This window comes from Sphingomonas mali NBRC 15500 (genome assembly GCF_001598415.1).
Classification (GTDB): domain Bacteria; phylum Pseudomonadota; class Alphaproteobacteria; order Sphingomonadales; family Sphingomonadaceae; genus Sphingomonas; species Sphingomonas mali.
Window position 1 is genome coordinate 1 of the sequence record NZ_BCYX01000011.1, and the last position, 55,398, is coordinate 55,398.

Consider the following 55,398-nt stretch of genomic DNA (forward strand, 5'->3'; position numbering starts at 1 on the left):
CCCACAAGGGGAGAGGGAAGTTCGGCCTCCCAAATACTCTGCATCGTCACCTGCTCGCCCAGCTTGAGCATGTTGCACGGCGGGATATGTAAGAAGTCGGTCGTGCCGTCTCGATCGGCGCAGTGGTTCAACACGCGATCCAGAAGGGATTATTGCCCTCACGCGCAGCTAAGTCACCGCTGGTTATAGCCCGCTCAGACGCAGCAGCGCCGCACCATGTGAAGGCACGTTTCGCGCGATCCGGCCCGTCGCCGTCCCGGCATCGGCGCGCGCCCAGCAATCGCGCACGCGCACCGTGCCGCGCAAGCCGAGCTGGCTGAGGGCGATCGATATGTCGCGCGATTTTCCAGCGGTGTTGAACAGCGCGAGATAGGTGTCGCCGGCGGGATGACGCGCCGACCATAACCGCGTGTCGTCGGCAAGGAAGAGCGGGCGGTTGTCGCGCGACTGCTGGTTGACGGCGATCACTTCGGGATTGGTCAGCAAGTCGAGCGTCGCCTGGTCGAGGTGGCGCAGGTCGCCGCCCATGATCAGCGGCGAGCGCGCGATCGACCACAAGGTCATGAGCGTGCGTTGTTCGTCGGGCGTGAATTTGGTGTCGCGCTGTCCGAGCGCGAGACGGCCCAGTGGCAGCATGTCGGCGTCGGGCCAGCAGCCGGGCGAGCGGTGCGGGTTCCAATTCTCCAGCCGTGTAAACTGCGCCTCCAACAGCGGCCATTCGTCCCAGAAATCGTCCGAGATACGCCACATCTGCGCATAACGGCGGACATGATCGCCGCGGACCACCGGCGTTTCGCCAGGCGAGAGGCTGAGGATGATCGGCCGACCGGTCGCCAGGATGGCGCGATGCGCAGCTTCGATCTCGGGCGCATGGGCATCATAGGGGCGGCTCATGTCGTCCATCTTGACGAAATCGACGCCCCATGATGCATAGAGCCGGAAGACGCTGTCATAATAGGCCTGCGCGCCCGGCCGGGTCATATCGACTCCGTACATGTCGGGATTCCACGGGCAGATGCTGGCAGTGTCGGCGATATCGCGCGCGGTGTAGCGTGTGCCGAGCACCGGCAGATTGCGTTCGACCGCCAGCCGCGGGATGCCGCGCATCAAGTGGATGCCGAACTTGAGCCCCAGTCGGTGGACTTGCGTCGCGATCGGCGCGAAGCCGCGTCCGTCCGCACTCGACGGAAATCGATTGGGCGCGGGAAGCAGGCGACCATTGCCGTCCATCGTCGGCACTGGCTTGGCGGCATAAGTGTAGCTCGATGCGCCGGGTTCGTACCACTGAATGTCGATGGTGAAGATGTCGTAGCCGACCGGCTTCAGCTTGGCCGCCATGATTGTCGCGGTCTCGAGCGCCTGGGCTTCGTTGATCGTGGTGGCGAAGCTGTTCCAGCTATTCCACCCCATCGGCGGCGTCGGCGCGAGCGGGGCGCTCGGGCGCGCCGTGCGGGTGCGCCCGATGGCCGGCGCCGCGGCGGCCGCGCCCGTCCCCAGCAACAGCGCGCGGCGGTCGATCGTCGGGCCGCTCACGCTGCCATTTCCTTGCTCGATACCGCCAGCCGGATTGCTTCCACCGTTCTCTCCCCTCGACGCGCGTCCCGGCGCACGGTCGGGGTTCAGTAAGTCAATTGTCTGACAAAATCCACCCAATGCGCCTGGAGGCGAGGGCGGGCCGGCGCCGATTCAGCGAAGCTGAAAACGATTCTAGACCGTCACTTGCTCGCCGAGTTCGAGCACCTTGCCCGGCGGGATATGGAGGAAGTCGGTCGGGTCGCTGGCGTTGCGCTGCAGGAACATGAAGATGCGGTCTTGCCATAACGGCATGCCGACCTCGGCATCGGGCTTGAGCGTGTTGCGGCCGATGAAATAGCTCGCCTTCATCGGGTCGAGCGCGATCAGCCCGGCCTTGGCCGCCTCGCCCAGCGCGCGCGGCACGTCGGGCGTCTCCATGAAGCCATAGCGCAGGATGACGACGCTGAAATTGTCGTCGATCCGTTTGACCTCGCACCTTTCCTCGGGCGGCACTTGCGGCCGGTCGGTGGTCCGCACCGAGGCGACCAGATTGACCTCGTGCAGCACCTTGTTGTGCTTGAGATTGTGGAGCAACGCCCCCGGCGCGCTGTCGGGATTGCCAGTCAGGAAGATCGCGGTGCCCTCTACGCGTTCGGGCGCGCGCCGTGCCAGCGCCGCGGCCAGATCGGCGAGCGGCACGCTCTGGCGCTGCTCGAAGGTCTTGACGATCCGCTTGCCGCGCACCCAGGTGAAGATAACCAGGCCGATTACGGCCGCAATCACCAGCGGTACCCAGCCACCTTCGATCACGCGCAGAATGTTGGCGCCGAAGAAAATCAGGTCGAGCGTCAGGAACGGCAGGATCAGCGCCAGCGCCCAATGGCGCGGCCAATGCCAGCTGTGCCGCACCACGACATAGGCGAGCAGGGTAGTGATCACCATCGTGCCCGTCACCGCGATGCCATAGGCCGCCGCCATCGCCGACGAGGTGCGGAACTGGATCACCAGCACCAGCACGCCGACCAGCAACAGCCAGTTGATCGACGGCAGATAGATCTGGCCAGCATAATCGGCGGAGGTGTTGCGCACGCGGAGGCGCGGCAGGAAGCCGAGCTGGACCGCCTGTTGCGTCAGCGAATAGGCGCCGGTGATCACCGCCTGGCTGGCGATGATCGTGGCCAGCGTCGCCAGGATGACGAGCAAGGGTCGAACGGTCTCGGGCGCCATCAGGAAGAACCAGTCGGCATTCTCCCATTTCTGACCGGTCGCCTGCACCGCTTCGAGCCTGTTGAGCGTGTAAGCGCCTTGTCCCAGATAATTGAGGCACAGTGCCGGGAAAGCGAGCAGGAACCAGCCGAGGCGGATCGGCTTCGCCCCGAAATGGCCCATGTCGGCGGTCAGTGCCTCGGCCCCGGTCACCGTCAGGAACACCGCGCCGAGCACGAACAGCCCGAGCACGCCATGCGTCGCCAGGAAATCGGCGGCATAATAGGGGTTGATCGCCCACAAGATGCCGGGCTCGTCGGCGATATGATACAGGCCGAGTCCGCCGATCACCAGGAACCACAAGACGCAGACCGGGCCGAACAGTCCCGACACGCGTGCGGTGCCGTGCGACTGGATCAGGAACAGCCCGATCAGGATCACGATGGTGACCGCCAGGATCGTGTGCTCGCCGATCGCATCGGCGCCACCGGGAATGGTGCGCAGACCCTCCACCGCCGACAGCACCGACAGCGACGGCGTGATGATCGCATCGCCATAGAATAGCGACGCGCCCGCCGCGCCCAGCACCAGCGCGATGCGCGACCGCCAACCCAGCGCGCGCCGCGCCAGCGCCGCCAGCGCAAGCACGCCCCCCTCGCCCTGATTGTCGGCGCGCATCAGGAAAGTGACGTATTTGATCGAGACGACCAGGATCAGCGACCATAGAGCCAGGCTCAGCACGCCGAGAATCTCGTCGGCGGTCAGGCCATCGGCCGCGGCCTGGCTCAGCGCCTCGCGAAACGCGTAGAGCGGGCTCGTCCCGATATCGCCGAACACCACGCCGATCGCGCCGATCGTCAGCGCGGCAAGCGCCTTTTTCGACATCGTCTGTTGGGGTGAAATGGCTGCTGACATGGAGTCGGATGGGCCTGCCGGAAAGGACGGCGCGCTTTACGCCTGTTGACGCGGCGATCAAGGGCCTTTTGTTGCGCTGCCGCAAGCCATTGATCGCGCCCTGCTATTACGGCATGGATGGGGAATGGTTCCCTTTTCGTTCGCTGGTCATCAACTCGCGGCCTTGTCCGATGGCGCGCTGTACTGGCCCGCGCGGCGTGCGCTGATCGTTGCCGACCTGCATTTCGAGAAGGCGAGCTGGTTCGCGAGCTTCGGCCAGATGCTGCCACCCTATGACAGCGCGGCGACCTTGGCGGCGCTGGAAAGCGCGGTGGCGGCGAGGGATCCGGCAGAGATCTGGTGCCTCGGCGACAGTTTTCACGACTCGCGCGGCTGCGAGCGCCTGCCGGTGGCCGAACAGGACCGGCTGCGCGCGCTCACCGCCGCGCATCGCTTCGTCTGGGTCATCGGCAACCACGACCATGCCATGGCCGATCCGTGCGGCGGCGAGATCGTCGACGAGGCCGAGATCGACGGGCTGGTGCTGCGGCACGAGGCCGATCCGCGCGACTTGCGGCCTGAATTATCGGGCCATTTCCACCCCAAATTGCGCGTCCGCGTGCGCGGCCGGTTGGTGTCGAGACGCTGTTTCGTCGCGACCGGGACCAAGCTGATACTGCCGGCATTCGGGTCGCTGACCGGCGGGCTCGACGTCCATCATCCCGAAATCGTCCGCGCGGTGGGCCGGTGCGGTGAGGCACTGGTGCCGGTAGCCGATCGGTTGCTGCGGTTTCCGCTGGCGGCGTAGGGAGGCGCTACCCAACCAAACACCGTCATGCCGGGCTTGTCCCGGCATCCAACGCGCAGGCAGGCGAAAAGCAGGAGCCTCTTGTCCTGGGCTGGTTGCCCGTTGGCCCCCGGGACAAGCCCGGGGTGACGGTTGGGATGGGTGGGTCTGAGTCGGCTACCGCAGGAAAAGGAGCTCTTCCGTTGCGAGCCTATTTCGCCAGCGCCGGAAACGCCGCCTTGAACGCCGCCACCTTCGGCTTGTCCCACGCCACGATGTACGGATGGTTGGGATTCTTGTCGAAGAAATGCTGGTGATAGGCTTCGGCCGGATAGAAGCCGCCGGTCTCGATCTTGGTCACGATCGGCCGCGGATAGGCCTTCGCCTGGCCGAGCTGCGCGATATACGCCGCCGCCACCGCGCGCTGGGCCGCATTCTGCGGGAAGATCGCCGAGCGATAGCTGGTGCCGCGATCGGGACCCTGGCGGTCGAGCGTCGTCGGGTCGTGCGCGACCGAGAAATAGATGCGCAGCAACGTGCCGTAGCTTACGACACGCGGATCATAGGTCACCCGGATCGCCTCGGCATGGCGGGTTCCCTCGGTCGACACCTGGTCATAGGTCGCGGTCGCGGCGGTGCCGCCGGCATAGCCCGCGGTGACGTTGGTCACGCCTTTGACGCGTTCGAACACCGCCTCCATGCCCCAGAAACACCCGCCGGCGAGAACCGCGACATTGGGCTTCACGGTCGGTTGAACGTCGTGTGCCGGCGCCGGGATCGGCACCGCGCGTTCGGCATGGGCGAAGGGGCTGGTGAAGATCGCCGCGGCCAGCGCACCGGCGGCGGCAAGCGGCAAGACATATTTGATCATACGGGGGGCTCCGTTGTTCCGATGATATAGGTACGGAACACGGCGCCCCAAGGTTTCAATCCGCCAGATGGGCGACGGCCGCAGGCGCCTGCGGCGCGGTCTGCGCGCCTGCCGGGTGCAGCGTCATCACACCGACTCCGCCCAAAGCGAAGCCACCGACGAACCGCCAGAAAAACGAGGAAGTGAGGAGGGCCTTCATGGCTCTTGTCCCATTGTTGCGGGTGCGAAATCGGCGTTTGCGCCCTCCGCTTCAACCCTGATGATTGAAACGATAGGTTTCCGGGCCTGAACTTTCTCTGGCCGGTCCGTTCATCTGGGGTTGGGTTGAAGGAGTGGTTTACGCGCTCGTGCGGAAGCAGGAGCCCAGTCAGTGGTCCTGGGTTCCTGCTTTCGCGGTAGGAGACATTCCTAACGCAGCGCGGCGCACGCCGTCTGGATGCGCTCGCATGCTTCGCGCAGCAGCTCGTCCGACGTCGCGTAGCTGATCCGCATCGCCGGCGAGAGGCCGAACGCTTCGCCCTGCACTGCCGCGACCTTGGCGTCATCGAGCAGATAGGTGACGAAATCCTCGTCGGTCGCGATTGTCCGGCCGCCCGGCGTGGTCTTGCCGATCAGCGCGGAGAATTCGGGATAGACGTAGAAGGCGCCTTCGGGCCGCGGACAGGTGATGCCGGTCGCCTGGTTGAGCATCGACACGACCAGGTCGCGGCGATGCTCGAACAATTTGGCATTGTCCTTCAGGAACGACTGGTCGCCGGTCAGCGCGGCGACGCTCGCCGCCTGCGCGATCGAACAGGGGTTGCTGGTCGATTGCGACTGCAGCTTGGACATCGCCTTGATCAGCCACGGTGCGCCGCCGGCGAAACCGATCCGCCAGCCGGTCATCGCATAGGCCTTGGAACAGCCATTGGCGGTCAGCGTGCGGTCGTAGAGCGACGGGCAGACCTGGGCGATCGAGGTGAACTTGAAATCGTCGAACACGATATGCTCGTACATGTCGTCGGCATAGATCCAGACATGCGGGTGACGCTCGAGCACTTCGCCCAGCGCCTTCAATTCGGCTTCGCTATAGGCGGCCCCGGTCGGGTTGGACGGCGAGTTGAGGATCACCCATTTGGTCTTGGCGGTGATCGCCGCTTCGAGCTGTTCGGGCTTGAGCTTGTAGTTCTGCGCGGCGCCGGCCGCGGCGAACACCGGGGTGCCGCCGGCGAACAGCACGACGTCGGGATAGCTCACCCAATAAGGCGCGGGGATGACGACCTCGTCGCCCGGGTCGATCGTCGCGACCATGGCGTTGAACAAGGTGTGCTTGCCGCCCGCGTTGATCGTGATCTGGTCGATCGCATAGTCGAGCTGGTTGTCGCGCTGGAACTTCAGCCGCACCGCTTCCTTGAGCTCGGGCGTGCCGTCGACATTGGTATATTTGGTCTTGCCGTCGCGAATCGCCTTGATCCCGGCTTCCTTGATGAAGTCGGGCGTGTCGAAATCGGGTTCGCCCGCGCCCAGGCCAATTACGTCGACACCGGCGCGCTTAAGTTCGAGGACGCGGCTGGTGATCGCCAGCGTCGGCGAGGGCTTGATGCGGGCGAGCGCGGCGGAAGGCTGCATGATGGGCTCCTGATGGTCGCTGGCGGCTATAGCGATGCGCCCGGCCTTCGCAACCGCACCAAAAGTTTCGCGGCTTTATAGCTTCGCTGTACCGGCGCCCGCCCGCGCTCGCTGCCGCTACCGCTCCCGGGTCGCGGCGAACTTCACCTTGGGATAGCGCTCGGCGACATAGCCGACTTCCCAGGCGGTCTTGGCCATGAACACCGGATTGCCGTCGCGATCCTTGGCCAGCGCGCCGCGGTTGACGTCGAGGAATTGCTTGAGTGCCACCGGATCGTCCGACGAAATCCACCGCGCGGTCTCGTACGGCGCCATCTCGAGCCCGGCCGCGACCTTGTATTCGGCGTCGAGCCGGCTGATCAGCACTTCGAGCTGAAGCTGCCCCACCACGCCGATCACCCAGTTCGACCCGATCTCCGGATAGAAGACCTGGGTCACGCCTTCCTCGGCCATGTCGTCCAGCGCCTTGCGCAACTGCTTGGTCTTGGTCGGGTCCTTGAGCACGACGCGGCGCAGGATTTCTGGGGCGAAATTGGGCAGCCCGGTGAAGCGCACATCGGCGCGCTCGGACAAGGTGTCGCCGACTCGCAGCGTGCCGTGATTGGGAATGCCGATGATGTCGCCGGGATAGGCTTCGTCCGCGACCTCGCGATTCTGCGCGAAGAACAGGATCGGCGAATGCACCGCGATCGGCTTGCCATGGCCGGTCGGGGTCAGCTTCATGCCGCGTTTGAACACACCCGAACACAGTCGCATGAATGCGATGCGGTCGCGATGCTGCGGGTCCATGTTCGCCTGGACCTTGAACACGAAGCCGGTGACCTCGTCGAAATCGGGCGAGACCGGCGCCGGCTCGGCCGGCTGCGGCCGCGGCGGCGGGGCGTAATCGGCGAGCGCGGCGATCAGCTCGGCGACGCCGAAATCCTTGAGCGCCGATCCGAAATAGACCGGCGTAAGGTCGCCATGGCGATAGGCGTCGGCGTCGAACGCGGCATAGCCGGCCTGCGCCAATTCGACTTCCTCGGCGATGTCGATCGGCAGCTCGGGCGCGTCGTCGACCTTGCCGAGAAATTCGCGGCTGTCGCCCTCGGGCCGGCTGACCTTGTTGGTGACGAGATCGAGCACGCCCTGGAACTGCCCACCCATGCCGACCGGCCAGCTCATCGGCGCGACGTCGAGCGCCAGCACGTCGGCGATCTCGTCGAGCAGTTCGAACGGTGGGCGCCCTTCGCGGTCGACCTTGTTGACGAAGGTGATGATCGGCACCGAGCGCAGCCGGCAGACCTCGAACAATTTGCGCGTCTGCGCCTCGATGCCGCGCGCGGCGTCGATCACCATGACGGCCGAATCGACCGCGGTCAGCGTGCGATACGTGTCCTCGGAAAAGTCCTCGTGCCCCGGCGTGTCGAGCAGGTTGAAGGTGATGCCGTCCTTCTCGAACGTCATCACCGAACTGGTCACCGAGATGCCGCGCTGCTGCTCGATCTTCATCCAGTCTGAGCGCGCGCGTCGGGTCTGCCCGCGCGCCTTGACCTCGCCGGCCAGATGGATGGCGCCGCCGAAATAGAGCAGCTTTTCGGTCAGCGTGGTCTTGCCGGCGTCGGGGTGCGAAATGATCGCGAAAGTGCGGCGGTCGGAAATGCTCATGGTGCGCGGCTCCTAGGGTGTGGCGGCGCTACCGGCAAGCTGAGCGGCGTCAGGCGGCGAGGGCTCGTCGGTCCTCGTCGTCATTGGCGGGCCGATGCAGCCGCTGCCCGCGCGGCCGGCGGACGCGCGGTCGGCGCGGCGCGATCTTCTGCCGCATCCAGGCGCCGGCGGCGCGGAAACGGATCGTCGTCGCCGCGATAACGGCTACCGCGGCAAGATCGAGCAACGCCGACAGGTCGATCGCCGTGGCGAAGCCCAGGAAATCGGGCAGGCCCATCGTGACGAGCATCCGCCCGTCATTGTCGAGCAGCCAGATCACGCTAACGATGATGGAGAGAGTGAGCAGTCCGAACAGGATTTGGCCGCGGCCGATCCGCGACAGGCGTCGCGCGGGCGCTTCGACCAACAAGCGATGCAGGCGATTCCCGATCGGTGTTCCCTGGGCCATCAGCAGCGCGGCCCATAAAGATATCAGCGCGATCAGCATCCCCGATCCCCCTCCGTGTCCCGCGCGATATGGCGAGCGCCGCGCCATCGGCAAGGAGTCAGGCTTCGAGCGTTATCGCCATCGAACATGTCCAGTCGCCGCCCGGCGCGACCTCGAACACGCCGGGCTTGGTCCGGAACTCGCCGGTAAAGCCGGCCGGATCGGCATGGCCGTGCCAGGGCTCGATACAAACGAAGGCGGCACCAGGCTTGGTCCAGATGCCGAGATAGGGCGTGTCCGGAAAATCGACCTTGAGCTGCGGGCCGTCGGCTGCGCCATAGGTCACGCTTTGCGACGCGATCGGATCCCAGATCAACGCGTCGTCAGCGAACAGGTCATCGACGAGGTGGAGGATGTGGCCGTCGAGCGGCGATGGGCGCTTCGCCGCGAACAACCCGTCGGCAAGCTCGACGATTGTCCCGGGTTCGTCGGCGGCGAAGATGATGCGATGCTCATCGCGCGACCGCCCATAAGGAAGCGGCCAGGCGAAGGCGGGGTGAAAGCCCAGGCTCGCGGGTAATGGCGCCGCGCCGGGATTAGACACGCGCACATCGATGGTCAGCGTCACCGCGTCGATCGTGAAACCCACCTCCAACGCGAACTCGAACGGATAGCAGGCGCGTGTCTCGTCATTGGCGGTCAGTCGAAACGTCGCGCTGGTGGCGGTGCGTGCGGCCAGATCGAACGTCTGGCGCCGCGCGAAGCCATGCTGCTTCATCGCATAGTCGCGGCCATCGAGCCGCAACGTGTCGCCGTTCAGCCGCCCGACGATCGGGAACAGGATCGGGGCGTGCCCGGTCCAAAAGGCCGGATCGGCATCGGTCATCAGCTCGCGGCCATCGGCGTCGCGCAGATGCGTGAGTTCGGCGCCGAGCGGGTTGATCGCCGCCGACAGCCGGTCGTTGCCGATCTCGATCAGGCCATCGCTCATCATGCCTCTCCCGCGTCGCGCACCGCCCGCCAGGCGGAAACGATCGCCTCCGCGGTCAGGTCCGCATCCGCCTCGGTCGTCGCCGACGAGCTGACCGACACGCGCATCACCCATTTGCCGTGCCATAGAGCGCCGCCGATCCAGGCGATCGCATCGTCCTGCACGCGCTGCACCGTGGCGAGCGTTGCCGCGTCGTCATCGCCGAAGCGGAACATCACCTGATTGAGCTCGGGCGTCATCACCAACGCGATTCCCGGCTCGCCGGCGACGCGCTCGGCGATCCGGGTCGCGACGCGGCAACAGCGCTCGACCATCTCGGCTATCCCTTCGCGGCCCAATTGGCGGATCATCGCCCAGGCGGCGAACCCGCGTGCACGGCGCGACAGTTCGGGGACATAGGCCGAGGGGTCGCGCTCGGCGCCCTCGGCGGGCGGAAGATAGCTGGCGGAGATCGCCATGGCGCGGCGATGCGCCTCGGCATCGCGGACGATCGCGAACCCCGAATCGTACGGCGTCTGCGGCCATTTATGTCCGTCCGTCGCCCAACTGTCGGCGAGCTCGACGCCCTGGGTCAGGTGCGAGTAGCGCGGGCTGGCCTGTGCCCACAATCCGAACGCGCCATCGACATGCAGCCACGCGCCCGCCTCGCGGGCCATCGGTGCGATTGCGGCGAACGGATCGCTCGCCCCACTATTGATCTGCCCAGCTTGGGCGATCGCGATGATCGGCCCCGGCGCCGCCTTCAACGCCGTCTCGAACGCGCTCGGCAGCATGCGCCCCGCGTCGTCGGTCGCGACCCATGTCACTCGCTTTGCGCCAAGGCCGAGATATTTGAGCCCTGAAAACACCGTGGCGTGCGCGTCGGCGCCGATCAATACGGTGATCGGCGGCGCACCGAACATGCCGTCGCCCTCGACGTCCCAACCGGTGCGGCGCAATACTTCGCTCCGTGCCGCGGCGAGGCACACGAAATTGGCGACGGTCGCGCCGGTGACGAAGCCGACCGATGCCTCGCCGGGCAGGCCGAGCAGCTCGAGCAGCCAGCGCGCCGCGACTGCCTCGACCGCGCTCGCGGCGGGTGCGGCCAGGATATTGCCGGCATTCTGTCCCCAGGCGGCGGTCAGCCAGTCGGCGGCGACCCCGGTCGGGTGCGAACTGCCAATCACCCAGCCATAGAAGCGCGGCCCGGTCGAGGCGCGGATTCCCGGCGTCGCTCGCTCGATCAGCTCGGCGATGATCGCGTCGGCATCGCCGCCCTGCTCGGGCACCGGCGCGTCGAACGCTGGCAGGATCTCGGCATAGGTCGCGGCGGGCGTGGTCTCCGCCGTGGCGATGCGGCGGCGATAGTCGATTGCCGCCTGGGCGGCGTGCATCATCGCGGTGAAGTCGGAGTCGGTCATCCCGCCCGTGTCGTTGCGCTGGCGATCCGGCGCAACCCGAAACCTGCGCGCGAAACCTTCAGCCGCGCGCGACCTGGAACCCGGCGAAGGACTGGCTGACGGGCATCAGCTCGATCGTGTTGATGTTGAGGTGCGGCGGCAGCTGGGCGACCCATAGCAGCGTGTTCGCGATATCCTCGCCGGTCATCGGATTGGCGCCGCCATAGAGCTTGTCCGATGCTTCCTGGTTGCCCTCGGTGCGGACCAGGGTGAATTCGGTCTCGACCATACCCGGCTCGATCGAGGTCACGCGTACCCCGGTACCGGCGAGGTCCGAGCGCAGCCCCAGGCTGAACTGGTGCACGAATGCCTTGGTGCCGCCATACACATTGCCGCCGGTATAGGGATAGGTCGCCGCGACCGACGAGATGTTGATGATCGCGCCCTTGCGCTCGACCAAGGCGGGCAGCAGCTTGCGCGTCAGCGACACCAGAGCGGTGACATTGGTGTCGATCATTGTCTTCCATTGATCGAGCGAGGCGGACTGCGCCGGCGCGGTGCCAAGCGCGAGCCCGGCATTGTTGATCAACAGGTCGATCGCGCTGAACTCGGCCGGTAGCGCGTCGAGCGCCGCGTCGCGCGCGGCCTCGTCACGCACGTCGAACACCGCAGGATGCACCTTGTCGGCGCCAAGCTCGGCGACCAGCGCATCGAGCCGTTCCTTGCGCCGCCCGGTCGCGATCACGCGCCAGCCGGCGGCGACGAACGCGCGTACCGCCGCCTCGCCGATGCCCGAGGTTCCGCCGGTGATCAGGGCTGTTCGCATCGTCCGTTTCTCCATCCGTTCGCCCTGAGCTTGTCGAAGGGCGTGTGTCTCCCAAACGTGCTTCGACAGGCTCAGCACGAACGGGGCAGGTTAACCCCTAAGCGTTGCCCCAAGCTTCTCCGCCGCGGCGACGACTTTGTCCGCCACCGCCTTGAGGTCGGCATCGGTGAAGCTCTTGTCGCTCGGCTGCAGCGTCACTTCGATCGCCATCGACTTCACGCCGTCACGCTCGAACAGGTCGAAGACGCGCGCGGCGGTGATCGCGGCCTTGTCCGATCCGCGCACCGCACGAGTCAGCGCGTCGGCGGTCAGGCCGGCGGGGACGGTGAAAGCGAAGTCGCGCTTGACCGCTTGCAACGCTGGTGGCGCATAGGCCGGGCGCATGAAGCCCGACGACCTTTTGCCCGGAATCGCGTCCATATAGAGTTCGACCGCGGCGACCGGGCCGTCGAGGTCGAACGCCTTGGCGGTCGAGGGATGGAGCATGCCGAACGCGGCGAGCACGGTCTTCGGGCCCAGCCGCAACGTCCCCGACTGGCCGGGATGCCAGGTCTCGCCCGCGTCACCCATCACCTGGAGGTTGTCGACCGGAGCACCCGCGGCGGCGAGCAACGCCAGCGCTTCGGCCTTGGCGTCGAACGCGTCGAAACCCTGCGCCTTGCCGCCTTGCCAGCCGCGCGGGCGGCGGTCACCCGCCAGCACCACGCCCAAAGTCGGACGCTCGGCCTCGGCGAGATAGCGCCGGCCGAGTTCGAACAGCCGCACGCTGCCCGCGCCGCGATTGAGGTTGCGCGCCGCCGCCGACAGCAAGCCGGGCAGCAGCGACGGGCGCATGACCTTGAGGTCCTCGCTGATCGGATTGGCCAGGCTCCAGGCGCCGCCGCCGAACGCGTCGGCCTCGGCCTGGCTCAGGAAGCTCCAGGTCACCGCTTCGTCGAGCCCGCGCGCCGCGGCGGCTCGCCGCAGCTTGCGTTCGAGTTTCTGCTCGGGCGTCGCGGTCGGGCGCGCCACGCCGGGCGCGCGGTCGAGCGGCACCGGCTGGACCTTGTCGATCCCCTCGATGCGGATGACTTCCTCGACCAGATCGGCCGAGCCGTCGATATCGCGACGCCAGGTCGGGATCGTGACCTGCCAGTCGCCGTCGACCGAGAAGCCGAGGCGCTCGAGAATGTCTTTCTGCCGCTCGGGCGCGACGGCGAGGCCGCCCAGCGTCTCCGCCCGCGACGGATCGTAGCCGATCGTGCGCAGTGTGAGCGGAGGTTCGCCCGCTCGCGTAATCTCGCTCGCCGTCCCGCCGCAATGATCGAGCACCAGCTTGGTCGCGATCGCCAGGCCGTCGTCGAGGAACGCCGGGTCAACGCCGCGCTCGAACCGCTGGCGCGCATCGCTGGTCAGCCCGAGCTTCTGCCCGGTCCGCGCGATATGGTCGGGGTCGAAATAGGCGCATTCGATGACCACGTCGGTGGTCGTCTCGGACACGCCCGAATGTTCGCCGCCCATGATGCCGCCGATATCGTGAACGGCGACATCGTCGGCGATCACCGTCATCGTCTCGTCGAGCGTATAGGTCTTGCCGTTGAGCGCCAGCACCTGCTCGCCCGCCTTGGCGCGCCTCGCGACCAGGCCGCCCGAGAGCTTGGCTTTGTCATAGACGTGGAGCGGCCGGCCGAGATCGACCGAGACGAAATTGGTGATGTCGACCAGCACCGAGATCGGCTTCTGCCCGATCGCGGTCAGGAACCGGCGCATCCATTCGGGGGCGGCGCCATTGGTCACGCCACGCACTTCCTGGCCGTAGAAGGCCGGGCAGCCCGCACTGTCGTCGGTCCGCACGTCGGGACCCGGGCCTTCGCCCGTGACCTCAGGAACTTCCGTTCGTGCTGAGCCTGTCGAAGCACGTAGCTCGCCACGTCCTTCGACAAGCTCAGGGCGAACGGGGGTGGGGTATCGATAGACCTGGGCGAGCGGCTTGAGCGTCCCCAGTCCCGCCGCGGCGAGATCGCGCGCGATGCCGCGCACGCCCATGCAATCCTGACGGTTGGGGGTGATCGACACGTCGATCACCGGATCGTTGAGCCCGGCATAATCGGGGAAGGTGGTCCCGACCGGCGCGTCGGCCGGCAGCTCGATGATGCCGTCATGGTCGTCGCCCAGCTCGAGCTCGCGCGTCGAACACATCATGCCGTTCGATTCGACTCCGCGAATCGCCGAGACCTTGAGCTCCATGCCGTTGGCGGGCACGATCGCGCCCGGCAGGCCGAGCACGCCGACCAGCCCGGCGCGCGCATTGGGCGCGCCGCACACGACCTGGAGCGGCGCACCGTCGCCAGTATCGACGGTCAGCACCTGCAATTTGTCGGCCTGGGGATGACGCTCGGCGGTCAGCACGCGCGCGACCTTGAACGCCGCCAATTTCTCGCCGGGATTGTCGACGCCCTCGACCTCTAGACCGACGCGGGTCAGCGCCTCGACGATGTCGTCGAGCGATGCCTGGGTGTCGAGATGCTCCTTGAGCCAGTTCAGCGTGAACTTCATGCCCCTACTCCCCCGCTCAGCGTGGGCACGTCGAGCGCCGTGAAGCCGTAATGTTTGAGCCAGCGGATATCGCCGTCGAAGAAGGCGCGCAGGTCGTCCATGCCGTATTTGAGCATCGCCAGCCGATCGATCCCGCAGCCGAAGGCGAAGCCCTGCCATTCGTCGGGATCGAGCCCGCACGCCGCGATCACCTTGGGATGGACCATGCCGCTGCCCAGCACTTCCATCCAATGGTCCGACCCGCCGATCACGCGCTTGCCGTTCTGGATCGTGTAGCCGACATCGACTTCCGCCGACGGCTCGGTGAAGGGGAAATAGCTGGGCCTGAGCCGCAGCACGATGTCGTCGCGCTCGAAATAGGCCTTCAGGAAGGTCTCGAGCGTCCATTTGAGATGGCCGAGCGTGATCCCCTTGTCGATCACCAGCCCCTCGACCTGGTGGAACATCGGCGTGTGCGTCGCATCCGAATCCGACCGATAGGTGCGGCCGGGGGCGATGATACGGATCGGCGGCTGCTGGTTGACCATCGTGCGGATCTGCACCGGCGAGGTGTGCGTGCGGAGCAGCATCTTGCGCTCCCCGTCCGGCTGGTCGGGGAAGTAGAAAGTGTCGTGCATCGCCCGCGCCGGATGCGACTCCGGAATGTTGAGCGCGGTGAAATTGTGCCAGTCGTCCTCGATCTCCGGTCCCGTCGCGACCGCGAAGCCCAGATCGGCGAAGATTTGGGCAAGCTCGTCCATCACCTGGCTGACCGGATGGACCGTGCCGGCCGCCGGGACATCCACCGGCAAGGTCATGTCGAGCGTTTCGCCCGCCAGCCGCGCGTCGAGCGCTTCGCGTTCGAGCCCCGCCTTGCGCCCGGTCAGCGCCTCGCTCACCGCTTCGCGCAGCGCATGGATGCGCGGGCCGGTCGTCTGGCGCTCCTCGGGCGACATGCCGCCCAATGTCTTGAGCAATCCGGTCACGCTGCCCGACTTGCCGAGCGCCGAGACGCGGATGTCCTCCAGCCCGGCCAGATCGGCACTGCCGATCGCCGCGAGCAGGTCGCGCTGGAGCTGGTCGAGATCACTCATCGTTCAATCCGATCGTCCATAGATAGAGGTCGCCGTCCTCGGGGTCGGTGCGCTCGCCGGTACGGGTGAAGCCGTTGCGCTCCAGCACTATTTGCGAGGCCCGATTGTCGACCCCGGTCTCCGCGGTCAAGCCGTCAAAGCCCGCCATGCGTACGATCGGCAGTAGCGCGGTGACCGCGCCGGTCGCGTGACCGCGCCCCTGGCGGCTGTCGGCGATGCCGTAGCCGATCTCCGGACGCTTGCCGTCGTGCGGGCGCGTGAAGCTGATCATCCCGACCGCTTCACCCTCCGCGACGACCAGCCACGCCACGTCGCCGCCCAAGGCCTCGCGGTTCTTCGCGGCGACGCCACGGATGAGCTCGACCACCTCACGAGGTGCCACGCCGCCCTCGCAGATTGCGGGCGCTTCCGCCGGCGCCGGGCCATCGCCCAGCAGCCACGCGAAATCGCCATCCTGCATTGCTCGTAATTCGACCACGTCAGTTCTCTCACCAGTAATCAGAAGACGCTCTGATCGTTTCAATCCTCCCCCGCCAGGGGGAGGTGGCAGCCGCAGGCTGACGGAGGGGGCGGATTGCGATCAACCATCGGCGGTGCTTCCTCCCCTTCCGACGCGCTTCGCGCGCCACCTCCCCCTGGCGGGGGAGGATAAGCGTGCCAATCCCGCGCACCCTCCAGATCACCAAAAGAAAAGGGCGCCGGTGTTGCCACCGACGCCCCGTATCTTCACTCGCTACAGGTCGCTCAGGCGGCCTGGGGCAGTGCCGCCTTCGCCTGAGCGATGATGGCGGTAAACGCTTCCGACTCGTGCATCGCGATATCGGCCAGGACCTTCCGGTCGAGGTCGATGCCGGCGAGCTTCAGGCCGTGCATGAATTGCGAATAGGTCAGACCCTCGGCGCGGACGCCGGCGTTGATGCGCTGGATCCACAGACCGCGGAAAGTCCGCTTTTTGACCTTGCGGTCGCGATACGCATATTGCCCGGCCTTTTCGACGGCCTGACGAGCGATGCGGATGGTGTTCTTGCGGCGGCCCGAATAGCCCTTGGCCTGCTCAAGAATGTTCTTGTGCTTGGCGCGGGTGGTCACACCACGTTTGACGCGTGCCATATCTGTCTAGCTCCTCAGTTCAGGCCGTACGGGGCCCAGGCCTTCACCGTCTTGGTGTCGGCGTCCGACAGCACCGTGGTGCCGCGGTTCTGGCGAATGTACTTGCCGTTGTGGCTGATGAGCCGGTGGCGCTTGCCGGCGACGCCGTGCTTCAGCTTACCGGTGGCGGTGAGCTTGAAGCGCTTCTTCACGCCGCTCTTGGTCTTGAGCTTGGGCATTTTGGTCCTTTCTCTATGGCGATGCGCAAGCATGCCGCGGCAGCCCTTGATGGCCGGGCAAACTTCATCCGCATCGCTCGGAAGTGGGCGCGCATAGCCGTGAGTCCTTGGAAAAGCAACCTCGGCTTGTGGGTTTATGGTTCGCGCAGAGGCGCAGAGGGCGCAGAGATCGTTGGAAGAGTTGCTCGCCGCAGGCGCCCATGCGAATCGGTTGTGAAGAGGGAGCGGCGTTGCCGCTCGTCCTGCCTCGGCGCTCTCTGCGCCTCTGCGCGAAAAATCAGTGGCCCCGACAGGCCAACGCCTCCAGCACTTCCTCGATGCGCGCCGGATCGCCTGCGGCGACCACTTCGCCATTGCTGGCCGCCGTCAGCGGGTCGCCCGACCAGTCGCACATCCGTCCACCGGCGCCTTCGATCACCGGCACGAGCGCGGCGAAGTCGTGGAGTTTGAGACCCGCTTCGACGACGAGGTCGAGCCAGCCCGACGCCAAGGTGGCGTAATTGTAGCAATCGCCGCCGAGCACGACCGAGCGCACCGCCGAATCGAGATGTTCGAAGGCATGGAGCTGGGCATCGTCGAACAAGGCGGGCGAGGTGGTGGCGAGCAGTGCATGGCTCAACTCGCGGCACGTCCGGGTCGTGGCGGGCTTGCCGTTGAACAGGGTCGGGCGCCCGATCGCGCCGACCCAACGCTCCTTCAGGATCGGCTGGTCGATGATCCCGATCGCCGGCCAGCCGTCGATCACCAGCGCGATCAAGGTGCCGAACAGCGGCCGCCCGGCAATGAACGCCCGCGTCCCGTCGATCGGATCGAGTACCCATTGCCGTCCGGTCGATCCCTCGGTCGTGCCGAATTCCTCGCCCGAAATGCCGTCACGCGGTGCCTCGGCAGCGAGTAGTGCGCGCATCGCCTGTTCGGCGGCGCGGTCGGCGATCGTGACGGGGGAGGCGTCTTCCTTCATCTCGACGTCGAAGGGCGCGCGGAAATGCGGGCGGATCGCGGCGCCGGCGGCGTCGGCCAGAGCCATCGCGAGGGCGATGTCGGTATCGGTGATGCGCATGGGGGTGGCACTAGGGTGAGTCCGACGGGGCGGCAATGGCGGAAGCGGGTGCCAAAAGCCCTCTCCCGCAAGCGGGAGAGGGGTTCAAAGCTCAGTTCCTCCCCCCGCAGGCCGGATAGGGGTTCACCCCTCACGCCGCGTTGTCGATGCCGAGTTCGCCGAGCTTGCGATACAGTGTCGAGCGCCCGATCCCGAGCCGCCGTGCCACTTCGGTCATGCGGCCGCGATAATGGCCGATGGCGAGGCGGATGACGTCGGCCTCGATCTCTTCCAGCGGCCGCATATTGCCGTCGGCGCGGAATAGGGTGACGCCGCCCGAGGTCGCCATCTGGCCACCCGGGGTCGGCACGCGCGCGGTGCCGAGCGCGGCGATCTGCGGGAAGTCGGCGCGAGTCAGCGCGTCGCCCTCGCACAGCACCGCGGCGCGGAAGAGCGCGTTCTGCAACTGGCGGACATTGCCCGGCCAGGCATAGCGGCCGAGCAGCGCGAGCGCGTCGTCGGTGATGCCGAGCGGGCGCAGCCCGGGCTGGTCGGCGATCCGCGCGAGCAGATGCCGGGCAAGTGCGGGAATGTCGCCGATTCGTTCGCGCAAGGGCGGAATCGTCACCTGGACGACGTTGAGGCGGTAATAGAGGTCCTCGCGGAACCGGCCGGCCTCGACTTCCTCGATCAGGCGCTTGTTGGTCGCGGCGATGACGCGGACGTCGACTTCCCGCGTGTGGCGCGCGCCGATCGGCTGGACTTCGCCCGATTGCAGCACGCGGAGCAATTTGACCTGGGCGTCGAGCGGCATCTCGCCGATTTCGTCGAGGAACAGGGTGCCGCCATCGGCATCGGCGAACTTGCCGATCTTGCGCTCGAACGCGCCGGTGAAGGCGCCCTTTTCGTGCCCAAACAGCTCGCTTTCGACCAAGTTGGCGGGGATCGCGCCGCAATTGATCGCGATCATCGGCTTTTTGCCGCGCGGGGAGGCGGCATGGATCGCCTCGGCGACGACTTCTTTGCCGACGCCGCTTTCACCCTCGATCAGAACCGGCACGCGGGCGCGTGCCGCCTTGGCCGCGATCGCCAATGCCGCGCGGAAATCGGGCGACGCACCCACGATCTCGTCGAAGCCGAGCAAGGCGGGAATCTTTTCGGTCAATGGGCGCAGTTCGCCGGCGTCGGTGCCGGCGATGACCGCTTCGAGCGCCGACAACAGGCGCTCGGACGCGAACGGCTTGACCAGATAATCGGTGGCGCCCGCGCGCATCGCGGCAACCGCTTGCGCGACCGAGCCGTTGGCGGTGAGCATCAAGATGGGGAGTTGCGGACGCCGGGCGCGTAATTCCTTGATCAGCGCCTCGGCCTCGCTTTCGGGGCCGAAACTGTCGAGCAGGATCGCGTCGAGCTGCATCCCGTCCTGCGTACCGAGCATGGCGATCGCGGTTTCTCCGTCGGGGGCGAACACCGAACGCCATTCGCGCCGCGCGGCAATCGCCGAAACCAGACGGCGCTGCGCGGGTTCGTCGTCGATCAACATCAGGAGGCGCTGTCCGTTGCGCGTCATCCCGCCCTCTTCTGCTCCCTGTTCATCGGGTAACCATAGGCGAAGGGGGTAAAGGTGAGCTTAAGCGTATGCGGGCGCTAACTTAACGCTTGCGGGCTTGAGGCGAAGGGCGGTGCTGGCTAAGACCGCGGCACAATCAGGGCGGAGAGAATTGCGGCATGGCCGACCAGACCGACATGAAGGCACACGAATCGACGTATCACTCGGTGCTCGGGATGCTCAAATATGGTGCGGTGGGGTGCTTCCTGATCGCGGCGATCGTGATCTGGCTCATCTCCTCCGGTCACAAGTAAGCCCCGGGTGAAGATCGCCGTCCTGCGGGAAACCGCTTCGGGCGAGCGCCGCGTCGCGGCGACTCCGGAAACGGTCAAGAAGTTCGTCGCGCTGGGAGCCCAGGTCGCGATCGAGCAGGGCGCAGGCGCTGCCGCCAGCTATGACGACGCCGGCTATGAAGGGGCGGGCGCGACGATCGGAACGCGGGCAGCGGTGCTCAAGGGCGCCGATATCGTGCTCGGCATCCAGGGGCCCGATCCGGCCGATCTGAAGGACGCCGCCAAGGGCGCCTGGCTGGTCGCCGGGCTCAACCCGTTCGGCGAACGCGCGCGGGTCGACGGCTATGCTGCCGCCGGCATCGAAGCACTGGCGATGGAATTCATGCCGCGCATCACCCGTGCGCAGTCGATGGATATCTTGTCGAGCCAGGCGAACCTCGCCGGCTACAAGGCGGTGCTCGACGCGGCGGCCGAATATGGCCGGGCGTTCCCGATGATGATGACCGCGGCGGGCACCGTCTCGGCGGCCAAATGCTTCGTGATGGGCGTGGGTGTTGCCGGCCTCCAGGCGATCGCCACCGCGCGGCGCCTCGGCGCGCAGGTCTCGGCAACCGACGTGCGCTCGGCGACCAAGGAGCAGATCCAGTCGCTCGGTGCCAAGCCGATCTTCGTCGAGAATGTCGCCGGGATCGAGGGCGAAGGGTCGGGCGGCTATGCCACCGAGATGAGCGAGGAATATCAGAAGGCGCAGGCCGAACTGGTCTCCGGCCATATCGCCAAGCAGGACATCGTCATCACCACGGCGTTGATCCCCGGCCGTCCCGCGCCGCGGCTGATCAGCGACGCCCAGATCGCGACGATGCGTCCGGGCAGCGTGATCGTCGATCTCGCGGTCGAAAGCGGCGGCAATGTCGAGGGCTCGGTCGCGGGTGAAGTCGTCGAGAAGCACGGCGTCCGCATCGTCGGACACAAGAACGTCGCCTCGCGTCTCGCTACCGACAGCTCGGCGCTCTTTGCGCGCAACCTGTACAATTTCTTGTCGACCTTCTGGGACAAGGAAGCGGGTAAGCCAGTGCTCGACGAGGAGATCGGGGATGCGGTGCGGCTGACCAAGGACGGCGCAGTCGTGAACGCGAGATTGCTCGGGTGAACCGAATTGGGCTGACCCTGGCCGTTGGAATGGTATGCCTTTTCGCGACACGTGCAACCGCGAGCATCATTTACATTCCGCTTGTCGACTCCCGGCCTTGGGTCGCGGTCAAGCGACTTCCTTACGCGCTATGGGATACCAAATCCGCCATCGTTGCCGGGACTGAACTCAGCTTGGACAAGCATGGCGGTGTCGTTGATTCCGCGGTGATGATGCCACAATCGGTTTATGCCACCGATCGGGATTTGGTTGAAGGTACCAAGGTCTGGCTGCCCAAGGGTGGTCTACTGGTCAAGATGGCAGGCGGCGAGAGCGGTTGGTATTGCACTTGGCGATTCGACGACCGCGCCGCCGAAACACCGACGCAGGAAGCGGAAGCGAACCTAAACGGCTTTGAATACAATTTGTGCCTGAAAGAATCTGATACCGGCGGATTGTCTAACCCGAAGATCATGATCGCCGACTTCAAGGCGCTTATGACAATTACGGATCCCGAGTCGGGAATGAACCGGTATCGCAATGGCGTCGGAACCACGAACCCGGTCAATATCGCTGCGGTTGATGTCGACCTCCTGCCGAAAAGGGCGCAGCAGCAGGTCATTGCTGACTGGACGCGCACCATTTGCCTCCATGTCGGCATCACAGACATGAAGGGGCGTCCGCTGCTCGAGTCCGGCAAGAGCTGTTTCTCGGGAATCGGCCAGACCATCGACATGGCCGGCGGGCGCTATACCCTGCTCGCCATGGACGCCGACAAACATTTAAAGATTCGGATCGACCGCCCGATCGATGATCGCGGCATCGGGCCGAGCGTGAAAAAGTAAAAGGAGCAGGGCGGCATGGACTTCATCTCGATCCTCTCGATCTTCGTAATGGCCGTGTTCGTCGGTTATTACGTCGTCTGGTCGGTGACTCCGGCGCTGCACACGCCGCTGATGGCGGTGACCAATGCGATCTCGTCGGTGATCATCGTCGGCGCGCTGATCGCCAGCGCGGCGATCGGGATCGGGGGCACAGGCGCGACCTCGAAATGGCTGGGCCTGCTCGCGGTGGTGCTGGCCAGCGTCAACATTTTCGGCGGCTTCGCGGTCACCGCGCGGATGCTCGCGATGTACAAGAAGAAGGATCGGCCGGCGGCCGGTCACAAATGAACGTCGCCCCAGCGAAAGCTGGGGTCTCGTGCGGCTTGGCGCCGTGCGGGTAACAGGGAGATGCCAGCTTTCGCTGGCATGACGGGGTAGGACAGAATGGAAGAAGCGATCGCGGTGAATCCTTGGGCGTCGCTGGCCTATCTGGTTGCCGGGGTGTGCTTCATCCTCGCGCTGCGCGGGCTGTCGAGTCCGACCTCGAGTCAGCGCGGCAATCGTTTCGGCATGATCGGCATGACGATCGCCGTGGTGACGACGTTGGTGACGCACGCGCCCTTATTGGTCACGAACTTTGCAGAAGATTCGTACGTGGCACGTCTCGACACGGTCACGTTGATCGAAATCCTCGTAGCGATCGGTATCGGTGCCACAATTGGCATCGTCACCGCCCGACGCATCGCGATGACCGCGATGCCGCAGCTCGTGGCCGCCTTCCACTCGCTGGTCGGTATGGCGGCCGTGCTGGTCGCGGGTGCTGCCTTCCTCAATCCCGAAGCCTTCGGCATCGCCGTGGCTGGCCAGATCTTCACCCAGAGCCGGATCGAAATGGGCCTGGGCGTCGCGATCGGCGCGATCACCTTCTCGGGCTCGGTGATCGCGTTCCTCAAGCTCAACGGCAATATGGGCGGCAAGCCGATCATGTTGCCCGGTCGTCACGTCATCAACCTGGCGGTGCTCGCGGGCATTCTCGGACTGGTCGCCTACTTTACGCAGGATCAGTCGCCCTGGGTGTTCTGGACCATTACAGGCCTCAGCTTCGCGATCGGCTTCCTGCTGATCATCCCGATCGGCGGGGCGGACATGCCGGTCGTGGTGTCGATGCTCAACAGCTATTCGGGCTGGGCGGCGGCGGCGATGGGCTTCACGCTGCACAACACCGCGATGATCATCACCGGTGCGCTGGTCGGCTCGTCGGGCGCGATCCTCAGCTACATCATGTGCCGCGCGATGAACCGCAGCTTCATCAGCGTGATCGCCGGCGGCTTCGGCGGCGACAGCGGTGGCGGTGCGGCGGCGGCCGCAACCGATCGCCCGTGGAAGCGCGGATCGGCCGAGGACGCGGCGTTCCTGATGAGCCAGGCCGAACAGGTCATCATCGTCCCTGGTTACGGCATGGCGGTGGCGCAGGCGCAGCACGTGCTGCGCGAGATGGCCGACAAGCTCAAGGAAGAGGGCGTCCGCGTCAAATACGCGATTCATCCGGTCGCGGGGCGCATGCCGGGCCATATGAACGTGCTGCTCGCCGAGGCGAACGTTCCCTATGACGAGGTGTTCGAGCTCGAGGACATCAACAGCGAGTTCGCCCAGACCGATGTCGCGTTCATCATCGGCGCCAATGACGTGGTCAATCCGGCGGCCAAGACCGACAAGAGCTCGCCGATCTACGGCATGCCGGTGTTCGACGTGAACAAGGCCAAGACGGTGCTGTTCATCAAGCGTTCGATGGGCGGCGTCGGTTATGCCGGCGTCGACAACGACGTCTTCTATCAGGACAATACGATGATGCTCCTCGCCGACGCCAAGAAGATGGTCGAGGAAATCGTCAAGGCGCTGGGGTGATCGCGGTGAGCGGCGCGGCATCGATCCAGCACGCCAGGGCGTTCGTGCTGGGCCGGCCCGGCGCGCGCGTTCATCTCGCCGCCGCGGCCATCAGGGCCGGCGCTGAGGTTGTCGCCGAGGCTGATTGGTCGGATGCGGCCTCGCCCGGCATGTCGGATGCGCAGCTCGTCATCGCGGCACTCGAGGATCTTGCAGGTGATACGCTGCACGACGCGGTCGACCGGCTCGGCCATGTGCCGGAAACCGAATTCGGGCTGATCGTCACGTTGACCGAAAGCCAGATCGACGCGGTCGCCGCGCCGCTGCTCGCCCGGCGGATCACCTTGCTGTGCGATCCGCGGCCGGCCGATCTTGCCGCGGCGATCGCGCAGGCCTTGGTCGCGCCGGTCGAACCCGCGGCGCGCCCGCTTCCCGCCAACGTCGCCGATCAACGCAGCGACTATGGCTTGCCCGCCGAGCCGGTGCAGGTCGCGGCGGCCGATGTCCGCAAGGCGATCCGCGCGCGGCGGCTGCGCAGCCGCCCGTTCCCCGACGTGCTGTTCGAGGATCCCGCCTGGGACATGCTGCTCGACCTCTATGCCGCGCATCTCGAACGCGCGCAGGTGTCGGTATCCAGCCTGTGCATCGCCGCGGCGGTGCCGCCCAGCACCGCATTGCGCTGGATCGGACGGATGACCGAGGACGGCTTGTTCGTGCGCGAGCCCGACCCGTTCGACCGCCGCCGCGCCTTCATGGCGCTGAGCGACGCGGCGCTCGATCGCATGAACCGCTATTTCGCGACGCTCGCACAGAACGGCCTGGCGATCGCCTGACCCCTTGCGCTGGCGGGCGCATCGCGTCAGAGGACAAGCGTACGGGCGGTTAGCTCAGTTGGTAGAGCATCTCGTTTACACCGAGAGGGTCGGCGGTTCGAGACCGTCACCGCCCACCATTCCTGGCTCAGCATAGAAGTCGGCTTCCATTGCCGGCGCGTCGCAAGTCCACGTCGAGCGATCATTGCCGGTCAGGCGTGTGGGCTCACCGGCAGCCAAATGCTTTGAGACGCGGGTTACCAAGACGCGGATGCGGTCGTTTGCGATAAAAATCTTGCCGCGTGTGGGGAGGGATCATCGTTCGGTCTAGATTCTCAATCGGGCATGTGTAAGTCTTGCATATGTAATTGGTGTTTTCATATACGAGAATTCGGGGTGTTGCCCGTACACCCTTGGGGAGCGACCGATGCTGACGAGACGTGACGTGCTGTTGAGCGGAGGAGCGGCGGCCCTGGCCGGCGGCGTTGGCGTCGCGCAGGCAGCCACAAATGAGCCGTTTGCTGCCGACTGGCGCTCGCTTGCGGCCGGGTACCGCCATCCCGAATGGTTTCGCGACGCCAAGCTCGGCATCTGGGCGCATTGGGGACCGCAATGCCAAGCCGAGTTCGGCGACTGGTATGCGCGGCTGCTATACACTCAGGGACGGCAACCGTGGGAACAAGGCGAAACCGCCTATCAGGACCATCTCCGGCGTTATGGCCATCCCAGCCAGACCGGCTTTATCGACATCATCGGCCAGTGGAAGGCCGAGAATTGGCAGCCGGACCGGCTTGTCCGCAAATATGCTGCCGCGGGGGCGCGATACTTTGTCGGGATGGGTTGCCATCACGACAATCTCGACCTGTTCGCGAGCAAGCACCAGGAATGGAACAGCGTCCGCGTCGGGCCGAAGAAGGATATTCTGGCGACCTGGGAAAAGGCCGCGCGCGATGCCGGCTTGCGGTTCGGCGTCTCCAACCATTCGGGCCACGCCTGGCACTGGTACCAGCCGGCCTATGGCTATGACGCGGAAGGGCCGATGCGCGGCCGCCGCTACGATGCGTACTGGCTCCGCAAACAGCACGGCATCGGCAAATATTGGGAAGGGCTCGACCCACAGGAACTCTATACCGGGCCCTATTACGTGCCGCCCGACGGCATCAGCTCGGCCAAGGCGATGCTGGAATGGCACGACAAGCGCGACGGCCAGTGGCTGGAAGGCGTGCCGACGGGCAATCTCCGGTTCGTCGAGAAGTGGTTGCGGCGTCAGAAACAGATCGTCGAGGATTACAAGCCCGACCTCATGTTCATGGACCATGCCGGCGTGCCGTTCGGCAAATATGGGCTGGAAGCGGTCGCACATTATTACAACCAAGCGGTCGAGTGGCACGGATCGCCCGACGTGATCATGACCGGCGGCTTGCTCGACGCGTTCGCGCAGCGGGCGATCACCTGGAATGTCGAGCGCGGCGTGCTCAATGATATCCTCGAAACACCGTGGCAGACCTGCACCTGCATCGGATCGTGGCATTATTCGCGGCCGCTTTACGAGAGCAACGGCTATAAGAGCGCCAAACAGGTCGTGCAGATCCTGGCGGACGTCGTGTCGAAGAACGGCACCTTGCTGTTCAACGTGCCGGTGCGCGGCGACGGCACGATCGACGAGAAGGAGGAGGCGATCGTCGACCAGTTCACGGGCTGGACGCGGCGCAACGGCGAGGCGATCTTCGCTACGCGCCCCTGGCGCAAATATGGCGAAGGGCCGACCAAGCCGCCGCCCGCCGGCGCGTTCGGCGAAGACAAACAGAAGCCCTTCACCGGCGAGGACATCCGCTTCACCAAGAAGGGCGAGACGCTTTACGCTATCTTCCTCGACTGGCCGACGGGCGAAAGCGCGATCGCCTCGCTCGGCAAGAACGCGCTTCGCGATGCAGTGATCGAGCGCGTCGACCTTATCGGCGGACCCGAATTACGCTTTCGCCGCGATGCCGATGCATTGCGGCTGACGCTACCCGCGCCACAGGATGGCGCCTTCGCGCCGGCGTTGCGGATCAGGGGCAGGGGACTGGTCTAGGGACTTTGCAGCTTCGCTGTACGGCCCCTGCCTGTTTCGTCACAAGGCGCGAACCAGCGTCCGGACCTCCGCGATCCAGGCAGGGTCGCTGATCACTTGCTGGCGTTGGCCGGAGCCGAGGGGAAGAAGCTGCAACCGGTCGCCTTCGCGCCCGATCAGCCGGCCGAACAGGAACCGTCCGCCGGGGCGCGGCACCAGCACGTCGCGGTTGAGCGCGCGGCCGAATGACTCGGGCGCCAGCCGCGCGCACCAGATCGTGTCGCCCGCGCGATAGTCGCCGATCCCCGCGCTGACCGATACTGCCACGGCGCCGGCGTCGGGGCGGGGCGGCGGGATCAGGCTTTCCCGGCCGGGCGCGAACACACCCTCCGCGCCCAGCACGGCGGCGACGGGCAAATCCGCCTGATCGGGCAACCGCACCAGGTCCGCGGCTTCGACGCCGAGCGCCGCCGCAATGCGATTGAGCCATTTGACCGACACCGTCCGCATGCCTGTCTCCAGCCGGCCGATCGTCTGCGCGGTGGTCGGCGGCACGCATCGTTGCGCGACATCGTCGAGCGTCATTCCCTTGGCACGGCGTACTTCGCGGATCGCAGTGATCATATCGCCCTCCAGCCAACCAGATTGGTTCACGAGCTTCGGACAAATGGGGCGCTCTTGGCAAGTTTTTTAACTGGGCGGTTTGCCGGACGTGGCGTTAAGCCCCTCTCCCGCTTGCGGGAGAGGGAGGGGCCCACCGCGAAGCGGTGGGAAGGTGAGGGTCTTCTTTCTTCTTCTGTTTCGACAAACGCCTGGAAGAAGAAAGAAGACCCTCACCCAACCCTCTCCCGTAAACGGGAGAGGGCTTATCGAGCGAGGAAAATGTTAAACCACTCGGTTGACTTTTATCGCGAATGCGCAATATAAAACCATATGGTTGAACGACTCGATCTCACGTTCGCGGCTCTCGCCGATCCCACCCGTCGCGCGATGCTCGCCAGCCTGGCGCTGGGCGAACGATCGGTCGGCGAACTCGCCGCGCCCCACGCGATGAGCTTCGCCGGCGCCGCCAAGCATGTCGGCGTGCTCGAACGCGCCGGGCTGGTCGAGCGCCGCAAGGCCGGGCGCCAGCAGCTCTGCCGATTGAAGGCGGAACGGTTGCGCGAAGCCGACGAATGGCTGCGGCAATGGGAGCGTTTCTGGTTGTCGACGCTCGATCGGCTGGAGGCGATCATCGTCGAGGATCAGGAGAAACTGAAATGATCGACGCCACGCCCTTCCTGATGTTCGAGGGACGCGCCGAGGAAGCGCTCGACTTCTACGTCGCGGCGATTCCGGAAAGCCGGATCGAGCATGTCGATCGCTATGGCGCCGGCGAGCCTGGCCCGGAAGGATCGGTCCGGCTGGCGCGGGCGGTGGTCGCCGGCCTTCCGATCCTGGCCAGCGACAGCTTCGTCCACCACGCCTTCACCTTCACGCCGTCGATCTCGTTCATGCTGACCTGCAAGGATGAGGAGGAGGTCGACCGTCTCGCCACTATATTGGCCGAGGGCGGTGGCGTGTTGATGCCGCCGGGCAATTACGGGTTCAGCCGAAAGTTCGCCTGGGTGAATGATAGGTTCGGCGTCTCCTGGCAAGTGAATCTGCCATGACCGATCCCATTACGCTGACCGTCAGCCGCGAGATCGCGGCCTCGCCCGAGCGCGTGTTCGACGCCTGGCTCGATCCCGCGATCGCGCGGCGTTTCCTGTTCGCCACGCCCGACGGCGAGATGCTGACCTGCGAGATCGATGCGCGGGTTGGCGGGCGCGGGCTGATCGTCGAGCGGCGGCCGTCGGGCGATGCGCGCCACCGGCTGTTGTTCGAAGAGATCGACCGTCCGCGCCGCCTGGTCTTCCTGTTCGCCGCCGATCCGGCGGAGGAAGGGCAATGGACTCGCGTGACGATCGAGATCGCACCCACCGCGGCCGGCGCGCGACTGACGCTTACTCATGAAATGGATCCGGCCTGGGCGGCGTATGAAGACCAGACGCGGCACGGCTGGACGATGATCCTCGATACGCTGTCCGACACGATTGGAGACAAAGGATGACCGATATTCTCACCGCAACCGAGCTCCGCTTCGAGCGCCTCTTGCCCGCCCCGGTCGAGACGGTGTGGAAATACCTGACCGAGTCCGAGCTTCGCCAGCGCTGGTTCATGGGCGGGTCAATCGACGGCCGCGTCGGGGGCGATATCGAATTCGTGTTCGATCACGACCAATTGTCCGACGACGATATCCCCACGCCAGAGCGCTTCGCCGGCAATATCGGCCGCCGCTGGACCGAGAAGGTGGTGCGGTATGAGCCTCCGCACGCCATCGCCTATACGTTCGGCAGCGACGCCGACAGCATCGCCACGTTCGAACTGAAGGACGCGGGCGAGGGCAAAACGTTGCTGACCCTAGTCCATAGCGGCATCAAGAATCGCGATCAGGCAGCTAATTTCGGCGGTGGCTGGACGTCGCATTTGGCGGTGCTTGAGGCGCGGCTCGAAGGGCGCGGCGTCCCGGATTTCTGGGCGCTGCACAGGGAAGCGGAGAATGACGTCAAGGCGGCGCTGGCCGGAGCCGAGGCCTGAACTACCCCGGCGGTGGCCGCCGCGGTCCCCGCTCCAACCGGCACGCTGCCAATCAAAACGCTGCTTTTCCGCCCGGTCGGGCCTTCGAACGGTAACGTGCATGCTATAGGCCCGCGCTCCAGCGATAATGGAGGCGGGAATGGCGCGAGAGGTTCGGTTCGAGAATAAAGCGGGCGTGCCACTCGCGGGATCGCTCGAACTGCCGCCGGGGCGCGTCCGCTCCATCGCCCTGTTCGCGCATTGCTTCACCTGCACCCAGGCGAGCCATGGCGCGCGGCGCGTCAGCACCGCACTGGCAGCGCAAGGCATCGCAACCCTGCGGTTCGACTTTACGGGACTCGGCAAGAGCGGCGGCGACTTCGCCGACAGCCATTTCGGCGCCAATATCGACGACCTCGTCGCCGCGGCGGCGCATCTCGAGGCGACGATCGGCGCGCCGTCGATCCTGATCGGCCATTCGCTGGGCGGCGCGGCGGTGATCGCCGCGGCGGCGCATATCCCCTCGTCGCGCGCCGTGGTCACGATCGGCGCGCCGTTCGACCCGGCGCATGCGCTGCATCATATCAGCGCGGAGGACGCGGCGCGGATCGAGGCGGAAGGAGTCGGGACGGTCGCGATCGGCGGACGTCCGTTCCGCGTCGGGCGCGACTTTCTCGACGCCGCCAAGGGACAGGATCAGGCAACGCGGCTGGCGCACCTCAAAAAGGCGCTGCTGGTTCTCCACGCCCCGACCGACGAGGTCGTCGGGATAGAGAATGCCAAGGCGATCTACGACGCCGCCAAACATCCCAAGAGTTTCGTCGCGCTCGACGGCGCCGATCATCTGCTGACCGATGCCGAGCGCGCATCCTATGCCGCGTCGATCATCGCCGCCTGGGTCGAGCCCTTTCTGCTGCCCGCCAAGTCGCCCGACATGTTGCCCGAAGGCTGCGTCCGCGTCGGCTCGGGCGAAGGGACGTTCGTCCAGCTGGTCGACGCGTCGGGGCACTCGTTCCTGGCGGACGAACCGCTGCGATCGGGCGGCAGCGACCTCGGCCCCACGCCCTATGACCTGCTGCTCGCGGCGCTCGGCACGTGTACCGCCATGACGATCGAGCTCGTCGCGCGCGCCGAGGGCATCCCGGCCGAAGGCGTCGAGGTGCTGCTCCGCCACGAACGCCGTCATGCCGACGATTGCGCCGCCGCGGCGGGCGGGCGGCCGCGGCTGGAGGTCCTCCATCGCGACATCCGGCTGGAGGGCAACCTCACCCAGGAACAGCGCGACCGCCTGTTGGTGATCGCCAACAAATGCCCGGTGCATCGAACGTTGGAAAGCGGCCCGGCCGTAGAGACGAAGCTGGTGGATTGAATCCTCCCCAGGCTAGGGCGGGGCGCCGGCGCGGACCAGAGGTGGCAATGCCGCGGCGGCCGGTCGCGAAATACGGTGCCGACAAGCCGAAAGCGACCCGCTAGAGGGGGGCGATGACCGTCCTCAAACTCGGCACGCGAGGATCGCCGCTCGCGCTGGTCCAAGCCAATATGGTGAAGGATGCGCTGGCGGCGGCGCACGATATCGCCTGTGAGATTCACATTATCCGCACTACCGGCGACCGCGTCCAGGATCGCGCGCTGGCCGAGATCGGCGGCAAGGCCTTGTGGACCAAGGAGCTCGATCGCGCGTTGCTCGACGGCGAGATCGATCTTGCCGTCCATTCGATGAAGGACGTCGAGACGATCCGGCCCGACAGCATCGTCATCGCGGCGATGCTGAAGCGCGCCGATGTCCGCGACCGGCTGGTCGGTGCCGACAGCCTCGCCGCGATCCGCGAACATGGCGTGGTCGGCACGAGCAGCCCGCGGCGGCGCGCCCAGGTGCTGCGCGCGCGGCCCGATGTGTCGGTGGTGCTGTTCCGCGGCAATGTCGATACGCGGCTGGCCAAGCTCGCGGCGGGCGAGGCTGATGCCACGTTGCTCGCGGCGGCGGGGCTCGACCGCCTGGGACGCGACGATATCGGCACCGCCCTGGCGGTCGAGGAGATGCTGCCGGCCCCGGCGCAAGGTGCGGTCGGGATCGAATGCCGCGCCGATGACGCCATGACGGCGGCCTTGCTCGCGGCGCTCGATCATCAGGCGACCAGCCGCGCGGTGCGCTCGGAACGCGCGTTCCTCGCGGCGCTCGATGCGACCTGCCACTCGCCGATCGCCGCCCTGGCGACGATCGCGGACGATGTTGTGACGTTGCGCGCCGAATTGCTGTCCGAGGATGGCGGCGAGCATGTCGCCGGCGATGCCTCGGGGCCGGATGGCGAGACACTGGCGCGCGACCTCGCAAGCGCGCTGTTCGAGCGGGCGACGCCGGCGATTCGCGCGGGGTTCGGCGGATGAGCCGCGCCATCGCGGTGCTGCGCCCCGAGCCTGGCAACGCCGCGACCGCCGCCGCGATCGAGGCGCTGGGGCTGACCGCGATCCGGCTGCCCTTGTTCGAGGTCCACGCGATCGACTGGACGCCGCCCGACGTCACGCGATTCGATGCGCTATTGCTGACCAGCGCCAATGCGCCGCGGCATGCCGGGCCGACGCTTGCCGTTCTCCGGGGACTGCCCGTCCATGCCGTCGGCGACGCCACCGCTGCCGCGGCACGCGATGCGGGGTTGGAAGTGGTCGCGGTCGGTGATCGCGACGCAACGACATTGGTCGCCGCCGCCGCGGCAAGCGGCGTGCGGCGTGGCTTGCTGCTTGGTGGCCGCGACCGCGCCCTGGCGAGTCATCCGATCATCGCCGAGGCGATCGCGGTCTATGCCAGCGACCCGGTTGCCGTTCCGATCGAGGCGCTCGACCAGCTCGCGGGATCGGTCGTCCTGCTCCATTCGGCCCGCGCGGCGCGCCGCGTCGCCGACCTGATCGATCGCGCCGGGATCGATCGCCGGACGGTGCGGCTGGCGGCGATCAGCGCGGCGACCGCCGATGCCGCGGGCGGTGACTGGGAACACGTCGCGGCCGCCGCCACCCCTGACGATGCCGCACTGACTGCGCTTGCGCGCGCGCTGGCCGATTGACCGCCCACGCGGCGCGGCGGATAAGGACGCCATGAACGACATAGCGCCGAGCCCCCCGCAGCCCGCCCGGCAACTGACCCTGACGGCGACCGTCGGAATCGCACTCGCCACCTTCGTCGTCGGGCTGCTGATCGCCGGCCTGGTCGTCTGGCGGATGATCCCCGCGCAACCCGTGCCCGAGCCGCAAGCGGCGGCGCCCGCTACCAAGGTCATCGTCGCGCCGCCGGTGGCGAGCGACCCCGCCTCGCTCTCGGCGCGTCAGCAGATGCTCGCCGCCGAACTCGCCGCGCTCGAGCAGCGCACCGCCGCAGTGACGGGGGAAGCCGCCAATTCCTATGGCAATGCGACGCGCGCCGAAGGGATGATGATCGCGTTCGCCGCGCGCCGCGCGATCGATCGCGGATCGTCTCTCGGCTATATCGAACAGCAATTGCGAGACCGGTTCGGCACCACGCGCCCCAATGAGGTTGCCGCGATCATCGATGCCGGGCGCAACCCGATCACGGTAGAGGATCTGCGGCTCGGCCTCGACCAGATCGGATCGCAGCTGGCCTTGGGGCCGGCGGGCGACGGCTGGGGCGGGTCGTTCGTCCGCATGCTCGGCAGCCTGGTGGTGATCCACCCGCGCAACGCGCCGTCGCCGGTGCCCGGCGAGCGGCTGGCGCGGATCCGCCGGTTCCTCGCCCTGGGACAAGTCGAGGCCGCGGTCGAGGAAGTGAAGCGCCTGCCCGGCGCCGCGCAATCCAAAGCCTGGCTCGATGGCGCGCAGCGCTATATCGCGACTCGCCAGGCGCTCGACACGCTGGAAGCCGCGGCGCTGCAAGGCAACGCCGCTGCACCGGCACCGGCCCGACGGTAGCGATCTGCCTCTTTGTCATCCCGCTCTCGCGGGGGCGACGGCTTGGAGGGCAGATACTTGCCCCTAGATTCATAAAAGCGGTCAGGCTGGAAGCGCCCAATAGCGGACTGGCCGGAGATGGTGCATCAAGCTGAGATGAGGCTCGCTGATCTCGGTTCTTTCCTGATGCTATGCTTCGTCGCAGGCGCTCCTAGCGTTGCCGCGACGGTCGAACAAAGCCGGAGTTTCGGCACTGTCGCTCTGATTGAGGAGGTTCGCACCCGCGAACCGGACGAGCCTTTGATCATGCATGTTGCGACAGAGTGGACAAAACTTCATCTTCGGTGGCGATCGCGAGACGGTAGCCTGACAGTAAATCTTACCGATGATGGAGGTATGCTCGAGATCGATGTTAAGACGGAGTCTGAGTGCTTTCTTTCCGCACCTTACCAGAGGTTTCGCACCGGTGGCGAGCCTGCTCTATGGCAAGCTATGACTACGGCCGCCCGTGATTTGCTTCGCGCTTGCCCACGCGTCAAACGCACGGCGGCGCTCTCCTATCTTCGTGAGTTCGGGCAAGCAGCGAACGATTTCCAAACAGGCGTAGCAGCCATGAAGAGCCGCTCAATCCTGTTGTTTGGCAAAACTCTCAAGCGGTGCCGCCCTCAATCGGTGACGCGACAGCCAATGATAATCACCGATCCGTTCGCCAGCAGATGCGATGGTCGCTGGTGATGCTCTAAGCGTCCGCTTTCCACCCATTCTCGGACACGCCCCGTTTTATGCATTCGCGACCTAAATCCGCGCGATCAACGCCTGCGCGGCCGCCGGTGCGCGGACTTTGGCGCCGTTGATCATGAAGATGAAGGTGTCGCGCGGCTTCTTTGGCGCCGGGTCGGCGACATAGGGCAGGCCCTTCGGCGATCCGCCCGCCGCCCAATCCTTCGCCACCGCCGCCCAATGGTCGAGTGCGTCGGCAGAATAGCCCTGCGGTTCCTCTTCGACCGCATTTTCCAGCCGGGCATAGACGAAGTCGCCGGTCACATCGGCGATCGCCGGATAATCGGCCGATTCGGCGTAGACGATCGCGACGCCAGCCGCGCGGCACAAGGCGACGAACTCGGGGACGTGGAAACTGTCGTGCCGGACCTGCACCGCGTGGCGTAGTGCCACGCCGTCATGGCTCGCCGGCAGCAGCTTTAGGAACGCGCCGAAATCGTCCGCGTCGAACTTCTTGGTCGCCATGAACTGCCACAGGATCGGACCGAGCTTGGGACCGAGCTCGACGATCCCCTGGCCGACGAACCGCGCGATCGATTCGCCGCCCTCGGCCAGCACCTTGCGATTGGTGCAGAAGCGCGATGCCTTGACCGTGAAGACGAAGTCGTCTGGCACGACTTCCGCCCAGCCGGCGAAGGTCGCCGGCTTGAATCCCGAATAATAGGTGCCGTTGATCTCGATCGCGGTGAGTTGGCGCGAGGCATATTCGAGCTCGCGCTTTTGCGGCCATTTGTCGGGAAAGAAGGTCCCGCGCCACGGCTCGTAGGTCCAGCCGCCGATTCCGATTCGTATCCTCGCCATGGGCGTAACGATAACGGTCAACGCCGCACGAAGCGATAGCGGTCGCGGATGCGGCGGTTGAAGAACCCGCCCTTGGAGGTCGCGCGGCGCATCGCCTCGGCGACGCGTTCTGGGACGTCGAGATACGAATAGAGCCGCCCGCTGACGAAGCGGATGTCGAGCCGGTGCGCGGCTTCATCATAGTCAAAGGAGCGTATCACGCTGGACGGCATGGCTTTTCAACGCATTGCCCGCGATTCGCGTTTCATGAGGGGAAGGGCGCGCCGCTTGAAACGCGATGCGCGCTGGTGCACACCCGCGACTCGGGTGCGGGGGGCGCCTGTCGCCGCACGTCCGCGGCTTCACGCGCCACCAACCCGGCAGGCGAGGGGTAAGGCGTGTTGCGTTTGATGAAGTCCCGGATTGCACCGTTGCTGGCCGCGCTGGCCGGCATGATCAATGCCAGCGTCGCGTACGCACAGGATTCGCTCAACGACCCCGCCGGGTCGGGCGTGTTGGTGTCCGCGGTGCGCTGGCTGCAGGGCACGTTGCTCGGCACGGTCGCCACCGTCGTCGCGATCATCGCGGTCGCCGCGGTCGGGTTCATGATGCTGACGGGGCGGATCAACTGGCGCTACGGCGCGACCGTCATCGTCGGCTGCTTCATCCTGTTCGGCGCCGCCTCGATCGTCGCGGGAATCCAGTCCACCGCCACCCTGGGCAATTGAGCCATGGCCGAGGGGCTCGATCGCGATCCCTTGTTCGTCGCGTTGACGCGGCCGCAGATGTTTGCGGGCGTGACCTATAGCTATTTCGTCGTCAACGGCGTGGTCGCGACCGAATTGTTCCTGATCTTCCATTCGATCTGGGTGCTGGCAGCCGCCGCGCTCATCCATGTCGTCGGCATGATCCTGTGCGTGCGCGAGCCGCGCTTTTTCGACTTGTGGCTGGCCAAGGTCAGCCGCTGTCCGCGCGTGCGCAATTATTCGATCTGGCGATGCAACTCCTACCGCCCCTGACCAACGACCGGCGAGCCGTCGCGCGCGAGAAAGCGGCCGGGGCGCATCTGCCTTATGCGCGGCACGTCGACGATCACACGATCGAGACGCGCGACGGCTTGCTGATGCAGGTCATCCAGCTGCGCGGCCTGTTGTTCGAGACCGCCGACAGCGACGAGATCAATTACAGGAAGTCGCTGCGCGACGCGATGCTGCAGGCGATCGGATCGTCGCGCTTCGCGGTCTATCATCACGTCATCAGGCGTGAGGCCGATGCCGAGATGTCGGACAAGTTTCCCGACGATTTCTCGACCCGGCTGGATGCGGCATGGCGCGCGCGGCTTTCGGCGCGGCGGCTCTACGTCAACGACATCTTCCTGACCCTTGTGCGGCGCCCGATGCAGGGTCGTGTCGGCGTAGCCGACCGTATCCGCGGCTGGTTCGGCAGCACCGGGGTCGATCCCGACATCACCCGCAGCCACGAAGTGCACCAGCTCGACACCGCACGCGACGCGTTGCTCGCGCAGCTCGGCAGCTACGATCCGCGCCTGCTGTCGGTCTACGAGACCAAGGCGGGCTTCTGCTCCGAACCGCTCGAATTCCTGTCGGCGCTGTACAATGCCGAGATGCGTCCGGTGCTGATGCCGATGCAGGACGTCGGCGCCTATCTGCCCTATCGCCGGATCAGTTTCGGCGAGGAGACGATCGAATTGGGCCCGGCGGGCAATACCGGGCGCAGCTTCGTCGGCATGGTGTCGATCAAGGATTATCCCGCGCAGACGGCGCCGGGGATGCTCGACGAATTGCTGCGGCTGCCGTTCGAGATCACGGTGTCGCAGTCGTTCGGCTTCGTCGACCGCCAGGCAGCGCTCGGCAAGATGAACCTGGCGCTCAGGCGGATGCGCTCGGCCGAGGACGAGGCAGTCAGCCTGCGCGCCGAATTGTCGAACGCCAAGGACGATGTCGCCGCGGGCCGCGCCGGGTTCGGCGAGCACCACATGACCGTCGCGGTGCACGGCGATACGATCGAGGAGGTCAATGCCGGCGTCGCCGAAGTGCAGGCCTCGATGTCCGACCTGGGGATCATCGCGGTGCGCGAGGAGATCGCGCTCGAGCCCGCTTTCTGGGCGCAGTTCCCCGGCAATTTCAAATATATCGCGCGGCGCGGCCTGATCTCGACCGGCAATTTCGCCGGCTTCGCGTCGAGTCATAATTTCGCTTTGGGCAAGCCCGAGGCCAATCATTGGGGCCAGGCGGTCAGCCTGCTCGAGACGACCGCGGCCGGCCCCTATTATTTCAATTTCCACCAGGGCGACCTGGGCAATTTCACCGTCATCGGCCCATCGGGCTCGGGCAAGACGGTGGTGGTCAATTTCCTGCTGGCCCAGGCGCGCAAATTCCATCCGCGGATCATCTTCTTCGACAAGGATCGCGGGGCGGAGCTGTTCATCCGGGCGATCGGGGGGCGCTACGACGTGCTGCGTCCCGACATGGCGGCGGGGCTCAACCCGTTGCAGCTCGAGGACAGCCCGGCCAACCGCCAGTTCCTGATCGATTGGGTCGCGCAACTGGCGGGCGGCGCCGATATCGACGAGACCGCGCGGATCAAGGACGCGATCGACGCCAATTTCGACCAGCCGGTCGAACATCGCCGGCTGCGTCACCTCGCCGAACTGTTCCGCGGCGGCTCGCGCCCGACCGCCGCCGATCTCTATTCGCGCCTCAGGCCATGGTGGGGCGAGGGCGAGCGTGCCTGGCTGTTCGACAATGAGCGCGACCTGACCGACCTGTCGGCCGACTCGGTCGGGTTCGACATGACCCAGATCCTCGACGATCCCGCGGTGCGGACGCCGGCGATGATGTACCTGTTCCACCGCGTCGAGGAGCGGCTCGACGGATCGGCGGCGATCATCGTCGTCGACGAGGGATGGAAAGCGCTCGACGACGAGGTGTTCGTGCGTCGCATCAAGGATTGGGAAAAGACGATCCGTAAAAGGAACGGCATCGTCGGGTTCGCGACGCAAAGCGCGCAGGACGCGCTCGAAAGCCGCATCGCCTCGGCGATCATCGAGCAGGCCGCGACGCAGATCTTCATGACCAATCCCAAGGCACGCGCGTCCGATTATATCGACGGCTTCGGGCTGACCCCGCACGAATATGAGATCGTCCGGACCCTGCCCGACGACGCGCATTGCTTCCTGATCAAGCACGGCACCGAAAGCGTCGTGGTGCGGCTCAACCTGACCGGCGAGCGCGACATCCTGACCATCCTGTCGGGACGCGAACGCACCGTGCGCCTGCTCGACGAGATCCGCGCCGAAAAAGGCGACGATCCCGCCGACTGGATCCCGCAGCTCCTGGAGCGCGCGTGATGCAGGTGGCGTGCCCAGCGATCAACGATTCGCAATTCTTGTCGAGCGTGCTCGGCCATATCGATTGCCAGGCGCAGACATTGGGGGCGGCCGGATACCAGGCGATGTCCGCGGGCGGGTCGGCGTCGTCGCTGATCCTGGGCGGTGTCCTGACGGTATTCATCGCGCTGTTCGGCTATCGCCTGATCCTGGGCGACACGCCCGATGCGCGCACCGCCATCCTCACCGTGATCAAGCTCGGCGTGGTGCTGCTCCTGGCGACAAGCTGGCCGGCGTTCCGCACGCTCGCTTATGATGTTGCCCTGAAGGGGCCGGCCGAACTCGCCGGCGCGGTCGGCGGCGCGTCGGGCCTGCCGGGTGCCGGCGGCGGACTGGTCGCGCGGTTGCAGGGCGTGGACGACGAGATCGCCGAACTCAACGTCATCGGCACCGGGCGGCCGCCCAATACCGATTTGGTCGCGGGGCCGACCACGCAGCCCCAGACGCCCGAGCAACAGGCGCAGGAGCGCCGCCGGCTGCAGGGGCTTGCCAGTCATGCACGCTGGGATCCGGCGCGCGACCTGTCGCTGCTGGGCAGCGCGCGGACCTTGTTCCTGGCAGGCACGATCGCCGCCTTCGCCAGCGTCCGGCTGATCGCCGGGCTGTTGCTCGCGCTCGGGCCGCTATTCGCGATCTTCCTGTTGTTCGAGGGCACGCGCGGGCTGTTCGAGGGCTGGGTGCGCGGACTGGCCGGCGCGGCACTGGGCGCGCTTGGCACCGCGATCGTGCTGGGGGTCGAGCTCGCCTTGCTCGAACCCTGGATGGCCGCGGTGATGGAGCTGCGCCACCAGGAGATCGCGACACCCGCGGTGCCGGTCGAATTGCTCGCGCTGTCGCTGATCTTCGCGGTGACGTTGCTCGCGGTGCTGGTCGCGGTCGCACGCGTGGCGCAGGGATTCAGGATTCCGTCGGGCTGGAAGCAGGCTGGCGAGCGGGTCGCCACTGGCTTTGCCGACCGCGTCCCGGTGCTCGCCGGCGCACGCAATGAAGGCATTATCACCGACCAGCGATCGCGCGCGATCGCGATCGCCGATGCGGTGACCGCGACCCAGCGGCGCGAGAGCCATGCCAGCCAGCCGCCCGCGGCCTCGCTGGGACGGCCGGGGGTCAATCCGACCAACACGCGAGAAATCGCCGTTGCGGCTGCCGTGCCGCTCGGCCAGAGTTTCAGGAGGCGGACGCGGGGGCGCGTGTCGGCCGGAGCAACACGGCGGGATAGCAACAGATGAAACAGGCCGCGCGCGAATCGCTCGACGCTTATTATCGCGAGGCGGACAGTTGGGCTGACGACCGCCAGGATATGCTGCGCGCGTCGCGCCGCACCGCGTGGATCGTCGCCGGCGTGGCGGTGGTCGTCGCCTTGTTCGAGGCGATCGCGATCATCGTGATGATGCCTCTCAAGACCGTCGTCCCGTACACGCTGTTGGTCGACAAGCAGACCGGCTATGTCCAGGAATTGAAGCCGCTCGACGCCGAGAAGATCGCGCCCGATACGGCGCTGACCCAGTCGTTCCTGGTGCAATATGTCATCGCGCGCGAGAGCTACGATGCGGGCACGGTGCAGGCCAATTACCGCAAGGTGCAGACTTGGTCGGCCGAGGTCGCCAAGGCCGATTACGTCAACGGCATGCAGGCGGCCAATCCGGCAAGTCCGCTCAGCCGCTATCCAAGGTCGGTCGTCGACACGCGGGTCAAGAGCATCACCTCCATGGGTACCAACCAGGCGCTGGTGCGGTTCGACACTATTCGCCGCGATCCGGGCGGCCAGAGCCAGCCGGCCGAATCCTGGGTCGCGGTGATCAAATACCGTTTCTCGACTGGGCCGATGCGGGCGGAGGATCGCTTCGTCAATCCGCTCGGATTCCAGGTGTTCGGCTATAATCGCAGTCAGGAAAATCTCACGCCCCAGCCGGCACCTGCCGCCAGCACGGCACCGCCGGCGGCATCGAGCCAGCCGCAAGTATTTGCCCCCGATGCGCCGGCGACATCCGGTCAGTCCAGCACGTCGCCCTCGCGCCGGCCCAACGGCGTCGAGGTCACGCTTTGAGGTTGCTTGCCCCTTTGATGCTGGCGATCGCGCTTGCCGCCGTTCCGGTGCAGGCGCAGGTCCGCCCGCAGCCCGGCGCTGGCGATCCGCGCATTCAGACGGTGATGTACGATGCCGACCAAGTCGTCTCGCTGCAGGTGCCGAGCGGGTACGAGCTGACGGTCGAATTCGCCCCCGACGAACGGATCGAAAATGTCGCGGTCGGCGATAGCGGCGCGTGGCAGGTCACCCCCAACAAGCGCGGCGACCGCCTTTTCCTCAAGCCGCTGCAAGGCGTCACCACCAACATGACCGTGGTGACCGACGCGCGCAGTTACGTATTCGAACTGTCGCCGGGCAGCGCCGGCAGCGCGCCGTTCATGGTCCGCTTTCGCTATCCGCCGCCGCCCGCCCCCGCCAATACCGGACCCGCGCCGGTCGAGCCCGGCCGCTATAAGCTCGCCGGATCGGACGACGTGCGCCCCGACGCGATTTCCGATGACGGGTCCAAGACCTTCATCCTGTGGCGTGACAGCCAGACCTTGCCCGCTGTGTTCGTGATCGACCGCGACGGCAAGGAGACGCTGGCCGACGGCGCGATGCGCGACGGGCGCTATGTGCTCGACAGCATCAACAACAAACTCGTGTTTCGGCTGGACAAGAAGATGGCGCGCGCGACCCGCGTGCCGCAGGTGGCGCGCTGATGGCGGTGGCGGGAACCGATCCGCGCGCCAGCCTGCCGCCGCCGGCCGATGTCGAGCCGAGCGCGCGCCCGGTCGTCGCGCGGCCCAGCGGCGGGCTGCCCAATTGGGTGATCGCGGCGGGCGTCGTCGTGGCGGGGCTGATCCTGTTCCTGATCCTTGACGCGCGGCGGCGTCAGCTGTCGGCGCCGGCGACGCGGGTGCGCACCGCCGACTTGCGCAACGACGCCGAACCGCCCCCGCTCTACGTCCCGCCTGTGCCCGAGCCGGCGCCGATGGTGATCCCGCCGCCACCACCGCCACCGCCCCCTCCGCCCCCGCCGCCACAGCCGCGGGTGGTCTACGTCCCGGCGCCGCCGCCGCCCCAGCCGGTGGCGCCGCCGGCGCCGCCCCCGCGCACCTCGGCCGATCCGGTGCTCGTCCTCGACACCACGACGGGAGAGGCGATCGTTCCGACCGGACCAGCTGGAGAAGGCGGCGCGGGCGCCGTCGCGACAGCCAATCCCGGCAGCGGCGGCGGCTCGCTCGGCGGCCGATCGCGCGCCTCGCTGCTGCGCAACCGCGCGACCACGGTGCCGCAGGGAACGCTGATCCCCGCGGTGCTGGAAACCGCGCTCGATTCGACCCGGCCCGGCCCGGCGCGCGCGCTGGTGACGCGCGACGTCCGCGGATTCGACGGCAGCAAGGTGTTGATCCCGCGCGGCAGCCGGTTGATCGGCGAGTATAAGGCCGACCTCGAGCCCGGGCAGAATCGCGCGCTGGTGATCTGGCAGCGCCTGGTCCGCCCCGACGGCGCAACGATCGAGCTCGCCTCGCCCTCGGCCGATCCGCTCGGCCGCGTCGGCATCAAGGGCAAGGTCAATACCCATTTCCTCCAGCGCTTCGGCAATGCGCTGCTGCAGACGTCGCTCAGCATCGGGACCGGGCTGGCTGCCGGCCTCGGCAGCAACAATAATGTCGCGGTGGTCGCTCTACCCGGCGCGACCGGGACGGCGGCATCGTCGCTGGTCGGCAACCAGGACATCAAGCCCACCTTGCGCGTCAAGCAAGGCGTGTCGGTTAGCGTGTTCGTCGCCAAGGACCTGGATTTCACCGCCGTGGAGACCAAGCGATAGCCGCCAGCGATCCCATCTATCTGAAGAGCTATCTCGCCCCGTTGGGCGGGATGCTGGCGCGCGACGACGTCACCGACATCTACGTCAACCGGCCGGGCGAGATCTGGGTCGAGACCTTGGGCGGCGCGACCGAGCGGCACGAGGCACCGGCGCTCGACCGCGCAACGCTCGACCGGCTGTCGCGCCAGATCGCGGCGCTGTCGCATCAAGGCATCAGTCGTGAGCACCCCTTGCTGTCGGCGACCTTGCCCGACGGTGCGCGCGTCCAGGTCGTGGCACCCCCGGCGACGCGTGGCGACCTGGCGCTGGCGATTCGCAAGCACGTCTCGCCCGATCTCAGCCTGTCGGATTATGTCGCGGCGGGATCGTTCGCGGAGACCAGGCGCGGCGATGTCGGTGAACGCTCGCCGATCGACGTGGAATTGTCGCGGTTGTTGGACGCCGGTGATGTCGCGGGGATGCTTGCCACCGCGGTGAAGGCGCGCAAGAACATCCTGGTGTCGGGGGGCACCTCGACCGGCAAGACGACGTTCCTCAACGCGTTGATTCGCGAGATTCCGCCGCACGAGCGGCTGATCCTGATCGAGGACACGCCCGAACTCCATCTCGGTCACGCGAATGCGGTGGGCCTGCTCGCCGCGCGCAGCGCATTGGGCGAGGCGCAGGTCATTGCCGACAGCCTGCTCGCCGCGTCTTTGCGCATGCGCCCGGATCGGATCATCGTCGGCGAGTTGCGCGGACCCGAAGCCTATACCTTCCTGCGGGCGGTCAATACCGGGCATCCCGGATCGATGACCACGGTTCATGCCGACAGCGCCGAGCGGGCGATCGAGCAGATCGCCTTGCTGGTGCTGCAGACCGGCACCCGGCTGGGGCGCGAGGACGTGCATCATTATGTCCGCAGCACGGTCGACGTCTTCGTCCAGCTGGCGCGGACCGGCGGCCGCCGCCATGTCGCCGAGGTCGTGCTGGCGAGGTAGGCGGACATTTTGATTGGGCCTAGGCTGCGGCGCGTGAGATTTGGTTTGGCACTCTGCTCGTTCGCCATGGCGACGGCCTTCCCGCCAGTCGTTGGCGCCGCTCGCGACTCGGTCATCAGAGCCGACGATCTCGTCGTCTTCGGACGAGTCAAAGGCCTGAACTACGAGTCGCTCGACGAATTTTCCATGGATGCCCAGATCACCGCGCGGTTGACGGTTACGCGAGTGGTGCGCGGGCACCCGCCATCCTCGGTGCTGACGATCAAATACATCGCGCACACGGACTACGCCCAGGATCGCACCTTTCGTTTCCACTTGCGGCGGTCGCGGAAGGGAGTTTGGCTTGCGTGCAGCGACGACGGGGGACGCGGCTACGTTTGTCGATGAACAGACAACGCTTTCCGCCGCTTCAGCCATTCCTTCGATAGGGTTGCAGCCCAGCTCCGGGCGGCGGCAATCGGATGTCGGAGCGCATTGCGCCGAGACCTTTTCCAAAGACAATCAACATGTTGGGTGGATCTAAGGCATTTGTTTCGCCGTATTGACACGTTGGTTGGCGAGCTGTCGTGTAGCGTAATTGTCCGTCGACGGCACACTTACTGCTGCCCGATGCCCAATAACTGGGAAAAGTCGCCATTCGCGAAGCATTCATATCGGTTGTATTGGCGTCGAGGGCAGATTAGCGTATCGGTAAATAGGACATTAGGGGGTTTCGACATGGGCGTTTCGCACACCAATTCGGTCAGCCGTCGCGGCGTGATGAGCCGGATGGCCGTCGCCGCTGCCGCGGGGATGGTGGCACCGGCCTTGACCCCGGTGGCGCATGCCGCCGGGTCGAATGACGGGCTGAAGACATTCAAGGGCCGCTACGCGCTGCGCGGCGGCCGCATCATCGACGGTTATTTCGTTGCACCGCGCAACGCCTCCAACCTCGACGTGGTGGTGGTGCTGCATGGCGAGAACGGTTTCGATGCCGGCGCGCGTGCGCTGGCGCATGACCATGCCCGCGCGGGCAAGCTGGCGATCGTGCCCGATTTGCCGGCCACTTATACTGGCATCGCCGCGCTCGCGGGTCGCGAGGCGCACGTCGCCGACATCAAGACCCTGCGCGACGCGTTCGGCCGCCATCTGCGCGGCAACGGCAAGGTCGAGTTCGTCTCCGCCTGATTGATCGAGCGTAGCTAGGAAAAAACCGCCGGACGCGTTTCGGCGGCTTTTTTCGTGTCAGCGCAGCGTGTGTAGAGGCAGGGTGCTGAAAAACGTGGGTTCCGACGCGGCAAAGCCGCGTCGTCGGTCATGGCTACGCCATGCCGGCCGGTTCGCTGCGATTTCGCAGATTAGCTGCCGCTAATTTGCGGTAGCGAACTGGAGCGGGCGAAGGGATTCGAACATGCGCGTAGCCCGGCAGGGCGGAGCGCCAACAAAAGACTCGAGGATTCCGGCGTGGCGAAACCAGTTGCGGGGCCGGCAACGCCCCCGGCATTGCCTAAGAGATGCGGGGCATCTCTTACCCCGCAACTCGTCGGTCGCCGCAAGCGGCGCCGGCCGAAGTTTCGCCGATCACGATTTAGCGCAGCTAAATCGCTGCGAAACTGGAGCGGGCGAAGGGATTCGAACCCTCGACCCCAACCTTGGCAAGGTTGTGCTCTACCCCTGAGCTACGCCCGCTCTGGCGCCGGCCCGTGAAGCCACGGGCGGGTAAGGAGCGGGGCCATTAGCAGCGCTCCCGCGGGTCTGCAACCCCCCGATGCAGCGCGATCAAAAAGCCTTGGCTTCGCAGGCGCCGCGCCCACATAAGGGCCTTTGCCGCTGACGGAGAAGAGACTTGGCTACGCTTGGAATGACCCCGGACCAGAAGGAAGCCGTCGAAGCGTTCCGCCGGGACGTGGTCGAACCCTCGATGAGCAAGCTGGTGATCATCGACTTCTGGGCCGAATGGTGTGGGCCGTGCAAGGCGCTGACCCCGGTGCTGGAGAAGGTCGCCGCCGATTACGCCGACAAGGGCGTGGTGCTGGCCAAGGTCGATACCGACAAGAACCAGTTCATCGCCGCGCAATTCCAGATCAAGTCGATCCCGACCGTCTATGCGATGTTCCAGGGTCAGTTGATCGCCGACCTGACGAGCGCGCGGACCGAATCGCAGCTCAAGGCGATGCTCGACCAGGTGCTTCGCCAATTGCCGGTCGAGAGCGCCGAGGCGCAGCAGGAGGCCGAGATCGAGCCATTGGTCGCCGCCGCCGAGCAGATATTGCAGGACGGCGATGCGGAGCGCGCTCTGTCCTATTTCGAGCAGATCGCCGATATTGCGGCCGACCATCCCGAAGTGGTGTCGGGCCGCGTCCGCGCGCTGGTCGCGCTGGGCCGGCTGGACGATGCTGAGGCGGTGCTCGCCGGCTTGCCCGAAGACGCTGCCAAGGGAGCGGAGATCGATCGCGCCCGCGCCGCGCTGGATCTCGCGCGCTCGGCGCCGCCCGCCGAGGACTTGGCGCCGCTGGTGGCTGCAGCGGAGGCCGATCCCGACAACCTTCAGGCGCGATTCGACTTGGCCAATGCGCAGATGGCCGCGGGGCAACGCGATGCCGCCGCCGATTCGTTCCTGGCGATCGTCGCCAAGGACCGCGCCTGGAATGATGGCGCCGCACGCACGCAATTCCTGAAGCTGCTCGAGGTCGTCGGGCTGGAGGATCCCTGGGTGTCGGCGCAACGCCGTCGGCTGTCGGCGATTTTGTTCACATGATTGGCCTGTTCACGTGACGACGACGCGGCTCTCGATCTTCCCACTGGCGGGAGCGTTGTTGTTTCCGCGGATGCATCTGCCGCTGCACATCTTCGAGCCGCGCTATTGCGCGATGGTGTCGGACGCGATGGCGCGCGACCGCCGCATCGGGATGATCCAGCCGCGCGGTGACGGCGAGCCTCCGCCGCTGTTCGACTTGGGTTGCGTCGGCCGCATCGCCGAAGTCGAAGCGCTCGACGACGGCCGCTACAATATCGTGCTCGAGGGAACGGCGCTGTTCCGCGTCGCGCGCGAGTTGGAGGTGACGACGCCCTTCCGTCAAATCGAGGCCGAGTTGATCCCGCTGCCGCACGAATCCGAGACATTGTCCTTGGGGCATCGAGCGGCGCTGGAAACCGAATCGCGGCGGTTCGCCGACGCGCAGGGCTATGCGGTCGACTGGGACTCGGTGGCGCGGCTCGACGACGAGGCGTTGGTCAATGGCATCGCACAGATCGCACCGTTCGACGCCGCAGCGAAACAGGCATTGCTCGAGGCCCCCGACCTGGCGGCGCGGTCCGAACTGATCGTCCAGCTGATGCAATTCTTCGGTCGTCACGACGGCGAGGACCGGGTGACGCTGCAATAGAATGGTCCAACCGGACCCCTCTGCCTGGCACGCGTGCCGTCCTTGCGCCTCCGCGATGGACCGAGCGATGGACCTAAAAGCCTAGCGCGTGGAGCAGGTGGGGCCGTTGCCGATCTTGTAGCTCACAAAGATGTTCGTGCGAGCATTTTCCCGATCGATTGCGACAGTCAGGAATTTGGGCTCCGCGACGAATGTCACATCTCGAAAATCGGTAAACTTCGCCTTGGTATCGCCTAACAGCGGACCCCCGCCCGCGTCGCCTCGGAACGATAGAAAGCGACGACACTTGCGATCGGGTCATTGGTGGACAACCGATAACGGACGTAACACCCCTTCCGTTCGGGCGCGGCGACGATCCGTGCGGGCGTATAGGGCGCTCCGAAACCGGTAGCGGGCAAGACGAGGAGCGCGGCGACGACAAGGGACATCGCCTGATCTCAAACCGGAATCTGCTGCGAGATACAGTGGAAGCTGCCGCCGCCGGTCAGGATGTGATCGGCGCGCAGGCCGACGGTCTTGCGCCCCGGGAACAGCGCGCCGATCGCCGCGACCGCAGCGTCGTCATTCTCGGTCCCGTAGATCGGCACCACCACACTGGCATTGCCGATATAGAAGTTCATGTAGCTGGCCGGGATGATCTCGTCGTCGCGCAGCACGCGGCCGGGGGACGGCACCGGCACCACCTCGATATCGCCATGCTGAAGCGCGCGCGCAGTGGCGCGTTGATAGACTTGCCAATTGGGGTCGTTCTCGCTCGCTTCGGGAATCGCCAGCCGCCGCGTGCCGACGAAGCGCGCCAGATTGTCGACATGCCCGTCGGTATGATCGTTGAGCAATCCATCGCCGAGCCACAGCACCTCGTTGAAGCCGAGGTCGCGATGGAGCAATTCCTCGATCTCGGCCCGCGACATCGACCCGTTGCGATTGCGATTGAGCAGGCACTGCTCGGTGGTCACCACCAGCCCCTCGCCATCGCCGTCGATCGCGCCGCCTTCGAGCACCCAATTGAAGCTCGCGACCGTCTTGCCGCGCGCCTCGGCTAGCCGCGTGCCGATATCGTCGTCGCCGGGCAGATCATATTTACCGCCCCAGCCGTTGAACTGGAAATCGGCCGCTATGCCGTCGCCGCGGATGATCGGCCCGGTGTCGCGTAACCAGATGTCGCCGAATGGCTGGACGACAATCTTGGCGATATCGCTGGCGCGGCGACGCGCGGCGGTAGCGGCTTCTTCGTCGGCGACGACCAGCAGCACCTGTTCGCCCTTGCCGTCGGCATGAACGGCGCGCGCGAAGGCGGTTACCTCGTCACGCGCGGGTTCGAGATCGAGTTCCCACAATTCGGGGTGGCTCGGAAATCCGATCCACACAGCCTTGTGCGGCGCCCATTCGGGCCGTGGAGGGGCAATCCTGGTCATTGGACGGCACGCCCCCCGGCACGGGATCGGTCGCGGATCGCACGGAATTCTGCGGTCTTGTACCAATTCGGCCAGGCCGACGTATCGGCCAGCTGGCGCCCGAGTTGGTAATAAAGCGTCAGATCCCGCACCGCGCCCGCCCAGTTCCAATTGGGGTCATATTCGTCCTGCGGCTTGTGATAGCGGTTCTCGATATAGTCGAGCGTCGCGGCATGGCCCTTGGCGACGCCGCCATCGACCAAATCCTCGCCCGAACCGCCGTCGAACATCGGCACGCCCAATTTGGCGAAGCTGAAATGGTCCGAGCGGAAATAGCCACCACGTTCGGGATTGGGCTCGGGCTTCATCACCCGACCTTGAGCCTCCACCAGCGGCTTCATCAGATCCTCGAGTTCGGACTTGCCGTAACCGGTAACGACGAAATCCTTGGCCGGCCCATTCACGTTCAAGACGTCCATGTTGACCCCGCCGACCGTCTTGGCGAGCGGGAAGATCGGGTGTTCGGCATAATATTTGGACCCGAGCAGCCCCGATTCCTCGGCAGTGACCGACAGGAACACCATCGTCCGCTTGGCCGGCCCAGCCTTGGCCTGAGCTTCCGCCAGCGCGATCAGTCCGGCCGAACCCGAGGCGTTGTCGAGCGCGCCGTTGCAGATGCCGTCGTCCTTGACCGGGGTGCAGTGGCCGAGATGGTCCCAATGCGCCGAATAGACCATTGTCTCGTCGGGCCTCTCGGTCCCCGGCAGGATGCCGATGACGTTCTTCGACGCCTGGCGCTTGATACTATTGGTGAACGCGACCGAGAATTTGATCCCGAGCGGGACGGCCTTGAAGCCCTTGACCTTGGCGGCGGCCTGGAGCTGGTCGAAATCCTTGCCCGCGCTGGCGAAGACTTGCTTCGCCTTGGCGAGCTGCATCCAGCCGATCGCCTGGCTCTGGTCCATATGATCGCCCTTTTCGTCGAGCTCGAGCTGCGCGCCCGACCAGCTCGACCGCACCACGCCCCAGCCGTAGGCGGCAGGGTCGGTATCGTGGACGATGATGACGGCGGCGGCGCCTTGGCGCGCGGCCTCTTCGTATTTGTAGGTCCAGCGGCCGTAATAGGTCATTGCCTTGCCTTCGAAGAGGCCCTGATTGTTCGGGGCCTGCCAGTCGGGGTCGTTGACCAGCACGACCACGGTCTTGCCCTTCGCATTGATGCCGGCATAATCGTTCCAGCCCTTTTCGGGGGCGTTGATGCCATAACCGACGAAGACGACGTCCGAATTGCGGATGTCGACCTTCGGCGTCACGCGATACGTCGAGACCACCATATCGTCGCGATAGACCAGGCTGACCGGCGCCTTGCCGCCGGTGAAGGTCATCGGCGTCATGTTCTCGGCGGTCAGCTGGACCATCGGCACGTCCTGGAACCAGCTGCCGTTATTGCCGGGCTTCAGCCCCGCCGCCTTCATCCGCTCGACCATATAGGCGACGGTCCTGTCCTCGGCGGGCGTGGTCGGCGCGCGTCCCTCGAACGCATCGGAGGACAGCGTTTTGGTGACGTCCTTGAGCGTATCGACCGAAATGGCGGGCGCGCTCGACTGGGCAAATGCGGGTGCCGCGGCCAGCACGGCAAGGGACAGGACGAGACGGCGCATCGGCGACCTTTCGGTTGGAATGGGCCGCTGTCTGGCAGCGGCCCGCGAAGGGCGCAAGCCGGACATGTCGCCGAAGGTCGGAGAGCAAAGGCTCGATGTAGCGCGTTCGGCGGAACTAATTGGTTCAAGATGGGGCAAAAGACTGACGCCTATCGCTCCTTCCCTTGCGAAGTCGGGCGTCGCGGTTATTCATCGCCACATCAAGTATTTGGGGGCCTTATGCATAAATTGAGCGTGGCGGCGACATTGGGCCTGATGTCCCTCGCAGTGGCGGCGGCGGCGCAGGATGCACCCGTCAAGCCTGCCAACGATCTGGCCGCCGCGTTCGGCGCGCGTGAAGCCGTGCGGCAGATCAGCCTGTCGCCGGACGGCACCAAGGTGGCGATCATCCAGCCCACCAAAGGCCGGGGCTCAGCGCTGATGATCGGCGACCTGGTCAAGGGAGGCGAGCTGAAGGCCATCGCCAACTCGTCCGGGAATCCGGACAAGCTGGCCGATTGCCATTGGTCGACCGACACGCGGCTGATCTGTCGCATTCTGATCACCACCAACATCGACGGCGATCGATTGGGCTTTTCCCGGATCATCGCGGTCGATTCGGACGGCAAGAACCTCAAGCTGCTGAGCGCGCGGACCACTGACCGCTCGCTGGGGCTGATGCAGAATGGTGGCTCGCTGATCGATTGGGGCGCCGGGGGTAACGGATCAGCGTTGATGACGCGGCTGTTCGTTCCGGAATCGTCGACCGGCACGCATATCGCCGAGAGCCAGGAAGGGCTGGGGGTCGAGTTGATCGATACGGCGTCACTGTCGCGCAAGCAGGTTGAGCCGGCGCGCGAGGGCGCGGTCGACTATATCAGTGACGGTCGGGGGAACGTCCGGGTGATGGGCGTTCAGCCGAAAACCGGCTCGGGATATGATTCGGGCAAGATCATCTATTCCTATCGGACCGCCGACAGCCGCGCGTGGAAGCCGCTGACGACAGTGACGATCGTCGCCGGCCAAAGCATTGGCTTCCTGCCATATGCCGTCGATCCCGCACTCAATGTGGCCTATGGATTCGAAAATCAGGATGGGCGCACCGCGCTCTACAGCATCGCACTCGACGGTAGCTTGGCGAAGAAGCCAATTCTATCGCGGCCGGACGTCGATATCGACGATCTGATCGAAGTGGGTCGGCAGAATCGCGTGGTCGGCGCCACTTATGTCACCGATCGTCGCGAGGCCGAGTTCTTCGATCCGGCGCTAAAGACGTTGCGCACCGCGCTGGGCAAGGCGTTGCCGGGCAAGATCGTCACTTTCATCGATGCCAGCGCCGACGAGAGCAAATTGTTGCTGTTCGCTTACAGCGATCTCGACCCTGGATGCTATTACGTGTTCGACAAGAAGACGCGCTCGATGGCGCAAGTTCTGCCGTCGCGGCCTGATCTTGAGGGCTTCAAGCTGGCGACGGTGAAGTCGGTCACCTATCAGGCAGCGGACGGCGCCAGCATTCCCGCCTATCTGACTCTACCGGCGGGCAGCGACGGCAAGAACTTGCCCGCAATCGTGATGCCGCATGGCGGCCCTGGCGCGCGCGACGAATGGGGGTTCGACTGGCTCGCTCAATATTTCGCGGCGCGCGGTTATGCGGTGATCCAGCCCAATTTCCGCGGATCGACTGGTTATGGCGACGCCTGGTACGAGAAGAACGGGTTCCAGTCGTGGCGGACGTCGATCGGCGACGTCAACGACGCCGGGCGCTGGCTGGCGAAATCGGGTATCGCCGATCCCCGGAAACTGGCGATCGTCGGCTGGTCCTATGGCGGCTATGCTGCGTTGCAATCGTCGGTGCTCGACCCCGATCTGTTCAAGGCGATCGTCGCGATCGCACCGGTCACCGACCTCGATGCGTTGCGCAATGAGTCACGCAACTTCACCAATTTCCTGCAGGTGGACGCCCTGATCGGCCACGGTCCGTGGGTTACCGAGGGATCGCCAGCGCGAAACGCGGGCAAGATCAAGGCGCCGGTGCTGCTGTTCCACGGCGACATCGACACCAATGTCGGGATCGGCGAGTCGCGATTGATGGCCGGCAAGATCAAGAGCGCGGGCGGCAAGGTCGAATTCGTCGAGTTCAAGGGGCTCGACCATCAGCTCGACGACGATACGGCGCGCACGACGATGCTTGGCAAGGCCGATGCTTTCCTGCGCAGCGCGATGGGGTTGTAGGGCCGGGGAGATCAGGCGCGCCGCGCGCTGATCAGCAGTTGCGCCGACACCAGTCGCGCGGTCACCTCGATCGCTTCGCCCGCGACGGTCTCGATCGGTTCGGACAGCGGATGGATCGGCGCACCCCAATGCGACCGCGACTCGTCGAACGGGCTGTTTTCGAACATGACGTCTGCGCCGAAATCGACCCGCAGCCACTGCGCTACGCCGTGGATCACGCCGCCATCGGAGATCAGCACTGCAGTCTCTTGAGTCGGCCCGAACGTGGGTGCCTCAAAGTCCATGGCGAGCAGGCTGGTGGGCGGCGACCGTCGGGTGGCTCCATCGCTGCGCACGCGCAACACGGCCGGAGAGGGGGCGGCAAGCAGGTTGAAGGGCGACATGTCGAAACCTTCCACCATGCCGAGCGGCCATTCCGCGGGGTGGTCCAGCGCGACGAGCGCGCACCGCAATTCGGCGCGCGGTGGCAGGATCGGCGCGTCGGGCCGGATCAGCCGCCCGCGTGCATCGGCCATGACCTGGACGATGTCATCGCCAAACAGCGCGTCGTCGAACAATTCGGACATCAGCAGGTCGGCGGGCTCCGCCATATCCTGCCCGATTTCCAACTCGGTCGAATATTTGGAAATGACGGTGATGCGATCGGCCAGGCCATTGCGTTGCGCGATCTCGCGTGCCGCCGCCGCGATCACCGGATTGGCTTCGCAGGTGATGACCTGCGCGCCGGCGCGGGCGGCGAGCAACGACAGCAGCCCGGCCCCCGTACCAATCTCCAATACCCGCATTCCCGGGGTCACCAGCCGGGCGATCGCCTGGGAATAACAAGCGTTGCGGGGGGCGTCGCGCAGCATTGGCGCATGCCAATGCGGTACGCCCGCGGAGAGCGCCGCGCGGACCAGGTCGCGCACGTCGGTATTGCCGGGCGCCGCCGCCACCGCGGCCAGGCCGAGCGCATAAGCATCGCCGGCCAGCCCCTTCGTCTTGAGCGTCTGGCACAACATCGCCATCGCGAGCGGCTCGTCCGCGACATTCGGGTATCGTTGCAGGATATCGATCACATTTCCCCAGTGCCGGCGAGGTTCGTCCGTTTCGCGATGCCAGCAGGTGTCGGTCGTGCTCTCAACCTCACGGCGGAGCTTCAGGCGTCTTTAGAATGTTTATCCGTCAACGCAAAAGGGCGGCCCCATAGGGACCGCCCTTTCGTATATCGACGATGTCGTCCGGATCAGCTCACGCCGATCCGTGTCATCAGCGCGAATAGAACTCGACCACCAGGTTCGGTTCCATCTTCACCGGATAGGGCACTTCGTCCAGAGTCGGCACGCGGGTGAAGGTCACCTTGGCATTGCCGTCCGGCGAGACGTAATCGGGGATGTCGCGCTCGGCGAGCTGCTGCGCTTCCATCACCAGCGCCATGTCCTTGGCCTTGCTGCCCAGCGTGATCTCGTCACCGACGAAACAGCGGCGCGACGCGATGTTGCACTTCACGCCGTTGACGCGGATGTGACCATGGCTGACCAGCTGGCGGGCGGCGAAGATCGTCGGGGCGAACTTGGCGCGATAGACGATCATGTCGAGGCGCTGTTCGAGCAGGCCGATCAGGTTCTGCGAGGTATCGCCCTTCATCCGGGCGGCCTCCTGGTAGCAATGCCGGAACTGCTTCTCGGTGACGTCGCCGTAATAGCCCTTGAGCTTCTGCTTGGCGCGCAGCTGGATGCCGAAGTCCGACATCTTGCCCTTGCGGCGCTGGCCGTGCTGGCCGGGGCCATATTCGCGCTTGTTCACCGGGGACTTGGGACGACCCCAGATGTTCTCGCCCATCCGGCGGTCGAGCTTGTGCTTGGCGCTGGAGCGCTTCGACATAAATATTCCTTTGCAATTGCCAACAACGACGCCGCCCGAAGGCGGCGCTAATTCCGGTCATCGCTCTGCTGAGATCAGGAGATCGGCAGGGCCACCGCTTCACCGGAAGTGCGGGGCCGTTTGCGAAGGGCGCGCCTCTCGCAGAGGCGTCCGCCAGAGTCAAGCCTTGGCACCCGGCCCCGGCTTTACTGCCGGACCGCCTGGCCGTTATTCTGGAGCGTCTGCGAGCGCTGCATGGCGTCGTTGGCGAGGCGCGAATTGTCTGAATCGATCCGGTTCCAGTCTGCCTTGGTATGGCACGTCACGTGGCCACCCAGGATCGACCCGGTGGCCGGGCCGTCGCGACGGCAGATCTTCTTTTCCTTGACGGGTGCCGGCACTGCTGCGTCGGTGGCGGTCTGAGCGATCGCAGGCGCAACGAACAACATGGCGGGTACAAACGCCATCATCTTGAAATGCATCAGTAACTCCCTGTTTGGATTGCTTATCCGACTATCGTGCCCATCACCAGCCCGGCGAAGCGCCCGGATCCAGCGCGCCTTCATCGTTCGACGGGCAGGTGGCGACGAATTGTCAGTGCGCGTCCGACGCACCGCTGCCTGAGGTGATACCGTCTCCCGAACGCACACCGGGCATGGGAGCCCGTTCGGCGTTGGGATCGACGCCGGTACCGTCGATTTTCGCCCATTCGTCCTTGGTGTGGCAAGAGCTGCGCATCATGTGAGAACCGGGAAACGGTTCCAGCGGTCGGCAGATCTTCTTTTCCTTTTTCGGCTTGGGCGCCGGAGCCGTATCGCCGGTTTGGGCGAAGGCGGGAATGGTCAGCACCGCAAGCCCCGCAGCTGCCATCATCTTGAAACGCATGTATAACTCCGAAGTGAGAGAGGCTTTACTTGGCGCGGAGCTGTATCGATTCCGTCGCGCCGAAGAAAGTCAAAAACGTCAGCTTCGCTGACGCGGATTGGCAAGTGCCGACAACACGCCGCGCAATGTCCGGATTTCCTGGCTTGACCAGCCGGGCTTGGTCAAAAGCGTGCGCAGAGTCCGCTTCGTCGTCGGCACGCGGTCGGGTGGGAAATAGAAGCCGGCACCTTCCAGCATCGCGTCGAGCTGGCCGATCATGCCGTCGAGTTCTTCCTGCGGCGCGGGCAGTGGGAGGTCAGTATCGGTAGGCTGCGCGAGCGCCACGCCCTTCGACCATTCATAGGCGACCAGGATCACCGCCTGGGCGAGGTTGAGGCTGCCGAATTCGGGATTGATCGGCACGGTGACGATCGTACGGGCGACCGCGACGTCGTCGGTTTCGAGGCCTGAGCGTTCGGGCCCGAACAGGATCGCCGAACGGCCGGGCTGGCCATGGAGTTCACGCGCCGCGGCCTCGGGAGTCATCACCGGCTTGGTGACGCCGCGCTTGCGGACGGTGGTTGCATAAACGTGCGGGCAATCGGCGACGGCGTCAGCCACGCTGTCGAACACCTGTGCGCGTTCGAGCACCACGTCCGCGCCCGAGGCGGCGGGCCCCGCTTGCGGATTGGGCCAGCCGTCGCGCGGTGCCACCAAGCGCATCTCGGTCAGTCCGAAATTGAGCATGGCGCGCGCGGCCTTGCCGATATTCTCACCAAGCTGGGGACGGACGAGGACGATGATCGGCTGATGAAGGTCAGTAAGCTCAGTCACGAGTAAGGCGCGCGCTCCAGGCATAGCCACGATAGAGCGCGCGGTGTTGCGCGTTCAGCCCGACCTTGTCCACCACCTCGAACAGGTCGGCCCGCGGGGTGACGTCGAACTTGCCGAGCCAGGCGAACAGCATCGCGCGGAACCAGCGCGGCAGGCGCTCCTGCTGGCCGAAGTCGACGATGTCGAGCCGTCCGCCAGGCGCAAGCTTGCTCGCCGCCTCGCGAATCGCACCGGTCCAGTCGGGGATCATCGACAAGGTATAGGATTGGAACAC

58 protein-coding genes and 2 tRNA genes (1 of these 60 only partly in view) are annotated in these 55,398 nt (G+C 65.9%); 31 read left to right on the plus strand and 29 right to left on the minus strand.

From position 1 onward, the window contains the following. Positions 1-183 precede the first annotated feature (183 nt). Positions 184-1,410 (minus strand): glycoside hydrolase family 27 protein, encoded by a 1,227-nt coding sequence (locus tag SMA01S_RS10075; protein ID WP_084250233.1) that lies wholly within the window; start codon positions 1,408-1,410, stop codon positions 184-186. 297 nt (positions 1,411-1,707) lie between these two features. Next, positions 1,708-3,636: a potassium transporter Kup gene (locus tag SMA01S_RS10080; protein WP_066821065.1), complete on the minus strand. Its 1,929-nt coding sequence runs from the start codon at positions 3,634-3,636 to the stop codon at positions 1,708-1,710. 124 nt (positions 3,637-3,760) lie between these two features. On the opposite strand from SMA01S_RS10080, the gene pdeM reads away from it, so the two are divergent. Then, positions 3,761-4,423, plus strand: a complete 663-nt coding sequence (pdeM, locus tag SMA01S_RS10085; RefSeq protein ID WP_066821067.1) for a ligase-associated DNA damage response endonuclease PdeM — start codon at positions 3,761-3,763, stop codon at positions 4,421-4,423. A gap of 190 nt (positions 4,424-4,613) precedes the next feature. Here pdeM and msrA read toward each other — a convergent pair whose 3' ends face one another. The 15 genes from msrA to SMA01S_RS10155 form a co-directional block, all read right to left on the minus strand. Beyond that, the gene (gene msrA, locus SMA01S_RS10090) at positions 4,614-5,273 is read right to left on the minus strand and encodes a peptide-methionine (S)-S-oxide reductase MsrA (protein WP_066821069.1); all 660 of its coding nucleotides are present in this window, start codon (positions 5,271-5,273) and stop codon (positions 4,614-4,616) included. Between the two features lie 55 nt (positions 5,274-5,328). Then, positions 5,329-5,472, minus strand: a complete 144-nt coding sequence (locus SMA01S_RS24835; RefSeq protein ID WP_169804225.1) for a hypothetical protein — start codon at positions 5,470-5,472, stop codon at positions 5,329-5,331. 209 nt (positions 5,473-5,681) lie between these two features. After that, positions 5,682-6,881, minus strand: coding sequence for a pyridoxal phosphate-dependent aminotransferase (locus tag SMA01S_RS10095; protein WP_066821071.1), 1,200 nt, complete (start codon positions 6,879-6,881; stop codon positions 5,682-5,684). Between the two features lie 117 nt (positions 6,882-6,998). After that, positions 6,999-8,528 (minus strand): peptide chain release factor 3, encoded by a 1,530-nt coding sequence (locus SMA01S_RS10100; RefSeq protein WP_066821082.1) that lies wholly within the window; start codon positions 8,526-8,528, stop codon positions 6,999-7,001. A gap of 49 nt (positions 8,529-8,577) precedes the next feature. Continuing rightward, the gene (locus SMA01S_RS10105) at positions 8,578-9,015 is read right to left on the minus strand and encodes a hypothetical protein (protein ID WP_066821084.1); all 438 of its coding nucleotides are present in this window, start codon (positions 9,013-9,015) and stop codon (positions 8,578-8,580) included. Between the two features lie 58 nt (positions 9,016-9,073). Next, entirely contained in the window at positions 9,074-9,946 is an 873-nt protein-coding gene (locus tag SMA01S_RS10110; protein WP_066821386.1) for an aldose 1-epimerase family protein, read from the minus strand. Continuing rightward, positions 9,946-11,346, minus strand: a complete 1,401-nt coding sequence (locus SMA01S_RS10115; protein WP_066821086.1) for a pyridoxal phosphate-dependent decarboxylase family protein — start codon at positions 11,344-11,346, stop codon at positions 9,946-9,948. Before SMA01S_RS10115 ends, SMA01S_RS10110 begins: the two co-directional genes overlap by 1 nt. A gap of 58 nt (positions 11,347-11,404) precedes the next feature. Beyond that, positions 11,405-12,151 (minus strand): SDR family NAD(P)-dependent oxidoreductase, encoded by a 747-nt coding sequence (locus SMA01S_RS10120; RefSeq protein ID WP_066821388.1) that lies wholly within the window; start codon positions 12,149-12,151, stop codon positions 11,405-11,407. Positions 12,152-12,241: 90 nt separating this feature from the next. Continuing rightward, positions 12,242-14,686 (minus strand): phenylalanine--tRNA ligase subunit beta, encoded by a 2,445-nt coding sequence (gene pheT, locus SMA01S_RS10125; RefSeq protein ID WP_066821088.1) that lies wholly within the window; start codon positions 14,684-14,686, stop codon positions 12,242-12,244. Continuing rightward, positions 14,683-15,759 carry a phenylalanine--tRNA ligase subunit alpha gene (pheS, locus tag SMA01S_RS10130; RefSeq protein WP_066821090.1) on the minus strand — a complete coding sequence of 359 codons (1,077 nt, stop codon included), beginning with the start codon at positions 15,757-15,759 and terminating at the stop codon, positions 14,683-14,685. Before pheS ends, pheT begins: the two co-directional genes overlap by 4 nt. Next, entirely contained in the window at positions 15,752-16,237 is a 486-nt protein-coding gene (locus SMA01S_RS10135; protein WP_218016869.1) for a GNAT family N-acetyltransferase, read from the minus strand. The genes pheS and SMA01S_RS10135 overlap by 8 nt, the downstream gene beginning before the upstream one ends. A gap of 266 nt (positions 16,238-16,503) precedes the next feature. Then, positions 16,504-16,869 carry a 50S ribosomal protein L20 gene (rplT, locus tag SMA01S_RS10140; protein ID WP_066588209.1) on the minus strand — a complete coding sequence of 122 codons (366 nt, stop codon included), beginning with the start codon at positions 16,867-16,869 and terminating at the stop codon, positions 16,504-16,506. Positions 16,870-16,883: 14 nt separating this feature from the next. Further along, the gene (rpmI, locus tag SMA01S_RS10145) at positions 16,884-17,087 is read right to left on the minus strand and encodes a 50S ribosomal protein L35 (RefSeq protein WP_066588206.1); all 204 of its coding nucleotides are present in this window, start codon (positions 17,085-17,087) and stop codon (positions 16,884-16,886) included. A 277-nt stretch (positions 17,088-17,364) separates the two neighbouring features. Further along, complete coding sequence (hisN, locus tag SMA01S_RS10150; RefSeq protein ID WP_066821094.1) at positions 17,365-18,147, minus strand: histidinol-phosphatase; 783 nt, start codon at positions 18,145-18,147, stop codon at positions 17,365-17,367. A gap of 130 nt (positions 18,148-18,277) precedes the next feature. Further along, positions 18,278-19,696, minus strand: a complete 1,419-nt coding sequence (locus SMA01S_RS10155; RefSeq protein ID WP_066821095.1) for a sigma-54-dependent transcriptional regulator — start codon at positions 19,694-19,696, stop codon at positions 18,278-18,280. 158 nt (positions 19,697-19,854) lie between these two features. Here SMA01S_RS10155 and SMA01S_RS24160 point away from each other — a divergent pair, with 158 nt between their 5' ends. The 8 genes from SMA01S_RS24160 to SMA01S_RS10190 all read left to right on the plus strand — a co-directional run bounded on the left by SMA01S_RS24160 (position 19,855) and on the right by SMA01S_RS10190 (position 26,691). Further along, entirely contained in the window at positions 19,855-19,989 is a 135-nt protein-coding gene (locus SMA01S_RS24160) for an aa3-type cytochrome c oxidase subunit IV (protein WP_084239282.1), read from the plus strand. A 7-nt stretch (positions 19,990-19,996) separates the two neighbouring features. Beyond that, entirely contained in the window at positions 19,997-21,118 is a 1,122-nt protein-coding gene (locus SMA01S_RS10160; protein ID WP_066821096.1) for a Re/Si-specific NAD(P)(+) transhydrogenase subunit alpha, read from the plus strand. Continuing rightward, positions 21,115-21,942: a hypothetical protein gene (locus SMA01S_RS10165; RefSeq protein WP_157093891.1), complete on the plus strand. Its 828-nt coding sequence runs from the start codon at positions 21,115-21,117 to the stop codon at positions 21,940-21,942. The genes SMA01S_RS10160 and SMA01S_RS10165 overlap by 4 nt, the downstream gene beginning before the upstream one ends. A 15-nt stretch (positions 21,943-21,957) precedes the next feature. After that, a complete protein-coding gene (locus SMA01S_RS10170) occupies positions 21,958-22,269 on the plus strand; it encodes a proton-translocating transhydrogenase family protein (RefSeq protein WP_066588195.1) in 312 nt (103 codons plus the stop codon). 96 nt (positions 22,270-22,365) lie between these two features. Further along, positions 22,366-23,826, plus strand: coding sequence for an NAD(P)(+) transhydrogenase (Re/Si-specific) subunit beta (locus SMA01S_RS10175; protein WP_066821101.1), 1,461 nt, complete (start codon positions 22,366-22,368; stop codon positions 23,824-23,826). Then, a complete protein-coding gene (locus SMA01S_RS24925) occupies positions 23,823-24,638 on the plus strand; it encodes a helix-turn-helix domain-containing protein (protein WP_066821104.1) in 816 nt (271 codons plus the stop codon). The genes SMA01S_RS10175 and SMA01S_RS24925 overlap by 4 nt, the downstream gene beginning before the upstream one ends. A 43-nt stretch (positions 24,639-24,681) precedes the next feature. Beyond that, positions 24,682-24,757 (plus strand) — tRNA-Val (locus SMA01S_RS10185). A gap of 287 nt (positions 24,758-25,044) precedes the next feature. Next, positions 25,045-26,691, plus strand: a complete 1,647-nt coding sequence (locus SMA01S_RS10190) for an alpha-L-fucosidase (protein WP_066821106.1) — start codon at positions 25,045-25,047, stop codon at positions 26,689-26,691. A 39-nt stretch (positions 26,692-26,730) separates the two neighbouring features. On the opposite strand, the gene SMA01S_RS10195 is transcribed toward SMA01S_RS10190, so the two are convergent. After that, the gene (locus SMA01S_RS10195) at positions 26,731-27,294 is read right to left on the minus strand and encodes a helix-turn-helix domain-containing protein (protein WP_066821390.1); all 564 of its coding nucleotides are present in this window, start codon (positions 27,292-27,294) and stop codon (positions 26,731-26,733) included. A gap of 309 nt (positions 27,295-27,603) precedes the next feature. Between SMA01S_RS10195 and SMA01S_RS10200 the strand changes: the two genes are divergently transcribed. From SMA01S_RS10200 to SMA01S_RS24540, 9 genes are all read left to right on the plus strand, one after another. Continuing rightward, complete coding sequence (locus tag SMA01S_RS10200; protein ID WP_066821108.1) at positions 27,604-27,933, plus strand: ArsR/SmtB family transcription factor; 330 nt, start codon at positions 27,604-27,606, stop codon at positions 27,931-27,933. Then, the gene (locus SMA01S_RS10205) at positions 27,930-28,322 is read left to right on the plus strand and encodes a VOC family protein (protein WP_066821110.1); all 393 of its coding nucleotides are present in this window, start codon (positions 27,930-27,932) and stop codon (positions 28,320-28,322) included. The genes SMA01S_RS10200 and SMA01S_RS10205 overlap by 4 nt, the downstream gene beginning before the upstream one ends. Continuing rightward, positions 28,319-28,762, plus strand: coding sequence for an SRPBCC family protein (locus SMA01S_RS10210; RefSeq protein WP_066821116.1), 444 nt, complete (start codon positions 28,319-28,321; stop codon positions 28,760-28,762). Before SMA01S_RS10205 ends, SMA01S_RS10210 begins: the two co-directional genes overlap by 4 nt. Continuing rightward, positions 28,759-29,289, plus strand: coding sequence for an SRPBCC family protein (locus tag SMA01S_RS10215; protein WP_066821118.1), 531 nt, complete (start codon positions 28,759-28,761; stop codon positions 29,287-29,289). The genes SMA01S_RS10210 and SMA01S_RS10215 overlap by 4 nt, the downstream gene beginning before the upstream one ends. Before the next feature lie 139 nt (positions 29,290-29,428). Then, positions 29,429-30,637: a bifunctional alpha/beta hydrolase/OsmC family protein gene (locus SMA01S_RS10220; RefSeq protein ID WP_066821120.1), complete on the plus strand. Its 1,209-nt coding sequence runs from the start codon at positions 29,429-29,431 to the stop codon at positions 30,635-30,637. A gap of 113 nt (positions 30,638-30,750) precedes the next feature. Then, the gene (hemC, locus tag SMA01S_RS10225) at positions 30,751-31,653 is read left to right on the plus strand and encodes a hydroxymethylbilane synthase (RefSeq protein WP_066821131.1); all 903 of its coding nucleotides are present in this window, start codon (positions 30,751-30,753) and stop codon (positions 31,651-31,653) included. Beyond that, positions 31,650-32,324 carry a uroporphyrinogen-III synthase gene (locus SMA01S_RS10230; RefSeq protein ID WP_066821133.1) on the plus strand — a complete coding sequence of 225 codons (675 nt, stop codon included), beginning with the start codon at positions 31,650-31,652 and terminating at the stop codon, positions 32,322-32,324. Before hemC ends, SMA01S_RS10230 begins: the two co-directional genes overlap by 4 nt. Before the next feature lie 31 nt (positions 32,325-32,355). Continuing rightward, positions 32,356-33,183 (plus strand): MICOS complex subunit MIC60, encoded by an 828-nt coding sequence (locus SMA01S_RS10235; protein ID WP_066821135.1) that lies wholly within the window; start codon positions 32,356-32,358, stop codon positions 33,181-33,183. 135 nt (positions 33,184-33,318) lie between these two features. Beyond that, on the plus strand, positions 33,319-33,897 hold the full coding sequence (locus SMA01S_RS24540; RefSeq protein ID WP_157093892.1) for a hypothetical protein: 579 nt from the start codon (positions 33,319-33,321) through the stop codon (positions 33,895-33,897). Positions 33,898-33,957: 60 nt separating this feature from the next. Here the strand turns inward: SMA01S_RS24540 and SMA01S_RS10240 are convergent, their stop codons facing one another. Continuing rightward, positions 33,958-34,743, minus strand: coding sequence for a DUF72 domain-containing protein (locus tag SMA01S_RS10240; RefSeq protein ID WP_066821137.1), 786 nt, complete (start codon positions 34,741-34,743; stop codon positions 33,958-33,960). Between the two features lie 17 nt (positions 34,744-34,760). Beyond that, positions 34,761-34,943 carry a KTSC domain-containing protein gene (locus SMA01S_RS10245; RefSeq protein ID WP_245649229.1) on the minus strand — a complete coding sequence of 61 codons (183 nt, stop codon included), beginning with the start codon at positions 34,941-34,943 and terminating at the stop codon, positions 34,761-34,763. Positions 34,944-35,132: 189 nt separating this feature from the next. Here SMA01S_RS10245 and SMA01S_RS10250 point away from each other — a divergent pair, with 189 nt between their 5' ends. The 10 genes from SMA01S_RS10250 to SMA01S_RS10295 all read left to right on the plus strand — a co-directional run bounded on the left by SMA01S_RS10250 (position 35,133) and on the right by SMA01S_RS10295 (position 44,120). Beyond that, the gene (locus tag SMA01S_RS10250; RefSeq protein ID WP_066821141.1) at positions 35,133-35,450 is read left to right on the plus strand and encodes a TrbC/VirB2 family protein; all 318 of its coding nucleotides are present in this window, start codon (positions 35,133-35,135) and stop codon (positions 35,448-35,450) included. A 3-nt stretch (positions 35,451-35,453) separates the two neighbouring features. After that, positions 35,454-35,741, plus strand: coding sequence for a VirB3 family type IV secretion system protein (locus SMA01S_RS10255; RefSeq protein WP_066821144.1), 288 nt, complete (start codon positions 35,454-35,456; stop codon positions 35,739-35,741). After that, positions 35,720-38,092 carry a VirB4 family type IV secretion/conjugal transfer ATPase gene (locus tag SMA01S_RS10260; RefSeq protein WP_066821147.1) on the plus strand — a complete coding sequence of 791 codons (2,373 nt, stop codon included), beginning with the start codon at positions 35,720-35,722 and terminating at the stop codon, positions 38,090-38,092. Before SMA01S_RS10255 ends, SMA01S_RS10260 begins: the two co-directional genes overlap by 22 nt. Further along, positions 38,092-39,360: a type IV secretion system protein gene (locus SMA01S_RS10265; protein ID WP_066821150.1), complete on the plus strand. Its 1,269-nt coding sequence runs from the start codon at positions 38,092-38,094 to the stop codon at positions 39,358-39,360. The genes SMA01S_RS10260 and SMA01S_RS10265 overlap by 1 nt, the downstream gene beginning before the upstream one ends. Continuing rightward, positions 39,357-40,178, plus strand: a complete 822-nt coding sequence (locus SMA01S_RS10270; RefSeq protein ID WP_066821153.1) for a VirB8 family type IV secretion system protein — start codon at positions 39,357-39,359, stop codon at positions 40,176-40,178. The genes SMA01S_RS10265 and SMA01S_RS10270 overlap by 4 nt, the downstream gene beginning before the upstream one ends. Before the next feature lie 17 nt (positions 40,179-40,195). Continuing rightward, positions 40,196-40,861: a TrbG/VirB9 family P-type conjugative transfer protein gene (locus SMA01S_RS10275; protein WP_066821156.1), complete on the plus strand. Its 666-nt coding sequence runs from the start codon at positions 40,196-40,198 to the stop codon at positions 40,859-40,861. Beyond that, positions 40,861-41,973 (plus strand): TraB/TrbI/VirB10 family type IV secretion system protein, encoded by a 1,113-nt coding sequence (locus SMA01S_RS24170; RefSeq protein WP_066821159.1) that lies wholly within the window; start codon positions 40,861-40,863, stop codon positions 41,971-41,973. The genes SMA01S_RS10275 and SMA01S_RS24170 overlap by 1 nt, the downstream gene beginning before the upstream one ends. 50 nt (positions 41,974-42,023) lie before the next feature. Further along, complete coding sequence (virB11, locus tag SMA01S_RS10285; protein ID WP_066821170.1) at positions 42,024-42,953, plus strand: P-type DNA transfer ATPase VirB11; 930 nt, start codon at positions 42,024-42,026, stop codon at positions 42,951-42,953. Between the two features lie 66 nt (positions 42,954-43,019). Next, entirely contained in the window at positions 43,020-43,340 is a 321-nt protein-coding gene (locus tag SMA01S_RS10290; protein ID WP_066821172.1) for a hypothetical protein, read from the plus strand. 330 nt (positions 43,341-43,670) lie between these two features. Then, entirely contained in the window at positions 43,671-44,120 is a 450-nt protein-coding gene (locus tag SMA01S_RS10295; protein WP_066821174.1) for a dienelactone hydrolase family protein, read from the plus strand. A 426-nt stretch (positions 44,121-44,546) separates the two neighbouring features. Here the strand turns inward: SMA01S_RS10295 and SMA01S_RS10300 are convergent. Then, a tRNA-Gly gene (locus tag SMA01S_RS10300) sits at positions 44,547-44,621 on the minus strand. Positions 44,622-44,793: 172 nt separating this feature from the next. Between SMA01S_RS10300 and SMA01S_RS10305 the strand changes: the two genes are divergently transcribed. Continuing rightward, positions 44,794-45,690 carry a tetratricopeptide repeat protein gene (locus tag SMA01S_RS10305; protein ID WP_066821178.1) on the plus strand — a complete coding sequence of 299 codons (897 nt, stop codon included), beginning with the start codon at positions 44,794-44,796 and terminating at the stop codon, positions 45,688-45,690. Between the two features lie 13 nt (positions 45,691-45,703). After that, positions 45,704-46,318: an LON peptidase substrate-binding domain-containing protein gene (locus tag SMA01S_RS10310; protein ID WP_066821181.1), complete on the plus strand. Its 615-nt coding sequence runs from the start codon at positions 45,704-45,706 to the stop codon at positions 46,316-46,318. 437 nt (positions 46,319-46,755) lie between these two features. Here SMA01S_RS10310 and SMA01S_RS10320 read toward each other — a convergent pair whose 3' ends face one another. Both SMA01S_RS10320 and SMA01S_RS10325 read right to left on the minus strand, forming a co-directional pair. Further along, positions 46,756-47,733, minus strand: coding sequence for an agmatine deiminase family protein (locus SMA01S_RS10320; RefSeq protein ID WP_066821187.1), 978 nt, complete (start codon positions 47,731-47,733; stop codon positions 46,756-46,758). Beyond that, entirely contained in the window at positions 47,730-49,373 is a 1,644-nt protein-coding gene (locus SMA01S_RS10325; protein WP_066821190.1) for a M28 family metallopeptidase, read from the minus strand. Before SMA01S_RS10325 ends, SMA01S_RS10320 begins: the two co-directional genes overlap by 4 nt. A gap of 219 nt (positions 49,374-49,592) precedes the next feature. Between SMA01S_RS10325 and SMA01S_RS10330 the strand changes: the two genes are divergently transcribed. Next, positions 49,593-51,584 carry an alpha/beta hydrolase family protein gene (locus SMA01S_RS10330; RefSeq protein WP_066821193.1) on the plus strand — a complete coding sequence of 664 codons (1,992 nt, stop codon included), beginning with the start codon at positions 49,593-49,595 and terminating at the stop codon, positions 51,582-51,584. An 11-nt stretch (positions 51,585-51,595) separates the two neighbouring features. Here the strand turns inward: SMA01S_RS10330 and SMA01S_RS10335 are convergent, their stop codons facing one another. From SMA01S_RS10335 to SMA01S_RS10360, 6 genes are all read right to left on the minus strand, one after another. Continuing rightward, complete coding sequence (locus tag SMA01S_RS10335) at positions 51,596-52,642, minus strand: class I SAM-dependent methyltransferase (protein ID WP_066821196.1); 1,047 nt, start codon at positions 52,640-52,642, stop codon at positions 51,596-51,598. 190 nt (positions 52,643-52,832) lie between these two features. Next, on the minus strand, positions 52,833-53,447 hold the full coding sequence (gene rpsD / locus SMA01S_RS10340) for a 30S ribosomal protein S4 (RefSeq protein WP_066821199.1): 615 nt from the start codon (positions 53,445-53,447) through the stop codon (positions 52,833-52,835). 185 nt (positions 53,448-53,632) lie between these two features. Then, positions 53,633-53,908 (minus strand): hypothetical protein, encoded by a 276-nt coding sequence (locus SMA01S_RS10345; RefSeq protein WP_066821202.1) that lies wholly within the window; start codon positions 53,906-53,908, stop codon positions 53,633-53,635. Positions 53,909-54,020: 112 nt separating this feature from the next. Next, entirely contained in the window at positions 54,021-54,311 is a 291-nt protein-coding gene (locus SMA01S_RS10350) for a hypothetical protein (RefSeq protein WP_066821205.1), read from the minus strand. A 78-nt stretch (positions 54,312-54,389) separates the two neighbouring features. Next, the gene (locus tag SMA01S_RS10355; RefSeq protein ID WP_281179181.1) at positions 54,390-55,124 is read right to left on the minus strand and encodes an RNA methyltransferase; all 735 of its coding nucleotides are present in this window, start codon (positions 55,122-55,124) and stop codon (positions 54,390-54,392) included. Further along, positions 55,117-55,398, minus strand: partial view of a class I SAM-dependent methyltransferase gene (locus SMA01S_RS10360; protein WP_066821211.1) — the end only. The gene runs 330 nt beyond the window's last position; only the last 282 of its 612 coding nucleotides appear in the window; its start codon lies off the right edge, out of view — the gene reads right to left on this strand; it ends in the stop codon at positions 55,117-55,119. The genes SMA01S_RS10355 and SMA01S_RS10360 overlap by 8 nt, the downstream gene beginning before the upstream one ends.

Excerpts from the sequence above, each read along its gene's own strand:
- SMA01S_RS24160 (WP_084239282.1), top strand. The coding sequence starts at position 19,855 with ATGGCCGACCAGACCGACATGAAGGCACACGAATCGACGTATCACTCG.
- SMA01S_RS10175 (WP_066821101.1), top strand. The coding sequence starts at position 22,366 with ATGGAAGAAGCGATCGCGGTGAATCCTTGGGCGTCGCTGGCCTATCTG.
- SMA01S_RS10215 (WP_066821118.1), top strand. The coding sequence starts at position 28,759 with ATGACCGATATTCTCACCGCAACCGAGCTCCGCTTCGAGCGCCTCTTG.
- SMA01S_RS10075 (WP_084250233.1), bottom strand. The coding sequence starts at position 1,410 with ATGGGGTGGAATAGCTGGAACAGCTTCGCCACCACGATCAACGAAGCC.
- SMA01S_RS10240 (WP_066821137.1), bottom strand. The coding sequence starts at position 34,743 with ATGGCGAGGATACGAATCGGAATCGGCGGCTGGACCTACGAGCCGTGG.
- pheT (WP_066821088.1), bottom strand. The coding sequence starts at position 14,686 with ATGAAGTTCACGCTGAACTGGCTCAAGGAGCATCTCGACACCCAGGCA.
- hisN (WP_066821094.1), bottom strand. The coding sequence starts at position 18,147 with ATGCGCATCACCGATACCGACATCGCCCTCGCGATGGCTCTGGCCGAC.
- SMA01S_RS10275 (WP_066821156.1), top strand. The coding sequence starts at position 40,196 with ATGCTGGCGATCGCGCTTGCCGCCGTTCCGGTGCAGGCGCAGGTCCGC.
- SMA01S_RS24540 (WP_157093892.1), top strand. The coding sequence starts at position 33,319 with ATGAGGCTCGCTGATCTCGGTTCTTTCCTGATGCTATGCTTCGTCGCA.
- SMA01S_RS10080 (WP_066821065.1), bottom strand. The coding sequence starts at position 3,636 with ATGTCAGCAGCCATTTCACCCCAACAGACGATGTCGAAAAAGGCGCTT.
- hemC (WP_066821131.1), top strand. The coding sequence starts at position 30,751 with ATGACCGTCCTCAAACTCGGCACGCGAGGATCGCCGCTCGCGCTGGTC.
- SMA01S_RS10205 (WP_066821110.1), top strand. The coding sequence starts at position 27,930 with ATGATCGACGCCACGCCCTTCCTGATGTTCGAGGGACGCGCCGAGGAA.
- SMA01S_RS10270 (WP_066821153.1), top strand. The coding sequence starts at position 39,357 with ATGAAACAGGCCGCGCGCGAATCGCTCGACGCTTATTATCGCGAGGCG.
- SMA01S_RS24835 (WP_169804225.1), bottom strand. The coding sequence starts at position 5,472 with ATGAAGGCCCTCCTCACTTCCTCGTTTTTCTGGCGGTTCGTCGGTGGC.
- SMA01S_RS10305 (WP_066821178.1), top strand. The coding sequence starts at position 44,794 with ATGACCCCGGACCAGAAGGAAGCCGTCGAAGCGTTCCGCCGGGACGTG.
- SMA01S_RS10100 (WP_066821082.1), bottom strand. The coding sequence starts at position 8,528 with ATGAGCATTTCCGACCGCCGCACTTTCGCGATCATTTCGCACCCCGAC.
- SMA01S_RS10235 (WP_066821135.1), top strand. The coding sequence starts at position 32,356 with ATGAACGACATAGCGCCGAGCCCCCCGCAGCCCGCCCGGCAACTGACC.
- SMA01S_RS10290 (WP_066821172.1), top strand. The coding sequence starts at position 43,020 with ATGGCGACGGCCTTCCCGCCAGTCGTTGGCGCCGCTCGCGACTCGGTC.
- rpmI (WP_066588206.1), bottom strand. The coding sequence starts at position 17,087 with ATGCCCAAGCTCAAGACCAAGAGCGGCGTGAAGAAGCGCTTCAAGCTC.
- SMA01S_RS10195 (WP_066821390.1), bottom strand. The coding sequence starts at position 27,294 with ATGATCACTGCGATCCGCGAAGTACGCCGTGCCAAGGGAATGACGCTC.
- pdeM (WP_066821067.1), top strand. The coding sequence starts at position 3,761 with ATGGTTCCCTTTTCGTTCGCTGGTCATCAACTCGCGGCCTTGTCCGAT.
- SMA01S_RS10350 (WP_066821205.1), bottom strand. The coding sequence starts at position 54,311 with ATGCGTTTCAAGATGATGGCAGCTGCGGGGCTTGCGGTGCTGACCATT.
- SMA01S_RS10095 (WP_066821071.1), bottom strand. The coding sequence starts at position 6,881 with ATGCAGCCTTCCGCCGCGCTCGCCCGCATCAAGCCCTCGCCGACGCTG.
- SMA01S_RS10250 (WP_066821141.1), top strand. The coding sequence starts at position 35,133 with ATGAAGTCCCGGATTGCACCGTTGCTGGCCGCGCTGGCCGGCATGATC.
- SMA01S_RS10295 (WP_066821174.1), top strand. The coding sequence starts at position 43,671 with ATGGGCGTTTCGCACACCAATTCGGTCAGCCGTCGCGGCGTGATGAGC.
- SMA01S_RS10155 (WP_066821095.1), bottom strand. The coding sequence starts at position 19,696 with ATGACGCGCAACGGACAGCGCCTCCTGATGTTGATCGACGACGAACCC.
- SMA01S_RS10210 (WP_066821116.1), top strand. The coding sequence starts at position 28,319 with ATGACCGATCCCATTACGCTGACCGTCAGCCGCGAGATCGCGGCCTCG.
- SMA01S_RS10330 (WP_066821193.1), top strand. The coding sequence starts at position 49,593 with ATGCATAAATTGAGCGTGGCGGCGACATTGGGCCTGATGTCCCTCGCA.
- SMA01S_RS10255 (WP_066821144.1), top strand. The coding sequence starts at position 35,454 with ATGGCCGAGGGGCTCGATCGCGATCCCTTGTTCGTCGCGTTGACGCGG.
- SMA01S_RS10325 (WP_066821190.1), bottom strand. The coding sequence starts at position 49,373 with ATGCGCCGTCTCGTCCTGTCCCTTGCCGTGCTGGCCGCGGCACCCGCA.
- rplT (WP_066588209.1), bottom strand. The coding sequence starts at position 16,869 with ATGGCACGCGTCAAACGTGGTGTGACCACCCGCGCCAAGCACAAGAAC.
- SMA01S_RS24170 (WP_066821159.1), top strand. The coding sequence starts at position 40,861 with ATGGCGGTGGCGGGAACCGATCCGCGCGCCAGCCTGCCGCCGCCGGCC.
- SMA01S_RS10260 (WP_066821147.1), top strand. The coding sequence starts at position 35,720 with ATGCAACTCCTACCGCCCCTGACCAACGACCGGCGAGCCGTCGCGCGC.
- SMA01S_RS10320 (WP_066821187.1), bottom strand. The coding sequence starts at position 47,733 with ATGACCAGGATTGCCCCTCCACGGCCCGAATGGGCGCCGCACAAGGCT.
- rpsD (WP_066821199.1), bottom strand. The coding sequence starts at position 53,447 with ATGTCGAAGCGCTCCAGCGCCAAGCACAAGCTCGACCGCCGGATGGGC.
- SMA01S_RS10115 (WP_066821086.1), bottom strand. The coding sequence starts at position 11,346 with ATGACCGACTCCGACTTCACCGCGATGATGCACGCCGCCCAGGCGGCA.
- pheS (WP_066821090.1), bottom strand. The coding sequence starts at position 15,759 with ATGAGTGATCTCGACCAGCTCCAGCGCGACCTGCTCGCGGCGATCGGC.
- virB11 (WP_066821170.1), top strand. The coding sequence starts at position 42,024 with ATGCTGGCGCGCGACGACGTCACCGACATCTACGTCAACCGGCCGGGC.
- SMA01S_RS10190 (WP_066821106.1), top strand. The coding sequence starts at position 25,045 with ATGCTGACGAGACGTGACGTGCTGTTGAGCGGAGGAGCGGCGGCCCTG.
- SMA01S_RS10230 (WP_066821133.1), top strand. The coding sequence starts at position 31,650 with ATGAGCCGCGCCATCGCGGTGCTGCGCCCCGAGCCTGGCAACGCCGCG.
- SMA01S_RS10220 (WP_066821120.1), top strand. The coding sequence starts at position 29,429 with ATGGCGCGAGAGGTTCGGTTCGAGAATAAAGCGGGCGTGCCACTCGCG.
- SMA01S_RS10265 (WP_066821150.1), top strand. The coding sequence starts at position 38,092 with ATGCAGGTGGCGTGCCCAGCGATCAACGATTCGCAATTCTTGTCGAGC.
- SMA01S_RS10345 (WP_066821202.1), bottom strand. The coding sequence starts at position 53,908 with ATGCATTTCAAGATGATGGCGTTTGTACCCGCCATGTTGTTCGTTGCG.
- msrA (WP_066821069.1), bottom strand. The coding sequence starts at position 5,273 with ATGATCAAATATGTCTTGCCGCTTGCCGCCGCCGGTGCGCTGGCCGCG.
- SMA01S_RS10170 (WP_066588195.1), top strand. The coding sequence starts at position 21,958 with ATGGACTTCATCTCGATCCTCTCGATCTTCGTAATGGCCGTGTTCGTC.
- SMA01S_RS10105 (WP_066821084.1), bottom strand. The coding sequence starts at position 9,015 with ATGCTGATCGCGCTGATATCTTTATGGGCCGCGCTGCTGATGGCCCAG.
- SMA01S_RS10110 (WP_066821386.1), bottom strand. The coding sequence starts at position 9,946 with ATGAGCGATGGCCTGATCGAGATCGGCAACGACCGGCTGTCGGCGGCG.
- SMA01S_RS10120 (WP_066821388.1), bottom strand. The coding sequence starts at position 12,151 with ATGCGAACAGCCCTGATCACCGGCGGAACCTCGGGCATCGGCGAGGCG.
- SMA01S_RS10200 (WP_066821108.1), top strand. The coding sequence starts at position 27,604 with ATGGTTGAACGACTCGATCTCACGTTCGCGGCTCTCGCCGATCCCACC.